This is a genomic window from Kingella denitrificans ATCC 33394, assembly GCF_000190695.1.
GTDB classification, from domain to species: domain Bacteria; phylum Pseudomonadota; class Gammaproteobacteria; order Burkholderiales; family Neisseriaceae; genus Kingella_A; species Kingella_A denitrificans.
On the sequence record NZ_GL870929.1, the window covers coordinates 1,949,491 to 1,996,428 of the forward strand.

The window sequence follows — 46,938 nt, forward strand, 5'->3', positions numbered from 1 at the left end:
TATTCAGACCATGTGAAGGCGTATTTCAACAAAGCATTAAAAGATATTTCAAACAGCCTGAAATCCTGAAACAGAAAACACAAAAAAGCCACGAATCCAAGACAGAGAATCCCCACCCCGGTTCAGGCTTTTTAGTACGTTGCGAAACCCCGCAGTCGCGTGACGAAACCGTTACGAAACCGCGTTATGAAATCTGTAATATTCCTTTTAAATCAATATAATTTAGGTTTTAAAACGAGTTTGTAACAGATTTCGCCATTCCAAATATTCAAATCAAATCATGCCAGTCTTCCTTCTTGGCTTCTTCCCAGTTAAAGGGCTTTGTCCCTGTAGCCGTTTCAGGCTGTGTCGGAACACTGTCTACCGACCCAGTTTTCGACAGATCTTCGGGTTGAACTGTCCTAGCCCCCGATTTTCCCAAAGAGTTTTCGCGATGTTTGGCCAAAAAACGTGTTAATGTTGCCGTGCCGGCTTTCACATTTTTCTTTTCCAGCAAAAAGCGTAACACATCACTGTTGCTGTACCCATGCTGTTTTAAGGTCAAAATATCGGCTTTATACCTATCCAATTTGGATTTTCCTGTCGGACGTATCGCTTGCATAAAATCATCAATATCGCTCATATTTAATCCAATTCAATCAAAAATGCAATCATAATATCTCATTTCAACTATTAAATTATCAATCATAATAAATCAAAATTATGTTAATATCAATCAAAATAAATCAAATACCATCAGAATAAATCTATTCAATAGTAAATATAATCAAAAGAAATCTATTTTAGCATCATTAAACAACCAAATTTAAAATCAATATAAATCAAAAAACATCACTTATAATCAATATCTCAATCATGAGCACGAAACTTTCCACATCCCGTGAACCTTTCCTTTCAAAAAAACAAATTTTCCAAAGTAGAACTATTTTTCAAGCTAGATGCAGGATAGGCACGTGGTGGCAAAAACACCGCTAAAAATGTTCTTACGAAAATTTACACATGAAAAAATGGTTAATTGCTTGATTTATAAAATGTATTCATACTATGCTTGTATTATGCAAACAACAGGAATGAACGATGATGAACCAAGTGAAATTAATTAGAGCAAAAGAGTTAGCGGAATTGTTGAGCGTATCCGATACGATTATTTGGAACTGGGTTAATCCGAACAATCGCCGCTACCGCCCCAATTTTCCCAAGCCGATAAAAATTAGCCCCAACGTAACCGCGTGGCGGGAAAATGAAATCATCGCTTATTTAGACCAGTTAGCTGCCAACCGCAGCACCAAATAGGAGAACAAACCATGCCCCGCGTTAAAAAGAAATCAAAAAAAATAAACGTTTATCTTAATCATTCGGAACGTTTAAGTATTTATGGATTAAATGAAAGTCAAATCAATGAATTAAAACAGGTTGCGCTGGAAAGGTACGGGAAAGCGAGTATTTCGTTATTGGTGCGTGAATCGTTCAAACAAGAAATAGCGAAACAGCAAAATGTCCCTGATACGGCTGCATACGAGCCGAACAGCCCCAAGGGGCGACCCAAAAAGCGGTTGGTTATTCGATTACCAGCCAAATTGGATGCTTATCTTGTTCATCAAGCTACCTTGCGCAATGAGAGTTTTAACGGAATAGTGAATTACATGCTCGCAGAATATATGAAGAAAAATCCTGTATTGAGTAATGATGAAGTAGAAGCCGTGTACGAATCGATTCCCCGGCTACGAGTTTTAGGGGAGTATCTTAATGAAATTGCACGCAAACTGAATGCTGGTGAGTCTGTCTCCCTATCTACCGCTTTTATTAAAGAAATCAATCAACAGGTTTTTGAACATGTGGATGTTGTCAATAACATGCTGCTCAAAAAAAGGCAAAGATTTCAAAAATTTCTTGAATCACTTGACAACCCTCCCGGCAAAGGACAATAATCGAGCCGTTGCGTTCAATAGCGCAACCAGCCGTGAGAAGCTGAATGCACAGGCAAATAGCCGCCAAAAGCAATCAATTGAATTGCCAAGCGGTTTTTTATTTGCATTCCCCTTGTATTGCCTTTTCATGGTAGGCAGGGGCAAAGCGGGCGCATGCCCACTGGTTCTGTGTGCCAGTTTCTCACTCTTTGCCCTTTGTCTGCCGCCCACCGTGTGAGAACGGAAAGCGGCGTTTTAAACACAGAAAAGGTATTCAATATGAATTCTTCTACTCAATCCGTAGTTATTACCCCTATTTTTCAAGATATTGACGATATTCCCGAATATGTCAGCGTAAATGGCGAAATATATTTTCTTCTTCATGAAGAGGGCTTTAACGATTTGCAGCGCATTTTTCGGATGTTGCAATTGGTTATTTTTGCTTTGTCTCAAAAATCCATTGTAGAAATCAATGCAGAAGATGTGCAGGCTGCATTGGAATATCCGTTTTTCAATTTGCAAGCCATTATTGGTGAAATCAACTCGTTCAAATTTCATCCATTAAACTCATAATTTCAGGCAACAGCGCATTTGCCGGCCTGAGAATGCCCCTAAACGCGATTTTTAGGCGCGGCAATGCGTTTGCCTATCCAAAGGAAAAACGCGATGAAAACGCAAAATAGACGCCCTAGCGCAGATTTATTTCGATTCTCCCAGTCAAATATTCAAAAAACAGAGCTGAACGTCAATATTCAGGATACCTTGAATGAGATTTCATTGAGCCGCCTTCTTCGGCTTGCTGAAAAAGGACTTCAAGGACAACCCACGCTTCAAGAAATGCAAGCGGTTATCCTACTTGCCAATTTATTTGAATCCTTGGGAAAATCATCATGAAAAACAAGCCTGAATTTGAAGAAGCGGTATTGCAGCCGCGCTATGAGTGCGACCATTCGGGCGTGTATTTTGTGGACGTGGTAACGGATAAAGACGGTTCAACCAGTGAAAAAACCCCTTTGCGTTTGGCCGATTGCATTGAGTTAATTGGCCGCGGCCGCGACCAAGACGGCAATCATTACCGCGTGATTGAATGGCGCGACTGCCTGACCACGCAAACAAAAACCGCCGCGCTGCCAATGGGTGAAATCGGCGCGAACTGGCAAGGCTTGTTAAAACACGGCTTAACCGTGCATTCAGGGCGGCGCAAGCGTGAATTATTGGCAGACTATTTGCAAACGTACGGATTGCATACACCGTACACCATTACGGGGAAATGCGGTTGGCAAGGCAGCGCGTATGTGTTGCCTAATGGCGAAATCATCGGCAAAACCAAAGAGCGCATTATCTACAACGGCGATACGAGCCAAGCGGCCGCCTACACCGTTTCAGGTAGCTTGAAGGAATGGCAAGACGAAATCGCGCGTTATGCGGCCGGTAACAGCCGTTTGTTGCTGGCACTAGGGACGGCATTGGCCGCACCCCTGTTGGCCATCACAGGCGAGCAAAACGGCGGTTTTCACATCTACGGCGACAGTTCGGACGGCAAAACGACCGCCGCGCTGGTGGCATTGTCGGTTTTCGGTAATCCGCAAGCCCTAAAAATGACTTGGCGCGGCACAGATTTAGGCTTTTCAAATGCTGCCTTATCACGAAATGACGGCTTGCTGGTATTGGACGAAATCGGCGAAGCGTACCCGAAAACGATTAGCAAAACCGCGTACAGCGTGATTAACGGCAAAAGCAAAATTCAAGGCGCAAAAGACGGCGGCAACCGAGCCGCACAAGAATGGCGCATTCTGCTGTTTTCGACCGGCGAATACAGCATGAATGCCTACATGAACCAGACAGGCGAAAAATGGGAAGCAGGGCAGGCGGTACGGCTGCCGAGCATTCCGGCCGCCACGCAATACGGTATTTATGAAAACTTGCACGGCTTCGCAGACGGTGCAGGCCTATCCGAACATTTACAGGCGGCCGCCCAAGCGCAACATGGCGCCGCAGGGCGCGAATGGGTTACCCATCTAGCCCAAATGCACAAGGACACCCTACAGGCAGCTTTAAACGCGTTTATGGCGGCTTTGCCTACTCTGGACGGACAAGCGCGAAGAGTGGCGAAACGGTTTGCCCTGGTTGCGGCAGCATTGGAATTGGCAAACGGCATTACAGGTTTACCGAGCGGCGTAGGTATGGCAGGCGTGAAACAATGCTTTGATGATTGGATCGCGCTGAATGGCACAGGAAAACAGGAAGACCGCCAAATCATCAAACAAGCGGTAGCCTTTATGCAGTTGTATTCAGGCAGTGCACGTTTTGCCGACTGGGAAAGCGAATACACGAGCCGAGAACACGCAGGCTATCGCAAAACTTCGCAGATAGAGCCGACAGAATACTGGATTATTCCGAATGTGTTTGAAGATGAAATTTTGCAAGGCAAAGACCCACGCAAAGGCTGCATAGTGTTGTATGAAATTGGCTGGCTGAAAAAAAGCCCAAGTGAAACGCGTTGGAGGATTAAGCGATTCAACAAAGGGCGGTTTTATGTATTGGTTGGCGAAATGCCCCCCGAAATTCCCGATGATTTAGACTAATCAAAAAAAGGCATAACTATTCATATAGTTATGCCTTTTTTTGTGAAAGTGCGGTTTAGGGATGTTTATGGTTGTTTATCAAGAAAAAAAAGTTACCCTGCAAAAAAATTTTCATTTTGACTGGGTATGTGGGTATTAACATTTTATCTTTATGAAAGAAAAGGGAAATCATTCATATCCGTACTGGGTATAAACTGGGTATGGACTGGGTATGAGTGGGTATATATTTATATTCAATAAGTTATATCGTAAATAAAATAGGCAAAAATTATCTATACCCATTAACAAAAATTTACAGGGAATGATTTATTTTAATTAAAACAAATAATTAACCTATTCATACCCAAATACCCAGTAAAAAACAGTTTTTCTGCTTATATATACACTAGAATTTATTTTTTTGATAAACTGCCATAAACCAACAGAGCGGATAATTTGAGCTGTTTTTCATCAGAAAAAGAAGGATGCATATTTAAAATGCGGTACTTTTTACGGTATCTTGGAAATATAGAATTTAAATATTCTATATAAATCAATTTGTTTCATGATAAATTAAAGTCTCGCTGTCGCACCAAATCATAAAAACCGCCTGTATATCAACGGGCGGTTTTTTGTATGAATATAGGGAAAATATGGGCAAGAAAAAACCGCTTCAGAAGAAGCGGTTTTTTGAATTGGTGCCGGCGGCAGGAATCGAACTCGCGACCCCCTGATTACAAGTCAGGTGCTCTACCAACTGAGCTACACCGGCGAAGAAGTTGCTATTATGCAGATATTCCGTCTTTTTGGCAAGCATTTTGTTGCCGCAAAATTGATAAGCCGATTATTTTTCTGTTTTTTAAAATTATTTTTTTATGCGATTTCGGGTGCTGTAAGTATTTCAGGCAGCATAGCGCAGATTTGCTGTAAATATTGCGCGTCGGTTTCGTCAAATTGGTTCAGTTGCTCCGAGTCGATGTCGAGCACACCGATGATGTGTCCGCGTCGGTTGCGCAGCGGGACGACGATTTCGGATTGGCTGCGGCTGGAACAGGCGATGTGGCCGGGGTGCTCGTGAACGTTGGGGACGATGAGGGTTTTGCCTTGTGCCCATGCTTGTCCGCACACGCCTTTATTGTGGGCGATGCGCGTGCAGGCCACGGGGCCTTGGAAGGTGGAAAGTTGCAGCTCTGTGCCGGTGTTATCGACCAAGTAAAAGCCGACCCAAAACCAGCCGAAGGTTTCGGCGAGCAGGGCGTTGATGTTGGCGAGGTTGGCCGTCCATAAATCGGCATTGGCGCGCAGCAGGCCTTCGATTTGCGGCAGGATGGCTTGGTAGCGTTCGGCTTTGGTGAAGTGTTCGGGCAGGGTGGGTGTGGGGGTCATGGGTGTTCCTTAAGGGATGATGGGGCATTATAACGCGGCGGTGTTGGAAAAGCAGCCCGCATGCTGTTCCATGTTCCATGCCGAAGTGCAGGCTGCTTTGCCGATATCTATCAAGGTTTGTGCTAGAATGCCCCATTTGATTTGGAACCCACCAAGCGATGAAGTTATTCTCCATTGTCCCTTTGCTGGTGATGCAGGGGCTGATTTATTTTTTAACACGCTGGCTGTTTTGGCAGTTTGCCGTCCAGTCGCCCAAAGCGCGCCGCTGGATTGTTGCAGGCTGCTTTGCGTTCGGCAACGGCCTGATGTTGTCGGCGCTGCTCTCGTGGTCGCATACGCTGTTCCGTTTCGGCGCTTTGTGGCTGGTGTTTCTGCTGTATGTGGTGTTCACTGGTGCGATTATCGGATTTTGCCACCACACGTTGAAACTGATTTTCAAGCAGCCTGCACGTTACACGCGCGTGCTCCGCATTGCTTCCCCGTTGATTTTAATCTCATTTTTTGCCGTATCGGTTTATAACGCCTACACGCCCGTGGTGCGGCATGCCAAAATCACCATCGGCAAACCGTTGGCCAAACCCGTCCGTATCGGCATGGCGGCGGATTTGCATTTGGGCATACTGGTGGGTGGGCGCCAACTCGACAAGCTGGCCGACATTATGAACCGCGAAAAAGTCGATATGATTTTGCTGCCCGGCGACATTATGGACGACAATACCGACGTGTACGACAGCGAGCACATGAAGCCGCATTTCGCACGTTTGCGCGCGCCGATGGGCGTGTTCGCCACGCTGGGCAACCACGATATGTTCTCGCGCGACCCAATCAGTCATGCCATTCAAGATGCCGGCATTACCGTGTTGTCCGACCAAGCCGCGTTGGTGGATAATCAAATCTGGGTGGTCGGCCGTCCCGACCAGCTCATCGGCCAACGCATGGAAACCGCCGATTTGCTGCGCGCCGCGCAAGTCGATACATCGCAGCCCGTGTTCCTGCTCGACCACCGCCCGGACGATGTGTTGGCGCACACCAAGCTGCCGATTGACGTGCAAGTTTCCGGCCATGTGCACAACGGCCAGATTTTCCCCGCCAACCTGCTCGTGCGCTTCCTGAACCGCCTGCCCTACGGTTATGAAAAAATCGGCAACGGTCATTTCTTCGTCACATCCGGCTACGGCTTCTGGGGCGTGCCGCTCCGTTTGGGTTCGCAATCGGAAGTTTGGATTATCGACGTGGAAGGAACGCCTGCCCGATAAGCCCCCCAATCCGCATTTATTCGGAAAAAGCAGCCTGCACCTCCAAATGTGAAGTGCAGGCTGCTTTTTTGTTTTTAAAATCAATGATGATGGCAACTGCAGCTACATTCGTGTGCATGCTCGCCGTCATCGTCCGCCGCCAGCAGCGCTTCGTATTCGCCGCTTTCGACCAAATCCACCAATTCGGCCAAATCCTCAATGCCTTCCACCCGGTCGCAAGGCTCGCTGTCGGGCAGATTCGGCGGCAGCACGGCAGCGGTGGCCGAATCCGCCTGCCACGCAATCCAATAACCGTTCTGGGTGCGGTAAAACTGCGCGTCCTGCCCGATGGCATATTCTGCATGCGCGTTCATGCGCTCGGCGATTTCGGGTTGGTAGGGAAGGGTGTTCATATTTTTGATATCCTATTGTAAATTAAATAATAATTTTAAGATTGCATGGTGTTGCGCCGCCATACCTACGCTTGGGTTATCGCCTGTTTTGCAGGCTGCTTTTTATAGTGAATTAAAATCGCAATGATACGGCGTTGGCTCGCCTTGTCTCATTTTTATTTTAATCCACTATATCGTTCAACCTGCACGCAAACCGTCCAAAAACCGCTGCAAATCATCGGGTAAAGCAGCCTGCAACACCAGTTTTTCGCCGGTGAGCGGATGGTCCAGCTCCAAAGAATAGGCGTGCAGGAACATGCGCTTCAAACCTAATTTCTGCAAACGGCGGTTGGCCTGGTAGTCGCCGTAACGTTCGTCGCCCGCAATCGGGCAGCCGCTCGCCTGCATGTGGACGCGGATTTGGTGCGTGCGCCCCGTTTTCAGCGTCGCCTCCACCAGGCTCAAAGCGGAAACGCCCACCGAATGCGGCCGTTCGCCCGAAAATGTGTCCAGCACGCGGAATACCGTGTGTGCCGATTGCCCGTCTTCCGCCGAACCGACACGCACCATTTTTTCGCCGGCCGCGCCCGTGTATTTGACCAGCGGCAGGCGGACATGGCGCAGTGCAGGCTGCCATGTGCCCACGCCCAGCGCCCAATAGATTTTTTTCGGATGGTCGTTGCGCAGCATTTCGTGCAGTTTCACCAGCGCGCTACGTTTTTTGGCCACCATCAGCAGGCCGCTGGTATCCTTGTCCAAGCGGTGCACCAGTTCCAGATATTTCGCCTCCGGCCGCGCGCGGCGCAGCTGTTCGATAACGCCGAAACTCACCCCGGAGCCGCCATGCACCGCCACGCCGCTGGGCTTGTTTACCACCAGCAGCGCATCGTCTTCGTAAACAATTTCAAAATGGCGCGCGGGCACGGGTTGCAGGCTGCTTTTTGCCGTTTTTTCCGCCGTGCGCACGGGCGGAATCCTAATCAAATCACCGGTTTGAATGCGCGTTTCCGGTTTGGCGCGCCCCTTGTTCACCCGCACTTCGCCCGCACGGATAATGCGGTGGATATGGCTCTTGGGCACGCCCTTCAAAATTTTTATCAGATAGTTGTCAAGGCGTTGCGCCGATTCATGTTCCTGCACGCAAATATGATTGACTAAGTCTTTGCTAATTGTTGGCATTTTTACTATAATCCAATGATTGCCGATGCAGCATGAATACTGTGTCGGACAGGGTAGATGCAAGTGATACGGCTTTGATTTTTAATGTGAAAAATAATTTAAGGCAGCCTGCACACCCTCTATTGCAAAAGCCGTATACCGCCATTTTACAAAAAAAGCACTTGGCACGTTTTCCTTTTTGCTGCACATCGAGCTAACGCAGCAAAAAATGTTTGATGAATATCCGCAGACGACCGCTCAATACTTATTGTTTAAACAGATAAACACCCGTTTCAGAAACCCTGAAATTTCCAACATCGTTCTTTTGAATCGTCCGAAACTACACACATCGCAGCGCACCGTGCGCCACCACGCGAGTAGTTTTTCAAACTTAAAACGTATCTAAGTGCCTGATTATAGGTACAAATATGAAAAGAATGCTATTTAATGCCACGCATTCCGAGGAATTGCGCGTGGCCATTGTCGATGGGCAGACCCTGCTGGATTTGGACATCGAAACCCTTGGTAAAGAACAACGCAAGGGCAATATCTATACCGGCGTGATTACCCGTATCGAACCTTCTCTGGAAGCGTGTTTTGTCGATTACGGTGTGGAGCGCCACGGCTTTTTGCCGTTCAAAGAAGTTTCCCGCGCCTATTTCCAAGACTATGAAGGCGGCCGTGCGCGCATTCAGGATGTGCTGAAAGAAGGGATGCAGGTCATCGTCCAAGTGGAAAAAGACGAGCGCGGCAATAAAGGCGCGGCATTAACCACGTTTATCAGCCTGGCCGGCCGCTATCTGGTGCTGATGCCGAACAATCCGCGCGGCGGCGGCGTATCGCGCCGAATCGAAGGCGATGACCGCGCCGAACTGAAAGAGGCGATGGCGCATTTGGATGTGCCGCACGGCATGAGCATTATTGCGCGTACTGCCGGCATTGGCCGCAGCACGGAAGAATTGCAGTGGGATTTCAATTATTTATTGCAACTTTGGCGTGCCATTGAAGAAGCGGCGGCGGCACATAAAGAGCCGTATCTGCTGTTCATGGAAAGCTCGCTGGTCATTCGCGCCATCCGCGATTATTACCGCCCCGATATTGCCGAAATTTTGGTGGATAATCCCGAAGTTTACGAGCAAGTATCTGAATTTATGAGTTATGTGATGCCGAACAATTTGTCGCGGCTCAAACTCTACACCGACCACACACCATTGTTTTCTCGCCTACAAATTGAGCAGCAAATTGAAACGGCGTTTGCGCGCTCCGTGAGCCTGCCCAGCGGCGGTGCAATTGTGATTGACCACACGGAAGCCTTGGTTTCCATCGACGTGAACTCCGCACGTTCCACACGCGGTGCGGATATTGAGGAAACTGCGTTCCGCACGAACATGGAAGCGGCGGAAGAAGTGGCGCGGCAAATGCGTTTGCGCGACTTGGGCGGCTTGGTGGTTATCGACTTTATCGATATGGAAGATGCCAAGCACCAGCGCGATGTGGAAAATGTGTTGCGCGATGCGTTGAAAAAAGACCGCGCGCGCGTGCAGATGGGCAAATTGTCGCGCTTCGGGCTGTTGGAGCTGTCGCGCCAACGATTGCAGCCTGCACTGGCCGAAAGCAGCCATATTGCCTGCCCGCGCTGTGCCGGCACGGGCGTTATCCGCAGCATCGAATCCACCGCGCTGCACGTTTTGCGCCTGATTCAGGACGCGGCGATGAAGGACAACACGGGCGAAGTGCACGCGCAAGTGCCCGTGGACGTGGCCACGTTCCTGCTGAATGAAAAACGCGCCGAACTGTTCGGCATGGAAGAGCGGCTGGACGTGTCCGTGTTCCTGATTCCGAACACGAATTTGGAAAATCCGCATTACGAAATCACCCGAATCCGCACCGATGATGTGGAAGAAAATGCCGAGCCGAGTTACAAACGTGTCGCGCCGCCCGAAAAAACCGAAAGCGTGCCGTTCAGCAACAGCAAAGGTGAAAAAGCTGCGCGCCAAGAACCTGCGGTGAAAGGCTTGCGCCATGCGTCGCCCGCGCCGGTGTCCAGCCAAAATGCGTCTTGGTGGGACAGCTTTAAAAATTGGCTGAAAAAACTGTTCGGCGACACGTCGGGCTCATCTGAAAATACAGCGCCTGCCGCGTCTTCTTTCGGCAAAAACGGCAGCAAATCGCGCGGCGGCAGCAAGCGGAACAATCCGAACCGCCGCCCGAATGCGGGCAAAAACCGCGAAGACGGCGAGCAGCAGAGCGTAAACGAACGTAAATCCCGCAATGCCGACAAACGTTCGCGCAATGCCGAAAAGGCGGAAGCGGCCGCGCCTGCGCCTGTGGCGGAAATGCCTGAAAAAGAGCCGCGTCAGGCACGTCAGAAGTCTGCCGAAAATTCGCGCAGGCAGCCTGCAAAAAATGCGGAACAGGGCGGCGATGCTTCTGTAAATAATGGCAAACGCAACAATCGGGCGAAAAAAGAGAAGCCGCTGGTGGTAAACTTGGGCAATGAAAAACGTGGCAAAAACGACCGCCGTCCGCCCAGACAGCGCGGCATTCCGTCCGCCGCCAAAATCGTGCAGTATCTGGATGTCGGCGCGGTGGGGGCGAATGTGGAGGACGGCATTGCCCATGTTTTGGCGCAGTATCCCGATTTGGCGGCTGAAAGCACGCTGGTCGCACAATGGCAGGCACGCCGTGAAGCGGCTGCGGCCGAAAAGGTTGCCGCCGACCATGTGCAGGCTGCTTTGGATGTGCCGGAAACCGAATCTGCCGTTCAAGATGAAGCGGCTCTGGTAACGCAGATTGCGGAAAACGTCCGCGAGTCGGTTGCCGTTGTCGTGGCTGGCGAGTCGGGCGCGCAAGAAGCTGCTGCCGAGAAGGCGCAGGCTGATGTGGTGTTGCAGGCGATTGAGCCGGAAGAAGAACCGGAAAGTGGTGCAAACCAAGTGCAGGCTGCTTTTGAAGCCGTGCCTGCCGCTGAAACTGCGGCTGCCGTGTCTGTCGAACAGGCCGTTGCCGTGGCAGAAGCCAAAGGTTTGATGTTGGTGGAAACCGATGCGGCGGCATTGGCAGCATTTGCCGCACAGGCGGATGCGCCGGAAGAAACGGTATTGCGCCGCGCCGATGTGCCGAAAGTGCAGGCTGCTTTACCGCCTGCGGACATGATTCAGGTGGAAACGCAGAAAGCGTAATCCGTCCGATTTAGAAAGCTGTGCCATGAACTACCCTTTGCCCGATTTCGAGCGCAAAATCCTGCCGCCCGAACAACTGCTGCAAAAGCTGCCCGATATGCCGCGCCCTTTGGTGTTTACCAACGGCTGTTTCGACATCATCCACCGCGGCCATGTGACTTATCTGGCGCAGGCGCGCGCGTTGGGCAAATGCCTGATTCTGGCATTGAACACGGACGAATCCGTGCGGCGGCAGGGCAAAGGGAGCGACCGCCCCATCAACGCATTGCCGCAGCGTGCAGCCGTGGCGGCGGCATTGGCCAGCGTGGATTGGGTCACCTGGTTCGACAGCGACACGCCCGCCGCGCTGATTGCCGAAATCCAACCGGATATTTTGGTGAAAGGCGGCGATTGGGCGGTGGAGCAGATTGTCGGTTCCGCCGAAACCTTGGCGCGCGGCGGCCAAGTCCACAGCATTCCTTTTGTACATCACACATCAACCACCAAGACATTGGAGAAAATCCGTGCGTAAAACAACTTCTTTCTATGTGAAACCATTGCTGGCCGTGATGCTGGCCGCCGGCGCATTGTCCGTGCAGGCTGCCCCGATTCCCGACCAGGCCACCTTGCAGTTCCGCGGCAGCTACGGCATCCCCGCCACCATGACCTTCAAACGCAGCGGCAGCCAATACACCGTGAGCGCCAGCATCAACGTGCCGTTTTACAAAATCCGCTTTGAAAGCGGCGGCACCATTTCCGGCAACCAGCTTAATCCGAGCTATTACCGCGACGTGCGTAACGGTAAAGTGTATGCATCCGCCCAGTTCGCCGGTTCCAAAGCCACTTACGGCAAAGCCGGGGAAACCAAAACCGAAAACGTGCGCGGCCGCGTGATGGATTTGTTCACGCTGGCTTGGCAGCTTGTCTTCACTGATGGCCAACTGCCGCCCAACCTGATGATTACCAACGGCAAACGCCTGTATCCCGTGCGCGGCATCAGCCCTGCCGGCACCAGCCAAATCACATTTAACGGCAGAAAAATCGATGTGAATCAGTTTAACGTCAGACGCGGCGACGACACGGCGCAATACGGCTTTGCCCCCGCGCTTAACGGCGTTCCGGCGATTATCCGCTATAACGACGGCGACAAAAACTACGCGCTCACGCTCAAATCCGTCAGCATTAACGGCCAAACGGTACAGCCTTAAAACCATGCTTTAAAAAGCAGCCTGCACCTTCATCACGCAAAGTGCAGGCTGCTTAAGTTTAGGAAACCACATGGAAAAATCCAACCTTATCGTGGCGCTGCTGATTGATGCCGACAACGCCCCCGCCAAGAAAATCGACTTCATCATGAGCGAATTGGCTAACTACGGCTCGGTGATGGTGCGCAAAATTTACGGCAACTGGAAAGACGACCGCCTGAAAAGCTGGGAAAACGTGCTGCTGGATTACGCGCTCGCCCCCGTGCAGCAGTTCGACTACACCAAAGGCAAAAACGCCACCGACATGGCCATGACCATCGACGTGATGGATTTGCTGTTTCTCAATAAAGTCGATGTGTTCTGCCTGGTGTCGTCCGATTGCGATTTTACGCCGCTGGCCATGCGGATTAAGGCATCGGGCAAACAGGTGATTGGGTTTGGCGAACACAAAACGCCCAAATCGCTGGTGGCCGCGTGCAGCAAATTCCTGTTTCTCGACAATGCCCAGAGCCGCACCGCGCCGACAGAGCAGCAGGTGCAGCGCAAAACCGCGCAGGAGCTGAAAGGCGACAGCACGCTCATGAACCTGCTGCGCAACAGCATTGCCGACAGCTGCGACGAAGACGGCTGGGCGGATTTGCAGCAAATCGGGCGCATCATCGGCAACCAATCTTCGTTCGACAGCCGCAATTACGGCTTTGCCAAATTGAGCGATTTGGTGCGCGCCATCGATATTTTCGAAACCAAATTGTCTGACAACCGCTCGCAGCTGTATATCCGCGACAAACGCGCCAAAAAATCATCATAATATTGAAAACCAAGATTAAAAAGCAGCCTGCACTTTAAAAAAATATGAACACACACCACTTTCCCGATTTCGCAGAAAAATTAGTGGCATGGCAGCGCGAACACGGACGGCACGACTTCCCGTGGCAGGTGCGCGACCCTTATGCCGTTTGGCTGTCGGAAATCATGTTGCAGCAAACACAGGCCGCCACCGTGCGCGATTATTTCCTGCGCTTCATCCGCGAATTACCCACCGTGCGCGATTTGGCCGCCGCACCGCAAGACACCGTGTTGGCCTTGTGGGCAGGGTTGGGCTATTACAGCCGCGCGCGCAACCTGCATGCCGCCGCGCAGCAAATCATGGACGAATTCGGCGGAGAATTCCCGCAAACGCGCGAAGAATGGCAGAGGCTCAAAGGCGTGGGGCGCAGCACGGCCGCCGCTGTAATGGCGTTTGCCTTTCACTCGCGCGAAACCATATTGGACGGCAATGTGAAACGCGTGCTGTGCCGCATTTTCGCCCAAGACGGCGACCCGAAATCCCCCGCGTTCGAACGCAGTTTGTGGGCGCTGGCCGAACAGTTGCTGCCGGACAACGCCGCCGATATGCCGGCCTACACGCAAGGGCTGATGGATTTGGGCGCCACCGTCTGTACGCGCAATAAGCCCAAGTGCGGCGATTGCCCGATGGCGCACCAATGCTTGGCGAAACAGCAAGGGCGGATTGACGAATTGCCGCGCAAAAAAACACCGGTTGCCGTGCGCCAGCAAACCGTGTTCTGGCTGCTGCTTCGGCGGCACGACGACGCGTATTGGCTGCAAAAGCGGCCGAATCGAGGCATTTGGGCGGGGCTGTATTGCGTGCCCGAAGCAGGCAGCCTGCACGAATTGCGCGGGCTGGCGGAAAGACTGGGCGCGGACGGTGATGATTGGCAGGAAGCCGAAGCCTTCACGCACCGCTTAACGCACCGCCTGCTGGAAATTGTGCCGTACCGCGCGGTGCTGCCGCCGCAAAAGCAGCCTGCAGCCGATGAATCGGGCGTGTGGGTGCCGCGCGAACGCATCCGCGAATATGCCTTGCCCACGCCTTTGGCCACGTTGTTGAAATAGAACCGCCATTAAAGTGCAGGCTGCTTTCCGATACGCCAAAAAGCAGCCTGCACCCTTCCGTTGAACACAGATAAAAAATGCCGCAAACCGTTGCCTATATTTTCGGGCAGGCGATGACCGACGTGCCTGCCGATTTGTTTATTCCGCCCGACGCCCTGCAAGTTGTGCTGCACAGCTTTGAAGGGCCGTTGGACTTGCTGCTGTACCTTATCCGCAAGCAGAATATCGACGTGCTGGATATTCCGATGGTGCGGATTACCGAGCAATATCTGGCCTATATCGCGCAGATGGATACGGAACAATTTGATTTGGCGGCGGAATATCTGCTGATGGCGGCGGTGCTGATTGAAATCAAATCACGGCTGTTGCTGCCCAAACCGCCCGAGCAGCCCGAAGAAGAAGCCGACCCGCGCGCGGAACTGGTGCGCCGCCTGTTGGCCTACGAACAAATGAAGCTGGCCGCGCACGATTTGGACGCATTGCCCCGCGCAGGCCGCGATTTCGCGTGGGTGTACCTGCCTCTGGAACTGGCCGCGCCGGTGCAGCTTCCCGCCGTGCAAGTAGCCGATTTGACCAAAGCATGGCTGAATATCCTGGCGCGCGCCAAGCACCACCAAAGCCACGCGGTGGTGCAGGAAACCATTTCGGTGCGCGAACAGATGAGCCATATCCTGCGCCGTTTGCAGGCCGGACAATGCCGATTTTCCGAACTTTTTGCCGTGGAACGCGGCACGGCGTATGTGGTGGTGAGCTTTATCGCCTTGCTGGAACTGGTGAAAGAAGGTTTGGTGAATGTGGTGCAGGAAGCGTATTTTGCCGAAATCCATGTGCAGGCTGCTTCCGAAGTAACAGAAAAGGAAAAACCGTGAATTACGCACAAGATGCCTTATGGTGGAAACTGGAAAGCGCGTGGGTGCGCGATTTGGCCAGCCTTTTGACCGCGCCCGCGTTGTGGCGGACGGGGCAGGAATTGCCCGTGGCAGAGCTGTTGGGCGACCAAGGATTCCGCCTGCTGCTGGACTGGGACGGGCAGCCTGCACCCGAAGGCTTGGCGCATGAACGGCTGGGGCATTACGCCGAAAACCTGCTGGCATATTGGCTGCAACACGCGCCGCACAGCCGCCTGCTGGCGCGCGAATGGCGGGTGGACGGCGCATCGGGCGCACAGGACGGCGCGTTGGATTTTGTCGCGCAACTGAACGGCCATGTTTATCACATTGAATTAACGTGCAAATATTATGCCGGGCAGGGCAGCCCTGAAACCATGCGCGGTTTCCAGCCGAACGATGTTTTGGCGGACAAGGCGCGGAAATTGGCGCAGCAGTCGGCATTGTCGCAGCGCGCCGATGTGCAGGCTGCTTTGGCCGCGCAGGGCATCGACACGCAGGAATTGCGGCGCGTCAGCATTGTGCGCGGTAATGCGTTCACGGACACGGGCACGCTGCCGACCGACAGCATTTACGCGCCGAACGCTTGGACGGGGCAATGGTTGTCGCAGCCCGAACAATGGTTGGCTTTTGCCGAACACAGCCGGTTTTGCCGTTTACCGCGCCAAGGGTATTTGTCGCCCGCGCGCGTGCCGGAGGCGTGCCTGCTGACACGGCAGGAGGTGATGGCGGCGGCGCAGAACGGGATTTATGCCTGCGTTTCGCCGCGCCAAGATGGTTTTTGGCATGAGGAATGGCGGGTGATGTATCGGGCGGATTGAAGCCGGTCGGCGGGCATTGCGTTTATTGCTCTATTGCCATTTCCATTGACGATAAAAAGCAGCCTGCACTTATATATTCGCCCCAAGTGGGGCAGAATCCTGACAAGTATCTTTGAGCCAGACTCATTATTCAGCTGTAAGGCTGGTTGAGCCCCATCTTTTTAAGTTGGGGCTTTTGTTATGTCTAATCAAAACTATGAAATCGTCAAAAACGCAGAAGGCAGATACGACCTGTTTGTGAACGGCCAATTTGTCAAAAGCTATTCCCGCAAAGCAGATGCCCAACGCGGTTATTTGCGTATGGGCGGGTGCGCCGCTGCGCAGGCGGGAGCGGACGCGACAGAGTGCGCAGCGGCGCAACTGCCCCCCGCTAGTAACACGGGGGGACAAACTGGCGTAGGCACTGTATCCGAACGGACAACGCAAATCGTCGTCGTGAACGGCAAGGCAAAGGAAATCCCCTTACGTCAGGGCAGCAATACCGCAGCCCATATCGACACACTCACATTTACATTCACAAAAGAAGTCTTAATCGACCACGAAACACCGCTGGACGATAAACATCCTGAAAACGTTCGCGAGTTGGCCGAAAAACTCTCATCTACCATGCACACCCTGTTCGGTTTCGGCATATCCGAACAAAAAAATGGCATCAACGGCTACAAATACAGCTTTGTCATGGGGTCTCACACGACCAAATACGGCGTTATCGCCTTTGGTGGCAGCAATCAAAAAGACAGCATCATGGTGCATTTGTACGGCGATGGATTAACGGCAGCGATAGATGGCTGGGAAACGCGCCTATACAACTGGCTGGATGTATTCGCACCCTTCGCCAAAATCACACGTTGCGACCTTGCCCATGATTTTTTTGACGGCCAATACACGCCCGATCAAGCCTATCAGTCATGGCAGCAGGGCGGATTTGACAACCGCGGCCAAAGACCACGCGCCCGATTGCACGGCTATGACTGGTTGGATGACAAACGCACCGGCAAAACCTTTTACGTCGGCACGCCCAACAGTTCCCGCCTCGTCCGTGTGTACGACAAGGGTTGCGAACAGGGCGACAACACAAGCAGATGGGTGCGATTTGAGCTACAGCTTCGCAATCGCGATTACATCATACCCCACGACATCCTTATCAACGCGGGCGGTTATCTCACGGCAGCCTATCCGATATGCCAAGTCTTGTTTGAGCAATACCGGGACTGTCCCGCAAAGGCGGAGCGGGTAAAAAAGACCCAAGAGATTAACTTAGAACACGTTGTAAAGTACGCAAGCCAATCCTCCAGCCCCTGCATCAACCTTATGGAGTGGTTAGGCTTATCGGATAGCGAAATTGTCAAGTTGCTTAAAGGGGGCAAGGCAAAACAACCGAAGCGCCTGGGCGCGGATAAAGAAGATTGCAGGCAGTCGAATATGCGCTATCTGCATGAAATGAAAGAAATGGCACAGTGCTATGACTTTGAGGTCTATCGCTATATGCAGCAAATCGACCATAGGGAGCAGCAGGCGAAATTCAACGCGCGAATGAATAAACTCGAAGAGCAGGCAAAACTTTACCGCATGGAGCAGGCATTTAACAACAGTTGGTATGCCGCCTATGCAGATGTTTTTTAACCCACCAACCAACCTATAAGGAAATGAAGCATGAAGACTCAACTGCGAAAAGTCAAATGGAACAAGGGCCAAACCGAGAACGGCCAAACCTATGACTATACACGTATCTATGTCGAAGCGAAGGTATATGACAAATCAGCAAATGAATTTGGTGTTGATGTTGTTGAATTGGAGTTCGGCTCCGAAGCCGACCATACGAAATTAGACCACCTGCGCGGCAAGCTGCCCGTAGATGTCAATGTCGAATGGGAAACCCAAATTAAAGGCAAGAATGAAGTCAAAGTCGTTACCCGGCTGGATTTCTTGAAATCCGATTTGGTTAAGGCTGAAGCGGCCAAAGCATAGAATTTGCCGTTTGGGCGTGGCGGTAAATGCCCCTTGAACACACGCCCCTTTTTTAACATTTTTGGAGATAAATCATGAAAATCATGAGCAAAATCAATGCTGCAAAAGCAGCTTTCGCAACCGGCCTGATGACTGTTGCAACATCATCTTTCGCAGGCGATGTCGCCACTGCGGTAACTACTGCAACAGGCGATTTCAAATCTGACCTGACAGCAGTCGGCGGTATCGCCGTAGGTTTGGGCTTGGTAGGCATTGCCTTTATTGCCGCCGTACGCCTGATCAAACGCGCTGTTTAATTTTAGGAGGCACTGCCATGCAGCAAGGATACCGCGTAGGAGGTCAATGCTTCGCCACTTCGGAGGAAGCGTCCGATTACAAGTTGAGCATGGTAGTGCCGACTATTACCGCGGACGGCAGCCTTAAAACCGTCGTTTATCAAAATAAGAGCTGGTATTACGGCAGCCAAAAAATTCAGCTCACCTTTCCCGAATGCGATCAAAACCAGCCTTTTGAAGAAGGCGTCCAATTTGGTGCCGTTATATTGACCCTGTTCGTCATTGCCTACGCATTCAGGCAAGTTAAAAAAATCTTTTGGCACAGCATCGTTGAAGAAGGCCGTCGTGACTAATAGCAAATACCTTTGGTTTGACGTACAGCAATTTGTACATCCTGCCGCATCAACAAGCGATATAGCATCCGACCTATTAATCTGCCTATTGCTGGCAGCCGTTATTTTTATCATCAAAAGGTAATTTATGCCGAATAACAATACAGGACAACCGCAGAGCGGAATGCAGTATTTTACCGGGGGCGGAGTAAAGCAATACGTACAGCACGAAGCAGACGGCATGAAGTCCGATTTGACCCAAATCGGTGCAAGCATTATGCAATGGGCTTTGATTCCCATCCTTTTTATCGCTGCAATTTATCTGATCAAAGAAATCTTTGCACCGAGCAAAAAGAAAAAACAGCAGAATACCCCTGCACGTGAAAACAATACCCAACTTTTTGCCGATCCCGTCGCCGAAGAACCCGAATTGGAAGACGAAAACCAGTTTTACTACGATGCCGATATAGGCGCATACGTCAATCAGGAAGGCATTATCGTCGATGAAACGGGCGAGCCCGTGAATATGGGCGACGAAGAATTTTACGAATACCTGCGGCAAAGCTTCCCCGAAGATGCCGAAAGACTCATCGCCGAATACAAAGAAAATTTCGGAGTAGAAGATGAAGGCGAAGACGATCCCAATAAACCGCGCGAAGGCGAAGATATGATGGATTGGGCAAAACGCACCATGAGCGAAGAAGAATACCGCGAATTTGTCGCCGAAAACGTCACTGATCCCGAAGAAGCCGCCGAATATATCGAACGTTATGAAAGGGATTTGGAATATTTGGCAGAAGATATGCACGAATCTATTGATGAAGAAATCCTGCATGATTTGGAGCAGAGAGACCCCGAAGCAGCGCGTGAATATTATCAATATTCGGTGGAAGAATCCGAAAGAAGGAATGGATTTAGAGAATGAGCGATATTGGTTTGTTTGTGATGGGCGTGCTGTGCATTGTTCCGTTCTGGTCGATGTTCTGGTAGGCGGAAAAAAAAGCAGCCTGCAGGCTGCTTTTGTTTAGCGGACTTCGATATCGTCATACATTTGAATTACCAGTTTAACCGCATTGACAAAGGCATGGTCGAACAAATGCGGATTATCAAGTATGGGCTGTAACTGTTTCCTCCGTGCCATGATACCGCAATAAATCGGCTTGTCTGTCTTCATTTGTTCGGGTGTCATTTGGGAAGCATTAATGGTTGTTGAACAACCAATATAAGCAAGGGTGTATCTGAATTCTGTTTCCCAACATCCATATTGGGGCGTAAAACTGAAGAAGTCGTTGCTTTCCATTTTTGAGCTTTCGGGGTGGGTTATTGAAAGTTGGAATATACCATGAAAAAACTAATTTTTTTAATTGCTTTTGCGGTTTTTGCGCCTGTATTTGCCGATGTACCTTATATTCCGCCCCAGTCTAATCAGGCGATTATTTCACAAGCTCCCAATGGTTCATCTGTTGCTTATGGAACAGATCATAAATTTTATTCGTATGATAAAAATGGCAATAGAGTTTTAGATGTTGGGAAAGCTACTGAATATTCAAGAAATTTGCCAAGCAACCAGTTTCAATCTTCCCAAAAATCAGCCGGCACTGTAACCGCCAACAAATCCCACCCCACCACCTTTACCGACAGCTACGGCAACAAAGCCAGCGGCACCGTCCGCACCCAAACCCGAATCCCCAATAACACCGTTGCTAAAGGCTTCGGCGCGATTATGGTCGGCACAACGGCCACAACCCATTTGGATAACCTTAAAAGGCAAGGCGTGGCTGATCAGATTTCGCGTGGATTTAGTGACGGTAATTGGACAGAGGTTGCCGCAGGTGTAGGAAAAATATTTGACTGGACAGGTTTCGGCTCTTCCGTTGCCGATGCCATCTACGGCGACAGCACCGCGGCGGAAGCGGTAACAGCACCAGTAAGGGAACAGGCATTGAATCAAGCCCGTGCCGATTTTGATAGATTCCAGAGGCAAAAACAGCAAATCAATCCCAATGAAACCTATACCCATATTGTAGTTAGTGAGTGGGATGGTACAAGCGCAGCGGGGTCATCAGGTGCAACAGTAACCGAATATTTGGCAAAGGGTGCTGCCCCTTGGCGTGCAGGGCAGTCAAAAACAAAAGACTGGCCGTCTCCTATCACAATTAACGGTACTACGATTACCAATAAGCTGCCTGCCGATGATAACCATTGGATGTCCATTACCAATAACACGGTATCCGGCAAAGATGCCGTTGCAATACAAGCAAAAATAGAAGCCGATTTAAAAAACTACCTGCCCAATGAAGCCGCATGGGAAAAGGCGATGGAGCAGTTCTTAAATCAAAGCAATGCCAATAATGCCGCGATTACCGACTTGATTAACGCCTTGTGGGAAACAGGCGCAATCAATCCGCAGAATACGCAAACCACGGTTGCAGGCAGCGCATCTGACAATACTTTTGTTACCGAGCCCTATACCCCTGCGGGTAGTGATCAGGCACAGCAAACACAGTTTCGGGTCAATCCGGACGGATCTGTAACCGTGAGCACCATACCGCGACCCGATTTGCCCGCCAATTCTAGCGTTGCCCCGACAAGGTCGGAAATCGGTAAACCGCCAAGCAGCAATGCTCAAAATCAGAATCAGGGACAAAATCAAGATCAACAGAATCAAAATCAGTCGGGCAGTAACAAGGATAACAATATTTGTAAATCAAATCCGAAGGCATTGATGTGTATGGAGTTGGGCAATACCGATTATCAGGATTTAAAGTTGCCCGAACAAAAAGTGAACCTCTCTTTTAATCCGCTTAATATTTTTTCGTCCTCCGGTCAATGCCCGCCGGATACCGTGTTTTCGATTGGCCATACAACGCAGACGTTGAGTTATCGGCAGATATGCGATGCAGCGGTCAAAATGCGCCCTTGGGTCATACTGTTTTCGATGATCGTCGCATTTACCATATTTCGGTTGACGATTTCGCGCAATTAGGGGGGTAGGGATGAAAGCAACATTGGGCATGCTGCTCACTTCGGTTTTTACAACGTTGGTCGGCAAAATATTTGCAGCACTCGGTTTGTCGGTCATTACCTATATGGGGGCAACGGCCATACAGCAGCAGCTTATATCGGGGCTGCAAAATCAAATGAACGGTATCGGTGGGGCAAGTGCGCAGATATTTTATATGGCCGGTGGCGGTATTGCCCTTAACTGGTTTTTGGGCGCGGCCAGCTTCGCTTTGACGTTTAAAGCGGTTTCCAAGTTGGGGACGGTTTTTGCAAGCAAATAGTATTCAGATAATTTTTGATTCAAGGGGTAAAAAATGATTTCTTTGATTACCGGATTGCCGGGCAGCGGCAAAACCAGCCTGATGGTTTATATGTTGATGACACGCAAGGATTTGCAGAATCGGCCGTTGTATGTGGACGGAATACCCGATTTGAAAATCCCCCATCAGGAAATACCGGAAGGCTGCGATATGACGACGTGGTACGAATGGGCACCAACCGGCGCAATACTTGTGATCGACGAAGCACAACGCATATTCAGGCCTCGCCCCGCCGGTGCGAAAGTGCCCCAATATGTGCAAGAGTTAGAGACACACCGCCATAAAGGTATTGATATATTTATCCTTACCCAACACCCGCGCCTGATTGATGTCAATCTGCGCGCCCTTATCGGCGAGCATCGCAATATCAGTAAGACAATGCTCGGCTTTAAGCGCGTATCCTACTGGCAACGTTGCGCCAATCCCGAAGCACGATCTGATGTGGCCGAAGCTAAAAACAGCATCTTTTTTACCAAAAAGGCCGCTTTCGGGATGTACAAGTCGGCCGAAGAACACACCAAGCTGTCGGGCAATATAAGCCTTTGGGTATATACCCTGCCGCTTATTATTATGATTACCGGCTATTTGATGTTTTACGTTAATCAGCGGTATGAACAAAAGTTACATCCCGAAGCGACGGCTGAAAACACCGCTCCGCCGTCGGATCATGCGCCAACCGTACAAGATACGCCGCAAGGTCAATACACCATGGCGCAGCCGTCATCGGCATCAGCAGTATCAGAACCTGCACAGCCATCAAGGACGCCGATAACGGAAGATGATTTTAAGCCCGATATTGATGGCCGTCCGTGGACGGCACCCGTCTATGACTCGTTTAACCGCAATTATCAGGCTATGCCCTATCCGGTGGCCTGCGTTAAATCGTCCAACAGTTGCACATGCTATACCGATCAGGCGACGCCGATACGCGGCATGGATAAAAAAACTTGTATCGACTTTGCCGAAAACGGCATTTACAACCCTTATTTGCAGACTGAGCTACCGGACAACGAAACCGTGCAGGCACAGCCCGAATCCGCCAAACCGATACCGCAGGTGTCTCAGATGGGCGGTAAGCCTTTGCCCAGCTTGAGCAATGGCGATTCAAAAGATGTGGCGAATATTCAATAGAAGGAGATGACAATGTATTCTTTGAATTTTGAAAATGACAAATACAAAGGGCTTTATGTCGAGATGATTTTAGCTGGCGCGGATGTTATGGTGTACTTGTGCGAAAAATCGGAAGAAAAAGCAGAAACGATATGCAAAGTAGAGTTATTTACGGTCTCTTCGGCATTGGAGTTTGCGAATCGGTTGGCAATTCCGATTGTAGTGGGGGAATAACCCCATATCCTGCTGCCTGTTTTTTGTTGTATGCTTGCATGCAACGGAAAACAGGTAGCTCCCGCCGGGGGGCAAGCCTTTTGGCCACATCCCACTTATGCTAAAATATACCCGCCCTACGACACCCGCATTACCTGCATTGGCCGTAAGCCATGTCCAAAGATTGGTGCGTACGGTTTTTTTTTGCCTAAACATAACAGTATCATGGCCACTAGCCCTAATCGTAAGGTTTGTACCATGACGACCATCTATTTAGGTTTAGACATCAGCAAAGACAAAATCGACACTGTAACCAACCAAACACCGCACATTACCGTATCCAACGATGCAACAGGCTATCGGGCATTGCTGGACTACCTGCACGGCCATCAAATCAATCCCAGTCAAATCCACGCCTGTTGCGAATCTACCAACATCTATTATTTGGGCATTGCCCAATATCTTTACAGCCACCACATCAAAATCAGCGTAGTCAATCCTATTGCCATCAAAGCCTATGCCAAAATGCAGCTCAGGCGCGTGAAAACCGACAAACAGGATGTAAAGCTGATAGCCGATTACTGCCGCTTAGAACAACCGCAGGCATGGCAGCCCGAAAGCGATGGCAAAAGGCAGCTTAAAAACATCCACCGCCGCATAGAGCAGTTGATGGCCATCTGCGTGCAGGAACAAAACCGCCTGCAAGTGGCCGATGAGTGTGTCAAGTAGTCAATAGAGCAGCTGATAGACACCTTGCAGGCACAGATAGACCAATGCCGCCGCCAAATGCAGCAAGTGATAGACAACACCCAAGATTTGTGGCAAAAACAGCAGCGGTTGGAAACCATCCCCGGAGTCGGCAGGAGCACCCCAAATCCTGTTATCCGTCCTGATTGACCTGGATAAATTCCAAACGGCCAAACACCTCGTAAGCTATTTGGGATTAAGCCCGGTAATACGCGATAGTGGCAAATTCAGCGGTTTGCAGCGCGTTTCAAAGATGGATAATAGGGGGTAGTACGCACCAGCCTTTACATGCCCGCTAGAGCAGCCTGTACGCGCTCCAAATTATGGCGCGGTTGGTTTGATTACCAAGTTGGGCGCGGAAAACACCCGAAGCAGGTATATGTGATGATGATGTGCAAAATCCTCCGGTATGCCTATGTCTGCCTGAAAACGAATAAGCCTTTTGATGCGGAACTGCACCAAAAGGCTTTGAAGAACGGTTAAGATTTGTAAAGTTATTGACACTGATTACAGTATCTTTGGAAATTGAAGTGCAGGCTGCTTTTCCATTGTTCAAACAAGGGTATGTATTCAGCGCATGGCGTCTTTCACGCTGCGGAACACGGCGGCCAGATTGTGTTCCAACACGTCGCGCACGACTTTTTCGGTTTCTTCGTTCAGCATCAACTGCAAATCGTAGGTCAGCGTGGCCAGTTTTTTCTGCACCGCCTGCCGCACCAAGCCTGCCATCGCGTTGCTCAAATGGATTTGCAGTTTTTCCTGAATGCGGTTGATGAGTTCCTGCTCCGACAAAATTCGTATGCGGCGCGTGCTGGGCAGATTGGGCAGGTCGTAAACGTGTACCGTGCAGGGCGGCAGATAGGGCGGCTGCGCTGCGGCTTCGGTTTCATGCGTTTTCACCGTTTGCAGCGGCTGGTTCTGCTGCATCACGACGGTTTGCCGGGCATGCAGATAGCGGCGGTTGTTTTCGATTTTGAGCGCGGATTGTGCTGCCAACCAGTCTTCCTGCAACAGCACGGCCACATCTTCCTCCTGCGCCGCCTGCCGCACGCGCTGGTTGTGCTCCGCTTCGCGGTGGCGCAGGTATTCGCGGTAAGCCAAATCCAATTCCTCGTCGCCGAAACGTTCGGGAACGGGCGCGCTCTGCCATGTGAGTGCGGTTTCGGACGGTGCGTCCGCAGCGGCGAATGCCTGATGCTGGCGTTGTTGCAGCTGCTGCAAATCCTGCTCCCAGCTCTGAGCTGGCGCGTCATTGTCCTGCAACGTGAAAACCATGGTGGCGTGTGATGATTTATCGTTTTGATTCATGATGTTGTCCGTTGAATGGTGGTTTTTGCTACAATGTGCGTTTTCATTGATACAGAAAGACGACATCGTGGATAATCTTCAGCAAGAGTTCGAATATTTGGAAGAATCGGTTTGCGCCCTGCGGATGCAGAACCGCGTGTTGGCGGCTGCATTAAAAGGCTTTTTGCGCGCCTTGCCGCCGGATATGGCGCAGGACGTGGTGGAATCGGTGCAGGCTGCTTTTGAAGACGAAATCGCGGCATTGGCCTATTCCGACAGCAACGATGCCGACCTGTTTCAAGACGCCGCCGAAGAATTTTTCCGTGAACGCCGCTAACCGTGCCGATAAATGCGTGATTTTACCTGATTTTGAATGGTTTGTAACATGAATGCAGCGAGAGAACCCATGGAAAAAACGGTCTATCTGTTCACGGACGGCGCGTGCAAAGGCAATCCGGGTGCAGGCGGCTGGGGCGTGCTTTTGCGTTATGGCACGCACGAAAAAGAACTGTTCGGCGGCGAAGTGCAGACCACCAATAACCGCATGGAGCTGACGGCGGTGCTGTCCGGCTTGAAAACGCTGAACCGTCCGTGCGACGTGGTTATCTGCACCGATTCGCAATATGTCAAGAACGGCATGGAAAGCTGGATTCACAACTGGAAGAAAAACGGCTGGAAAACCGCCGGCCGCCAGCCCGTAAAGAATGCGGACTTGTGGCAGCAGCTGGACGAGCAGGTGGCGCGACACCGCGTGCGTTGGCAATGGGTCAAAGGCCATGCCGGCCACGCGGAAAACGAACGCGCCGACGCATTGGCCAATAGGGGCGTCGAACAGGCGTTGCGCGGCTGAAATAACAGCGATGTGGCGGTTGGCAATATTAAAAAAGCAGCCTGCACTTTTGAAGATTGAAGTGCAGGCTGCTTTTTTAATTTGGATTGATCTTTTATGCGATAACAGCAATTACACCATTATTGCACCAAGCAATATGTAATTGATGGTGGGGCAGTTGATGTGCAGGTTCTCGAAGATTTGCCGCACGGTCAGGGTTTCGCCGCGTGTAAGGACGGCAAGGATTCGTTGGCGTTGCGTCTGCATGGTTATTCCCCTTCCTTGTGCTTCATGCCTTCGATGTGGGCTTGGATTTCGCTCGCCTTCCAGCGGGCTGTGCGGCCGCCCAATTTGTAGCTTTTGGGGAAGTCGGGGCGGTATTGCTTGTGTTTGGGATTGGTCCAGTTCCAAACGGTGGTGCGGCTCACGCCGTAAATAGCGGTTACGTCTTTGACGGTGATGAATTGCTGCTGCATAAAAAAACGCCTTTGCTGCTTGTTGAACATGGGGGGTATTCTGCAAGACAAAGGCGGGGGTTAGGCAATAGAAAAACGGTTAAACCGTTTATGCTAAACAGGGGTTTAACCGTTCTTAATGTATTGATATTCAATTATTTTGTTGTTGAACTATTTTTTTGTTTTGGTTTGGTTTTTAAAGTCGGGGGAACGTGCCAAAGCATCAATGCGCGTAATGGCATTTTCCGGGGGTTTAACCCCTGTTATCTCCTTTAACCGCCGTGCGATAAACTCCTGTATTACCAATGCCTTTGGGGGTTTACCCCCTTCGGGGATAGGGTCGTAGAATTCCTTAATCACTTCCGTTGCTACTTGGTATTCGGGCGTTGGGTGCTTGGGGGTATAGTCCAGTAATTGGATGATGGGCTTCTCTGTACTTTCAGGCTGCCTTTGCGTTTCAATCCGTCTTTCTGTGTCGCTCGCTCCCCGCATCTGCCTTTCCCTCTTGATTAAATCTTGTTTGAGGGTCAGGCAGTCTTCTTTTTGCGCCCATGCAATCAACACCATTTTTTGAACGGTGGTTCTCTTCGGGTCTATATCGCGTATTGAGAACTCGTCTTTGGCTTGGTTTGCCCTGTATGAATAAGAATTCTGCCAGCCGTCTTCGCCGATTAAAAACAATTCATGCACTTGCAACGTTTTTAACACAATGCCGCCTAAAAACGCCTGCATGGCGATTATCGCCCTGCGGCATTGTTCATGATGTTCTTTCCCTACGTTGTCGTAACTACTGAAAGCAGGGTCAATGCCGCCCCATAGCAATGCCGCCTGCTCCAACGTTAATAAAGGGGCAAGACTCCAATCGGATAGGTCGGGTAAATCCCGCAATGTTAATTTGGTATTGCTCATTTTCAGCACCCCTATTCCACATTCTCATTTATCCACGCTTGCAGCATGGGGCTGTTGATTCGGAATGTGCCGCCCGAATCCTTGGCCATCAAATCCTTGCGCAGCAGCTTTCTGACGGCGTTTTGCACGCTGCTTGCCTTCACGGTTTCCACGCCCAAGGTGCAGGCTGCTTTCGCCCTGAATTCCGCGCCGTATGGGCTGGTGTCGCCCCGTGCGACGGATTGCAGCAGCAGCCGCTCCATTGCGCTTAATGCGTTCCATTGGCGGGGGAAGTTGCCGTTTTCCTGCATTTGCGCCAAGCGGGCATTGGCCGCCGCTTCCAAGGATAGGGCGGGGTTGATGATTAAATCCTGAATCACGGCGCGGATGTACATGGGGCTTTTGTCGAACTGCACGAAAACCGAATACAGTTTATCCGCGTCCAAATCCTGCCCCGTCCTTTCGCGGTAAACGCCGGCCAGAAAGTCGGTAAATTCCCGCCCAAGCGTGGGGAAGTCAAGCGCATGCGAAAAGTGGAAAAACGGGGCTTTGATGTCGTTGAACATAGCGCGAAGCCCGTTGGTGCTGCTTCCCGTGAACAGCGTTTTGACGCGGTTTTGATGGATATCCAGCCCGGTTCTCAAACTGCGTATCATGCCTTCCGCACGGGGGATACGCGCCAATTCCTGCGCTTCGTCCAGTAGCAGCAGCGTGGGGCGGTCGTCTGCCGCAATATGGGCGATGATTTCGCTCACGGCGGGGATTTCCTGCTGCTGCGTTTCCTTCTCTATGCCTACGCCGAAAACTTCTATTTTGGTGAAGCTGCCGAAAAAGGTTTTTACGCCGCTGCCGGTGCGGATGTTCAGGGCGAAGCGGTGCAGGGCCTCGTGGAAAAACCGTGCGGGGTCGGCGGTGTCCCTGTTGTCCATGAAGGAAAAATAGAACACGTTGAAGCCGTCTTTTTCGGCAGCGGGGGCAATATCGTTGGTAAGGAACTGCGTTTTGCCCATCCTGCGCGGGGCAAATAGCGTGAATGCGCTGGATATGCCGCTTTTCAGGCTGCCCAGCAGGGCGGCGGCAAGTTCCGTCCGTGGGAAATATAAGGGGTCTTTCATGATTAGCTGTCGTTGTATTAGATTTGTCTAATTATACTTTTATCGTCTAATAGTGTCCAATGTTGTTCAAGCAATAAAAAACACCAGCATTGGGTCGCTGGTGTTTGGTTTGCGGGTGGTGGTGTTTTCAGGCAGCTTCAAACGGATTAAGCAGCTTCACGCCTGCCCTATCCATATCTTTGATGTTGCGTGTTACAAGGATTAATCGGTGCTGTTTGGCAGTGGCCGCAATCCATGAATCGTTTTCGGGGGCATGGTCGGGTATGTGCAGCGCGGCGCATATTTCGGCGGTGGCTTCGTCTATCGGTAGTATCCGCCCTTCAAACGCGGGCTTGACTACGGTATCCAGCCATTCGCGCAATACCGCCCCTTGGCTCAATCCTGTTCTATTTCTAAATTTGCAGGTTCTCTTTGCGCCATGCTGCGCGGCGGTATCTCGAAACCTGCGTTTTCCAGCTTCTCGGCTAGCGAAGCTGTGGCCATCAATGCTTCCAGCGCAGATTGTGGCTGCCCGGCGCGGATTGGTTTGAGAGTTTTCATGTTTATTCCTTACCACGTTAAACGCCTGCAAAGGGCAAATGGGCAATATCCGTTCGGTAAACCGTCTATTTGCGTCTGCAAGGGCGGTTTTGCTGTGGGATGTTTGGGTAACACGTCCAAAGGCGGATAGGCGCTTAAAACGCAAATTATGCCGCCTGCGTGGCGGCTCGGCTTATCCATTCGTTCAAGCTGATGTGCTGCGGTTTGGCGGCGGCAGCGGCAAAAGCAGCCTGCAAATACCCCCAAATGTTCCAAAAATACCCCCAAATCCTGCCTAAACACCAGCATAAGCATTTGAATAAAAAAGAGATAACCAGTAGAAATCCCACTGGTTATGTACTGGTTATTCATTTTTTTATTTATAATCAATCATATATATAATAAATAACCAGATAACCAGTATAACCAGTATTTTTTTATCGCGCGTGTGCGTTTTTTATTCCCCATAGTGGCCGCGCAAAAGGCCGCTGTACCATGCCATCATTTCTACACGCTCTTGCCAGTAGTCTGTGCGGTTGTAGGGTTTGCGCGACTTGTCGCTCGATTGGTGGGCAAGTTGCAGCTCTATGGCGTCCGGATTGAAGCCTTTTTCGTTCAGGGTGCTGCTGGCCAGGCTGCGGAAGCCGTGCAGTGTGGTTAGCTCCTTGAAGCCTATCCGCTCTATGATTTTGTTCCGGGTGTTTTCGCTGATGTAGCTGCCTATCTTGGTGCGGCTGGGGAATAGCTGCGTTCCCTGCCCCGTGATGGCGTGCAGTTCGTGAAGCAGTTCCAAGCTCCATGCGGATAGGGGGATTTTATGCTCGCGCTTCATCTTCATCCGTTCCTTGGGAATCGTCCAAACGGCCGCCTGAAAATCTATCTCGCCCCATTGTGCCCCGCGCAGTTCGTTACTGCGGGGGAAGGTTAGGATAAGCAGTAATAGGGCTATACGGTTGGCGGGGTCTATACGGGCTTCTTTCAGGCGGCGGTAGAAGGTTTCAAGCTCGGATAGTGGCAAGGCGCGGTGGTGTACCGTTTCGCGCTGTACTACAAAGTCTTTCAGCTGCTTGGCGGGGTTGCGTTCGGTCAATTCCCTTTGGGCGGCATATTCATATACCGCGCCTATCCATTGCCTGATTTTTTCGGCGGTATTGCTCACGTTTCTAGTCATTACCCGTTCCAATAGGGCTTGAATATCCAATACGCGGATTTCGTCCAAATGCAGGCTGCCTATGTGGGGTAATACGTCCGTTTCCATATACCGCCATACACGGGCGGCATGGTGGGGCTTCCAGCGCAGCGTGCTTACCCTGTGCCATTCTTTCGCTACGGCGGCAAAGGTATTTAGGGCAGCTTCCTGCGCCTGCTGCTTTTCCGCCTGCTTTTGTGCGGCGGGATTGATGCCCTGTGATATTTGGGTTTTGGCCGTTTCCGCCATAGCCCGCGCTTCGCTCAAAGAAACGTGGGGGTATTTTCCAATGGTCAATACCTGCTCTTTGCCGTCAAAGCGGAATTTCAGCCGGAACGATTTTGTGCCTTTGGGGGTAACGTGGAGATACAGCCCGCCGCCGTCTGCCAGCTTATAGGGCTTCTCTTGCGGCTTGGCGTTTCTGATTTGTCGGTCGTTGAGTGTCATTTGGGGGTATTTTTTCGGGGTAGTTTTACGATACCCCCAAAAATACCCCCATTCTTTGGTTAATTCAACAATGATTTATTGGATGCTATTGAACATCTATGAAATAAGGGGGCTGCATGAAAGCCTTTATTGGCGGGGGATAGGCTGGTAAAATTGAACATCTTTGAACGTAAAAAAACGGCGTTGGAAAACACCGTTTTTTGCAGTTTGGTGCGGATGGAGAGACTCGAACTCTCACACCTTGCGGCGCTGGAACCTAAATCCAGTGCGTCTACCAATTTCGCCACATCCGCATAGAACGGCGCATTATACGCGAGAGGACGGCAAATTGCAAAGCAGCCTGCAGAAGGTTGCAGGCATGAAAAAAACACCCGCACAAATGTGCAGGTGTCGGATTGGGTACCAAGGTTAATGGTAGTGGTTTGTGTTAGTCCTCTTGCGCACCCAGTTGCAAATAGTTTTCCAGGCCCATGGCTTCGATTTGTTCCAACTGTGTTTCCAGCCAGTCGATACGTTCTTCGTTTTCGTCTTTCTGTTTTTCCAGCAGTTGGCGCGAAACATAATCCTGCTGCGCTTCGCAAACGGCGATGGCTTCCACCAAGGCGGCGTGTTTTTCTTGTTCTTTGGCCAAATCGCAGCGGATGATTTCTTCCGGCGTTTCGCCAATCAGCAGCTTGCCCAGCTCTTGCAGGTTAGGCAGGCCTTCCAACAGCAGCACGCGCTCGATAATCGCATCGGCCTGTTTCATTTCCACGATTGATTGTTTGTAGAAATTACAGCCCAACTCTTCAAAGCCCCAGTTTTTCAAAATGCGGGCGTGCAGGAAATATTGGTTGATGGTCACCAACAGCAGGCCCAAATTTTGATTCAAATGGCGGATAACTTGACGGTCTCCTTGCATACGGCCTCCCGATTAGATTTGGCTTTGCAGATAGTTTTGCTCGCCCATCATTTTGATCAGACGCAATTGTTGCTCCAACCAGTGTGCGTGGTCTTCTTCAGTGTCTTTCAGCTGATCAACCAATAATTGGCGTGTTACATAGTCTTGGTTTTCTTCGCACAATTTGATACCTTTTTTCAGGTTTTCGCGCACTTCCAATTCGGTATCCAAGTCAAATTGCAGCATCTCGATGACGTCTTTGCCTACTTTAACGGGCGCAGACACCATTTTAGGCGTGCCGCCCAACATCAGGATACGGCGGATAAAGGCTTCCGCATGTTGTGTTTCATCTTCCATTTCATGGGCGATACGGTCAAACAGTTTGGTGTAACCCCATTCTGAATACATGCGGGAGTGGATGAAGTATTGGTCGCGTGCAGCCAGCTCGTTCGCCAACAAGAAGTTCATGTAATCGATAACAGATTGATTTCCTTGCATGATATTTCCTTTCAAAGGTTGTGTTGTTCAATGAAGGGCGCATTTTAGCAGCATGATTTCAAATTGGCAAAAAAATTATTTAAAATACAAACAATTATCAAGTATGCTAAACCGCGTAGTGGGAATGAAACAAAATTGCGATAATAAAAAATATCGAATAATCAAAAATATATATTTGATAATGCTTACTAAAGACAATTAGGAACTCCATAGAGTAAATTTATCTTTACTTAATTTTACGCAAAATTCTGTTCCAAAGCGGCAAAAGCAGCCTGCAGAGATAATATTTTGCAGCAGCCCGAAAGTAGGCTACAATCCACCACATTTGCAACACCAAAAACGAAGGTGAAATTTATGCTGACTGGAAGTTTGGTTGCACTGATTACGCCCATGCATGAAGATGGCCGCGTGAATTATGAGCAGCTTGAGACGTTGGTTCAATGGCATATCGACAACGGTACGGACGCGATTGTTTCCATGGGGACGACCGGTGAATCGGCCACATTGTCGGTGGACGAGCATTTGTCGGTGGTGGAAGCAACTATCCAATACGCAGCAAAACGTATCAAAATCATTGCCGGCACCGGCGCGAATAATACGCGAGAAGCCATTGAGCTTTCATTGGCGGCAGAACGGCTGGGCGCGGATTACACATTGTCCGTCGTGCCTTACTACAATAAGCCTTCACAAGAGGGTATGTACCGGCATTTCAAAGCCATTGCCGAAGCGGCTGCTATTCCGATGATTCTTTATAATGTGCCAGGACGCACCGTGGTCAATATGAGCAACGAGACGATTCTGCGTTTGGCGCAAATTCCCAATATTGTCGGCGTGAAAGAAGCCAGTGGCGATGTGGCGCGGGCATTGTCGCTGTTTAAAGATGTGCCGGAAGATTTTGCCGTGTATTCGGGCGACGACCCGACCGGCCTGCCGTTCCTGTTGTGCGGCGGACATGGCGTGATTAGCGTGGCGGCCAATGTGGCACCGGCAATGTTTGCCCAAATGTGCCGCGCCGCCATCGACGGCGATATTGCCAAAGCACGCGCGCTGAACGACCGTCTGATTCCTATTTATAACGTGATGTTCTGCGAACCCAGCCCGGCAGCGGCAAAATGGGCGGCGGAACAGTTGGGCGTTTGCGCATCGCACGTCCGCCTACCGATGCTGCCTTTGACGGCGGCAGGTCAGGAAAAAGTGCAGGCTGCTTTGCGTGCAGCGGCATTGGTTTAATTTAAAGTTTAAAGAAGGTATAAAAACGCATGAAAATGATGAAGCCATTGGCGGTAATGTTGTTAATCGCAGGAGTAAGCGGTTGTGCCAGCAAATCGGAAACGCCGAAATTGGATTACCAGTCGCAGAACAATAAAATCGTGAGCTTGGAAGTTCCTCCCGATTTGAACGACCCGCGCAACGGTGAACTGTATTCGCTGCCCGAAGGCACGGTTGCCCGTCCGGATGCCACTACCCAGCGTACCGGCGCGAATAGCGGCAAAAGCGTGCTAATGCAAGTGAAAAACGCACATATCGAACGCAGCGGTACACAGCGCTGGTTGGTGGTGCAAGGCAAAACGGCCAATGAAATGTGGCCCGTGCTGCGTTCTTTCTGGCAGGAAATGGGCTTTACCATCGCCTCCGAAGAACCGCAGGCCGGCCTGATGGAAACCGAATGGGCGGAAAACCGCGCCAAGCTGCCGAACCAAGGTTTGCGCCGTTTGTTCGACATGGTCGGCATGGGCGGTATTTACACCACCAGCGAGCGCGATAAATTCTTAATCCGCATGGAACGCAACCGCCAAGGCGGGCTGGATATTTTCTTCACGCACAAAGGTTTGGAAGAGGTGTACAGCAACAAGCGCGAAGAAACGACCATGTGGCAGCCGCGCGCGAATGACCCGAATCTGGAAGCGGCATTCTTGGCGCGCTTCATGCAGTATGTCGGCGTTGACGAGGCCGAAGCGCAGCGCCAGGTGGCAGTACAGGCGGATAGGGACCAAGGCACCGAATTTGCCAAACGTGAGGCCAACACGGTTTTGATTACCGGCTCGGCAGAGCGCAACGTAAACCGCGTCGGTTCGGCATTGAACCGCATCGGTTTGGTGGTGCAGCAGTTTGTGAGCGAGCGCGGCATGTTTATCGTGCGCCCTGCGCCGACAGAAAACGAGGCATCGGCGAATGCGCCGCAAAAACGCGGTTGGTTCAGCCGCTGGTTCGGTTCGAACAAGCAGCCTGCAGAACAGCAGAAACCTGCACAGGCGGCGCAGTTGTTTGTGGCGCTGGAAAATGCGGGCAACGGCCAGCGGATTCATTTGCTGGACCAGTTCGGCAAACCTTATACGGGCGAACAGGCCAACAAATGGTTGGACGCCCTGTACCGCGAATTGCGCTGATAACGGCATGAACACAAAGTGCAGGCTGCTTTCGAATCCGAAAAAGCAGCCTGCACTTTTTACGCCGCACGGCAATAATGCTAAAATCAACGCTCTTTTATTTTCAGAAAAACATAATGCGATTTTCCATCAAATACTTGCCTGTGTATGCCATTATGGCGGACTTGCTGTTCACCGTGGGGCTCAACATCAAGGAAGCCCTGCTGCCCGACAGTAAGCCGCTGCCCGGCGACGGCCTGCCGATTGCGCCGGAGTTTGCATTCGGCTGGATACAGGTTGCCGTGAACGGCGGCATGACCTGCGTGCTCTTGTGGGCGATGATTATGCTGATGCGGATGGACCGATACAGCGCGGCAGGCGAACGGCTGCTCATGACCATGCCGCGCACGCTGACGGCGCTGGTGGTGTTGGCATTCTCACTGCCGTCTGCATGGTTGTGGATTTGGTCGGCATGGGTGTTTTTCAACACGGGGCAGGTGCTGGTTTCGTTCCATTCGTGGCATTACCTGCTGGTGGCGGCGTGCCTGCCGTATTTGCTGTGGCTGCTGCTGCGGATTTGGTGGCGGCAGCACCGTTTGCACCACCGCAAAGAGGAAGCGCAGTTTTCCGTGCAAACCGAGCCGTTGGAATAATGGCCGCATCAAAAAGAAAAAGCAGCCTGCACTGTGGATATTGTTCCGAGTGCAGGCTGCTTTTTTGCCGACCGTGTTACAAGGCTTCCGGATTGGCCAACCAGGCGGTTTGGTGCTGGCTATCCGCGTAAAATTCTTGTTTCCAAATCGGCACTTCTGCTTTCACCGTGTCGATAATGAAGCGGCAGGCGGCAAAAGCGGCATCGCGGTGGCCGGCGGTTACGCCCACCCAAACCGCCATATCGCCGATGTCCAAACGCCCCACGCGGTGCACGCAAACGGCATCTTCAATGGCAAACTGCCGTTTTGCTTGCTCAATCACCGCGTTGCCTTGCGACAGCACCAGTTCGGGATAGGTGCTGTAAATCAAATAGTCCACGTTTTTGCCGTCGTTGTGGTCGCGCACCCAGCCTTCAAAGCTGCAGAACGCGCCGCAGTTGGCTTTTTGCGTCAGTTGTTCGCGCAGGGCGTTCGGGTCGATGGCCTGCTCAGTAATGGCAAAATGTTCCGTCATTTCAACCTCCTGATACGGGTGGGATAAATGCTACGGTGTCGCCATCATTTAAAGCGGTTTGCCAGTCGCAAAAGGCATGGTTGACGGCGGCGCGCAGGCGTTCCTGCGGCAAATCGAAGGCATAAGCAGCCTGCAATTCGGCATACAGTTCGGCAGGCGTTTGCGCGGCGGTGGAGCGCGTTTCCTGTTCTTTGCCCGCCTGTTCGCGCAGGGCGGCGAAATAGAGAATGGTGATGTGTCGGGTCTTCATGGTGCTAAGGGTGCGGCCTGCCCAAGAGGTGCAGGCTGCTTTTAGGGTGGGTTGGGGTTATCTGCCAAGCGCAAATATCAAAACAGCCGTTGACGGTGCTGGTTCAGCTCGAAGCCGTGCCCGCTTTTGTTTTCGCAGCGGATACCGTTGGTGCTGCTGGAACACTGCCAGCCGTTGCCGCGCAGGGTTTCGCCATAAGGCAGGGCTTTGACCGGCCTGTGGAAAGTGTAATACGGGTCGCCGGAGCATTCGGCTTCACGTGCGGATTTGCCTGTGCTGTGCAGTGTAAACACCGTCAGGCTGTCGGTCGGGCAGCCTTTCGGGTGGGGCAGCTCGGGAATGGTGGCGTTGTCGCGGTACACGCTGCATGTCACGCCGTTGAAGCCTTTGAAGTCGGCAGTAGGATCGGTAGGCTCGTCGCCTCGGCAGCGGATGTTTTTGCTGGGCGATGTGAATTCCAGGTGGCCCAATACTGTATCGCGGTAGGCGCGGTTATCGGCATGGGCGGCGAGGGTGGTGCAGGCGAGCAGCAGGGCAGCAATCGCGCGGGGTGTCATGTTCATCAACGTTTCTTCTTGTGGATAATGAAAGAAATGTGTCCTGGGGTGGCGTTATCTGCTCTGCTAAGCGCAAATATCAAAACAGCCATTGACGGCGCTGATTCAGCTCGAAGCCGTGCCCGCTTTTGTTTTCGCAGCGGATGCCGTTGGTGCTGCTGGAACACTGCCAGCCATTGCCGCGCAGGGTTTCGCCATAAGGCAGGGCTTTGACGGGCGTGTCAAAATTGTAATACGGGTCGCCGGAGCATTGGGCTTCGCGTGCGGATTTGCCTGTGCTGTGCATTGTAAACACCGTCAGGCTGTCGAGCGGGCAGTCTTTCGGGTGGGGCAGCTTGGGAATGGTGTTGTTGTTACGGTACACGCTGCAGGTTATACCGTTGTAGCCTTCGTAATCGGAATGAGGGTCGGCGGGTATATCGCCTTGGCAGCGGATGTTTTTGCTGGGCGAGGTGAATTCCAGATTGCCCAATGATGTATTGCGGTAGGCGCGGTTATCGGCGTGAGCGGCGAGGGTGGTGCAGGCAAGCAGTAGGGCGGCCAGTGTGCGGGGTGTCCTGTTCATCAACGTTCCTTTTGGCGGATAATGAAAAAAGCGTATTTTAGCGCAAATGTGCCGATGGTTTATCGGTTAAATTCACTTTTTCCGCCCGATTTGTGCAGCAGGCGGATATCGCCAATCACAATGTCGTGGCTCAACGCCTTGGTCATGTCGTACACGGTCAGCGCGGCGGCGGAAACGGCGGTCAGCGCCTCCATTTCCACGCCGGTTTTATGGGTAACGCCCACTTCGGCACGGATGTGCAGGCTGCTTTTATCCTCTTGATATTCCAAAAACAATTTGCAGCGTTCCAGCATCATCGGATGGCAGAGCGGGATGATGCCGGCGGTATTTTTGGCGGCCATAATGCCGGCAATGCGGGCGATTTCGGTAATCGTGCCTTTGGCGGTCTGCCCGTGCGACGCTTGGATTTGCGCATACACTTCGGGCGGAAAATAGACCGTGCCCTCGGCAACGGCAATGCGTTTGGTGACGGATTTGTCGGACACGTCCACCATGTGCGTGTGCCCGTCTGAGGTTAAATGTGTGATTTGGCTCATCTTTATTCTCCATTTTAAAGTGCAGGCTGCTTTTCGGCATGGTCGGAGGCAGCCTGCACGGCGCGTTCAAATTCTTCGGGCGTATTGAAATTGCAGAGCGCTGCCCATTCGGGCGGCAGCGGCACGGTTTGGTGCACCTGCTGCCGCACAAACTGCTGCACGCGCCGATTGCCGCTTTCCACCGCCGCGTGCAGGCTGCCTGCAATGCTGACCGACCAATGGGCGAGCAGTGGCAGAAGTTGCCCGCCGTCTTGCAGCAGGGTAATGCCTTGTGCGAATTCCGGATGTTCGGCGGCAGTGTCCAGCAGTGCAATCAGCTGTTCCGGTAGCAGCAGTGTGTCGCACGACACAACATAAAGCCCTGCGCAACCTTGCCGTTTGGCTTCCAGCAGCGCAGGCAGGATGGCAGAGAGCGCGCCCTGTTTGCCGGGCAGGCAGTCGGGCAAGTATGCCGCGCCATCGGTATCCGGATAGCGGAAATGGTCGGCGGCCAGCCACACGGGGCGGCAGGGCAGGGCGTTGTGTACCTGCCGCGCAATCAGCGTCTGCCCGCGGAACATGAGCAGCGGCTTCGGGCTGCCCATCCGCGAGCTTTGCCCGCCGCACAAGATGAGCAGGGGAGTGTTCATGTTTGGTCTGCCTGAACGGGGGTTTTGATAATTGTCTGTGCGATTTGGGTTTGCGCTTGGGTGACGCGCGGCACCAGGTTTAACAGCAGCAATGCGCAAATGATGCCGGAAGCATCGGCAATCCAGCCAGTCTGCTGGATGTTCATGAGCAGTTGCAGGCTGCTTAAAATTGACTGTAGGTCGTCAGGGTTGGTTTGCTTCAATATTTGTTCGGCATCGAGTTGCATTTTGGCAGATAGGCCGCCGATTATTCGGTAGAGCAACCATGTGCCCCACCAAAAAGGCAGCAATAGGGCAGGCAGGGTTTTCTGAACGGCATTTAAGCTGTTGCATGCCATCTTTTTCATGGCTTGGTAGGGGGCGAACATGTCGGCCAAAGGAATGAAGAAACTGCCGATAGCCCAGCCCGGTGTTTTTTTAATGCCCAATCCGAGCGCAAGTGCGTTGGCATTGGCGCGATATATCCAGATGCCGACAGCGATGGTGCTGCAAATAAATAAAACAATAAAAAAGATACTGGTGATGTTTTGTGTTGAAAATATGCCATCGATATTGTGCTGTATTGCTTGGATATTGCCGTAATCTTGCGCTTGAAAAGCAGCGGAAAGACGGTTCAGCTGTTGCAGCAGTAAAAAATTCTGCACGATGTTGGCCAGCAGGCTGGCAATGTAGCAGCAGGTCAGAATCTTGACCCAGTTCGACAGATGGTTCAAATCCTTGTATTGATATGATTCTATTTGCGTTTTCATTATCGATGGCTGGGCATTGTGCAAGGAAACATAACGTGCAGGCTGCCTGAAATCCAAAAGCAGCCTGCACCTCGGTTCTGTTTACTGCTTGTCCCACATATTGAACACACGCGTGAAGCCACAGCTTTCGATGCGCGGGTCTAATTGTTTCCGGATGATTTTCTCCCAAGCGGTGCGGCATGCGCCGGTGGAGCCGGGCAGGCAGAAAATCAGGGTTTTGTTGGCAATGCCGGCCACGGCGCGCGATTGGATGGTGGACATGCCGATTTCTTCGTAGGAAACGGCGCGGAACATTTCGCCGAAGCCGTCGATTTTGCGTTCAAACAGCAATTCCACCGCATCGGTGGTGATGTCGCGCGGGAACATGCCCGTGCCGCCGGTAATCAGGACGACTTGGATTTCGGGATTGGCGATGGCAACGGAAACGCGCGCACGGATGTCGTACAGCTCGTCACGCACCAAATCGCGCGAATGGACGATGTGTTCGCCATCCTGCACCGCCTGCGCCAGATAATTGCCGCTGCCGTCTTCCTTCGCGCTGCGGGTGTCGGTAACGGTCAGAATGTGGATATTGAGCGGGCGGAATGCGGGCGGTGGTTTTTTGAACGGATTGTCTTCGGTCATGGCTAGCCTCCTGTCATGGATAAATTGGTGATGAGTCCGACTTTCTTGTTGTGCAGGTAATGATGCTCGGGCTTCAGGCGCATGGTTTCGTGCAAAAATTCCGTCAAGCCTTCGCGGTCGCCGCGGCGCAGAAAATCACGCAAATCATACGACACTCCGCCGAACAGGCACAAGTGCATTTTGCCCTGCGATGTGATGCGCAGTCGGTTGCAGGTGTTGCAGAAATCTTTGCTGTACGGCGCGATGAAGCCGATGCCGCCGGCAAAATCGCGGTGATAGTATTCGCGCGCTGGGCCGGCGTGTTCGCCACGCGGTTGGAGCTGCCAGCCTTGCGCTATCAAGTCTTGCTCGATGGTGGCGGCGGAAATGTGCTGCGCGTTGAAAAAATTCAGGTTGTCGCCCGTCTGCATCAGTTCGATAAAGCGCAGGGTAACGGGGCGCGTTTTCACAAAACGAATGGCATCGGGCAGGGTCTCGGCAATGTGCTCGCGCAATAATAAGGTGTTGATTTTAACGTTGTTGAAGCCTTCCGCCAGAATGTTTTCCAAATCGTTCAGGATATGGCGGCATTCTTGTTTGCCAGTGATTTTGAAGAAGGTTTCGGGGTTGAAGCTGTCGATGCTGACGTTGAGCTTGTCCAACCCGGCGGCGCGGTATTGGGGAAACAGTTTGCCGAGTTTGAAGGCGTTGGTGGTAAGGGCAATGTGCTGGATTTCGGGCTGTGCGCGGCAGGCGGCGATGATGTCGGGCAGGTCGCGGCGCAGGGTGGGTTCGCCACCCGTGATGCGGATTTTGCGTGTGCCGTTTTGGGCGAACACGGCCGCCAGCGTTTCGATTTCGGGCAGGGTGAGTTCGTCCGGCTTGGCTTTGCCTTGATAGCCGTTGGGCAGGCAGTAGTTGCAGCGGTAGTTGCACAGGTCGGTGACGGACAGGCGCAGGTAGCTCAAACGGCGGTTGAATGGGTCGGTTAAATTCATAATGGTTTATTTTTGTATTGTTTTTCCATGTGCAGGCTGCTTTTTGAACGGTCTGAAAAGCAGCCTGCACATGGCAGTGGCCTTGATCGTGTATCGGGTGTGGTGTTCGATGTCGGCTGCGGGTTACAGGAAGGTTTCCAAGAACGGCTGCACGGTAACGCGTTCGCCGGCGGGCAGCGGGCCGCTTTCCAAAGGCAGAATCAGATAGGCATTAGCCTGGCTGATGCCCAAAACGCGGTGCGAATCCTGCGGGCCGCACGGTGCAGCCTGCCATGAGCCGTCTTCCGCCTGCGTGATGAGCGCGCGCTGGATGTCCATGCGGCCGGGCGCTTTTTTCACGGGGGCGGACAACACGGCTTCAAAGCGCAAAGGTTGCGGGATTTGCGTTTCGCCGGCGCCGCACAGCTGCCACAGGGCGGATTTCAAGAAAATATCCAGGCCGACATAGCCCGAAATCGGGTTGCCCGGCAGGCCGAAATACCATGTTTGCCCCATTTGCCCGAACACGAACGGTTTGCCCGGCTTGATGGCGACTTTGTAATGGTGGATGGCGCCCAATCGCAGCACGGCTTCGCGCAGGTAGTCGAAATCGCCCACCGATACGCCGCCGGACGAGATGACGACGTCTGCCGAGCGCATGGCGCTTTCCAGCACGCGCATCACGCTTTCCAAATCGTCGTCCACTTTTTTCAGGTCAATTACTTCAATCGGCAATGATTGCAGCCGCGCCATCAGCATGTAGCGGTTGCTGTCGTAGATTTTGTCGCTGCCGTCCAGCGGCGTGCCGGGGTCGCGCAGTTCGTCGCCCGTGGACAAAACGGCCACGCGGATTTTGCGGAACACGGATACGCTGTCCAAGCCCAAGCTGGCCAGCAGCAGCACGTCGGCTTCGCGCAAAATACGTCCGCGCTGCAATACAATCGCGCCCTGTGTGATTTCTTCGCCGGCATAGCGGATATTGCTGCGTTCTTCGGCGTTTTGTTTTAAGACAATGTATTGTTCGTCGTTTTCTTCCAGCAGTTCCACGTTTTCCTGCAAAACGACGGTGCGCATTCCGCGCGGCACCACGGCACCCGTCATAATGCGGACGCATTCGTTTTCCGAGTGCAGGCTGCCTTCAAAGGCGTGCCCTGCGGCGGAAATGCCACCCACTTTCCAGCGCGAACCGGCAGCGGCGGCTTGCGGCAGGGCATAGCCGTCCATGGCGGACACGTTGGCGTTGGGCACGTTGAGCGGCGAAATCACGTCTTGTGCCAGCACGCGGCCGACCGATTGGACGATGGTGATTTTTTCTGTGTTTTCCGGTTGGTTCAACAGGTTGGATTGCGGCATTTTTTGGCGGATTTTTTGCTGAATCAGGGTTTGCAGTTCTTGCACAGTCGTCAATGCCATTGTCGGAACTCCGTCGGTGGAAGGGTTAATAGGAACGTGTGGCATTATGGTGGATTGGTTTTAAAAGCAAAATTCCTAAAAAGTACAAAAAGCAATTAAAACGAATTATTTTAAGGTAAGCCGAAAGGATTAGGGTGCAGGCTGCTTTGGTGTTCTGCGCGCATCGGGAAAGCAGCCTGCACAGGAGGAAGCGGCATGGATAAAGCGCCTTTAAGTATTCATATTTTCACGGTTTTCTTATTTTTCCGCCTGAAAAAGCAGCCTGCACTTTTGCCAAGCCCGATGAGGGAAACCATATTCTGTCGGATTGGGAATAGTCCGAAATAACTATACCGTCTAACCCACATTGAGTGAGGCATACACGCTTTGGAAGAATGGTTTTTCACACCGCTCTTCCATAAACTGCAAAGCCTACAAAAAGTTAGTTCCCTTTTGGGGTAAGCAGTAAAGCAAAATAAAACATAGGACTAGCGATATGAGCCACTTCTTAGACAGATTAACCTTTTTCAAGCAAAAACGCGAACCGTTTTCCAACGGGCACGGCGTTTTAACGACCGAAGACCGCCGTTGGGAGCAGGCCTACCGCGGCCGCTGGGCGCACGATAAAGTCGTCCGCTCCACGCACGGCGTGAACTGTACCGGTTCGTGCAGTTGGAAGATTTACGTGAAAAGCGGCATTATCACATGGGAGACGCAGCAGACGGACTATCCGCGCACACGCCCCGATTTGCCGAACCACGAACCACGCGGCTGTCCGCGCGGTGCGTCTTTCAGTTGGTATGTGTATTCCGCACAGCGCATTAAATATCCGATGATGCGCGGCGCATTGGCCGAACTGTGGCGCGAAGCACGCAAAACCAAAAACCCGATTGAAGCGTGGGAATGGATTGTGAGCGACAAAGACCGCTCCAAATCCTACAAATCCCAACGCGGCTTGGGCGGTTTCGTACGTTCCACTTGGGAAGAGGCTTACGAGCTGGTTGCCGCCGCCAACGCATACACCATCAAACAATACGGCCCTGACCGCGTTATCGGCTTCTCGCCTATTCCGGCCATGTCGATGGTGAGTTATGCCGCCGGTGCGCGCTATCTGGGCCTGATTGGCGGCGTGCCCCTGTCGTTCTACGACTGGTATTGTGACTTGCCGCCGGCATCGCCGCAAACATGGGGCGAGCAAACCGACGTTGCCGAATCTGCCGACTGGTATAACTCCAACTACCTATTGGTTTGGGGTTCGAATATTCCGATGACGCGTACGCCGGACGCACACTTCTACACCGAAGTGCGTTACAAAGGTACGAAAACCGTCGCCATCTCTTCCGACTTCGGCGAAATGGCGAAATTCAGCGATATCTGGATGGCGCCGCGCCAAGGTACGGATGCGGCATTGGCCATGGCCATGGGACATGTGATTCTGAAAGAATTCCACATCGACAATCCGTCCGATTATTTTGAAGACTACACCCGCCGCCTGACCGATATGCCGATGCTGGTGTGCCTGAACAAAGACGAGCAAGGCTACCGTCCGGGTTACTGCCTGCGTGCGTCCCAGCTGGATCAGCAGTTGGGCGAAGAGAAAAATGCCGAATGGAAAACCATTGTTTGGGATGAGAATGCCGACAGCCTGGCCGTGCCGAACGGTTCTGTGGGTTTCCGTTGGGACGGCAGCGCCAAATGGAACTTGGAAACCAAAGCGCAAGGCCAGGAAATCTTGGCCGCACGTTCGTTGAAAGAGCGTGCGGACGATGTGGTGCGCGTTGGCTTCGGCTACTATGGCGGCGAACACGACGAAATGATTTACCGCAAAGTGCCAGTGAAGAAAATCACGTTGGCCAACGGCGAAACGCAACTAGTGGCGACCGTATTCGATTTGCTGATTGCACAATACGGCGTGGACAACGGTTTGGACGATGAAAACGTTGCCAAAGATTATTTTGAAGACAAACCTTACACCCCTGCATGGCAGGAAAAACACACCGGTGTGAAACCGGAATTGGTGATTCGTGTGGCGCGTGAATTTGCACAAAACGCACACGATACCAAAGGCCGTTCCATGGTGATTGTGGGTGCCGGCCTGAACCACTGGTACCACTTGGACATGAACTACCGCGGCCTTATCAACATGCTGATGATGTGCGGCACCATCGGTAAATCCGGCGGTGGTTGGTGCCATTATGTGGGACAGGAAAAACTGCGTCCGCAATCCGGTTGGACACCGCTTACATTTGCGCTTGACTGGCATCGTCCGGCACGCCAAATGGCCGGCACATCATTCTTCTATGCGCATACCGGCCAATACCGTCATGAAAAATTGGGCACCAGCGAACTGCTGGCACCCGATGCCACCAAAGCATTGTGGGACGGCATGACTGCTATCGACTTGAATGCGAAGGCCGAGCGCATGGGCTGGACGCCTTCCGCACCGCAAATGCGTGAAAATCCGTTGGATATTACGGATGCTGCCGACAAAGAAGGCATCAGCGCAGCGGATTATATCGTTCGCGGTTTGAAAGACGGCTCTCTGGATATGTCGTGCAACGACCCTGAAAATCCGAAAAACTGGCCGCGCAATATGTTTGTATGGCGCTCCAATATTTTGGGTTCTTCTGGCAAAGGCCACGAATATTTCCTGAAATACCTGTTGGGCACGCAAAACGGCTTGATGTCGGAAGAAGAAGACTGCCTGAAACCGAAAGAAGTCAAAATGGGCGAAGCGCCCGAGGGCAAACTGGATTTGTTTACCCTGCTGGACTTCCGCATGAACACGACTTGCCTGTATGCCGACGTGATTTTCCCAACCGCCACCTGGTACGAAAAACACGACTTGAACACGTCCGACATGCACCCGTTCATCCACCCGTTCACCGAAGCAGTGCAACCTTTGTGGCAAAGCAAATCCGACTGGGAAATCTACAAAGGTTTGGCGAAGAAATTCAGCGAACTGGCGGGCGATTATCTGGGTACGCGCAAAGACGTCGTATTAACGCCGCTGATGCACGACAGCCCGGGCGAATTGGGTCAGCCTTTTGATCCGAAAGACTGGAAACTGGGCGAATGCGAACCGATTCCCGGAAAAACCATGCCGAACATTACCGTGGTGGAACGCGATTACAGCAAAGTATATGAAAAATATACGGCAATCGGCCCGCTATTGGAAAAAATCAACAACAACGGCAAAGGCATGGCGTGGGATACGAAGCACGAAGTGGAATTCTTGCGCAAACTGAACGGCGTGCGTTCCGAAGGTGCGGGCAAAGGCCAACCGAAACTGGAAACCGCCATCGATGCGGCAGAAATGATTTTGACGCTGGCCCCCGAAACCAACGGTCATGTGTCCAAAAAAGCATGGGAAGCCTTGGGGAAAGCGACAGGCCGCGACCATACGCACCTGATTAACTCGAGCGAGCACACCGCCATCCGCTTCCGCGACATTGTGGCGCAACCGCGCAAAATCGTTACTTCGCCGATTTGGTCCGGCGTGGAAAGCGAAGAAGTGTGCTACACCGCAGGTTACACTAACGTGCATGAGCTGATTCCTTGGCGCACGCTGACCGGCCGCCAGCATTTCTATCAAGACCACAAATGGATGCGTGATTTCGGCGTGGACTTCTGTGCCTACCGTCCCGCAGTCGATTTGAAAACCACGAAAAAACTGCTGGGCATGAAACCGAACGGCAACACGGAAATCACATTGAATTTCTTAACGCCGCACCAAAAATGGGGCATCCACTCCACTTATTCCGAAAACCTGCGCATGCTCACGCTGTCCCGCGGCGGTCCGCACGTGTGGATTTCCGAAATCGACGCGAAAAAAGCAGGCCTGGTGGATAACGACTGGGTGGAAGTGTTCAATGCCAACGGTGCGATTGCCTGCCGTGTGATTGTGAGCCAACGTATTCCCGAAACGATGATTCTGATGTATCACGCGCAGGAAAAATTGGTGCACACGCCGGCGGCGGAAACCACGCAAAAACGCGGCGGTATCCACAACTCGGTTACCCGAGCCGTGTTGAATCCGACCCATATGATTGGCGGTTATGCACAACTGGCGTACGGCTTTAACTACTACGGCACCGTGGGCAGTAACCGTGATGAATGGGTGATTGTTCGTAAGATGAACGAAATTGACTGGATGGACGAACCGGCATAAACCGTTCCAAAAGCAGCCTGCACCTGCAAATTCATTGTGCAGGCTGCTTTGAAAAGCCATCCCCCTGTGGAGAACCGCCATGAACATTCCCAGCATTTTAGACATCGCCCCTTATTTGCAAGACAACCCAGACTGCACCTGCAAATTCATTGTGCAGGCTGCTTTGAAAAACCATCCCCCTGTGGAGAACCGCCATGAATATTCCCAGTATTTTAGACATCGCCCCTTATTTGCAAGACAACCCAGACCAAGCCGTCCGCACCGTGCTGCACCAAAGTGCCGACTTGAA

The 46,938-nt window shown here is 51.8% G+C and carries 58 protein-coding genes and 2 tRNA genes (1 of these 60 only partly in view); 32 read left to right on the forward strand and 28 right to left on the reverse strand.

The features are described 5' to 3' along the window. Nucleotides 1–69, forward strand: partial view of a tyrosine-type recombinase/integrase gene (locus tag HMPREF9098_RS09745; protein WP_003784372.1) — the 3' end only. Its footprint begins 1,158 nt before the window's first position; the window shows 69 of its 1,227 coding nt (coding positions 1,159–1,227); its start codon lies off the left edge, out of view; its stop codon occupies nt 67–69. A 199-nt stretch (nt 70–268) separates the two neighbouring features. Here the strand turns inward: HMPREF9098_RS09745 and HMPREF9098_RS11230 are convergent, their stop codons facing one another. Then, nucleotides 269–622 (reverse strand): hypothetical protein, encoded by a 354-nt coding sequence (locus HMPREF9098_RS11230; RefSeq protein WP_003784373.1) that lies wholly within the window; start codon nt 620–622, stop codon nt 269–271. Nucleotides 623–1,077: 455 nt separating this feature from the next. Between HMPREF9098_RS11230 and HMPREF9098_RS09755 the strand changes: the two genes are divergently transcribed. The 5 genes from HMPREF9098_RS09755 to HMPREF9098_RS09775 all read left to right on the forward strand — a co-directional run bounded on the left by HMPREF9098_RS09755 (nt 1,078) and on the right by HMPREF9098_RS09775 (nt 4,492). Continuing rightward, nucleotides 1,078–1,293 (forward strand): helix-turn-helix transcriptional regulator, encoded by a 216-nt coding sequence (locus HMPREF9098_RS09755; protein WP_003784374.1) that lies wholly within the window; start codon nt 1,078–1,080, stop codon nt 1,291–1,293. Between the two features lie 11 nt (nt 1,294–1,304). After that, the gene (locus tag HMPREF9098_RS09760; protein WP_003784375.1) at nt 1,305–1,928 is read left to right on the forward strand and encodes a hypothetical protein; all 624 of its coding nucleotides are present in this window, start codon (nt 1,305–1,307) and stop codon (nt 1,926–1,928) included. A 153-nt stretch (nt 1,929–2,081) separates the two neighbouring features. Continuing rightward, a complete protein-coding gene (locus tag HMPREF9098_RS09765; RefSeq protein WP_147285371.1) occupies nt 2,082–2,480 on the forward strand; it encodes a hypothetical protein in 399 nt (132 codons plus the stop codon). Between the two features lie 93 nt (nt 2,481–2,573). After that, nucleotides 2,574–2,801: a hypothetical protein gene (locus HMPREF9098_RS09770; RefSeq protein ID WP_040564444.1), complete on the forward strand. Its 228-nt coding sequence runs from the start codon at nt 2,574–2,576 to the stop codon at nt 2,799–2,801. After that, the gene (locus tag HMPREF9098_RS09775) at nt 2,798–4,492 is read left to right on the forward strand and encodes a DUF927 domain-containing protein (protein ID WP_003784380.1); all 1,695 of its coding nucleotides are present in this window, start codon (nt 2,798–2,800) and stop codon (nt 4,490–4,492) included. The genes HMPREF9098_RS09770 and HMPREF9098_RS09775 overlap by 4 nt, the downstream gene beginning before the upstream one ends. A gap of 675 nt (nt 4,493–5,167) precedes the next feature. Here the strand turns inward: HMPREF9098_RS09775 and HMPREF9098_RS09780 are convergent. Both HMPREF9098_RS09780 and msrC read right to left on the reverse strand, forming a co-directional pair. Then, a tRNA-Thr gene (locus tag HMPREF9098_RS09780) sits at nt 5,168–5,243 on the reverse strand. A gap of 101 nt (nt 5,244–5,344) precedes the next feature. Beyond that, nucleotides 5,345–5,857 (reverse strand): free L-methionine (R)-S-oxide reductase MsrC, encoded by a 513-nt coding sequence (msrC, locus tag HMPREF9098_RS09785; protein WP_003784382.1) that lies wholly within the window; start codon nt 5,855–5,857, stop codon nt 5,345–5,347. 158 nt (nt 5,858–6,015) lie between these two features. Here msrC and HMPREF9098_RS09790 point away from each other — a divergent pair, with 158 nt between their 5' ends. Beyond that, nucleotides 6,016–7,113: a metallophosphoesterase gene (locus HMPREF9098_RS09790; protein ID WP_003784383.1), complete on the forward strand. Its 1,098-nt coding sequence runs from the start codon at nt 6,016–6,018 to the stop codon at nt 7,111–7,113. Nucleotides 7,114–7,193: 80 nt separating this feature from the next. Here the strand turns inward: HMPREF9098_RS09790 and HMPREF9098_RS09795 are convergent, their stop codons facing one another. Both HMPREF9098_RS09795 and HMPREF9098_RS09800 read right to left on the reverse strand, forming a co-directional pair. Continuing rightward, nucleotides 7,194–7,505 carry a hypothetical protein gene (locus HMPREF9098_RS09795; RefSeq protein ID WP_003784384.1) on the reverse strand — a complete coding sequence of 104 codons (312 nt, stop codon included), beginning with the start codon at nt 7,503–7,505 and terminating at the stop codon, nt 7,194–7,196. A 177-nt stretch (nt 7,506–7,682) separates the two neighbouring features. Further along, nucleotides 7,683–8,663, reverse strand: coding sequence for an RluA family pseudouridine synthase (locus HMPREF9098_RS09800; RefSeq protein ID WP_003784386.1), 981 nt, complete (start codon nt 8,661–8,663; stop codon nt 7,683–7,685). 407 nt (nt 8,664–9,070) lie between these two features. Here HMPREF9098_RS09800 and HMPREF9098_RS09805 point away from each other — a divergent pair, with 407 nt between their 5' ends. From HMPREF9098_RS09805 to HMPREF9098_RS11235, 12 genes are all read left to right on the forward strand, one after another. After that, a complete protein-coding gene (locus tag HMPREF9098_RS09805; RefSeq protein WP_003784390.1) occupies nt 9,071–11,824 on the forward strand; it encodes an Rne/Rng family ribonuclease in 2,754 nt (917 codons plus the stop codon). 25 nt (nt 11,825–11,849) lie between these two features. Next, nucleotides 11,850–12,335, forward strand: coding sequence for a D-glycero-beta-D-manno-heptose 1-phosphate adenylyltransferase (rfaE2, locus tag HMPREF9098_RS09810; RefSeq protein ID WP_003784391.1), 486 nt, complete (start codon nt 11,850–11,852; stop codon nt 12,333–12,335). Continuing rightward, on the forward strand, nt 12,286–13,011 hold the full coding sequence (locus HMPREF9098_RS09815) for a hypothetical protein (RefSeq protein ID WP_003784392.1): 726 nt from the start codon (nt 12,286–12,288) through the stop codon (nt 13,009–13,011). The genes rfaE2 and HMPREF9098_RS09815 overlap by 50 nt, the downstream gene beginning before the upstream one ends. A 70-nt stretch (nt 13,012–13,081) precedes the next feature. Then, on the forward strand, nt 13,082–13,816 hold the full coding sequence (locus HMPREF9098_RS09820) for an NYN domain-containing protein (RefSeq protein WP_003784393.1): 735 nt from the start codon (nt 13,082–13,084) through the stop codon (nt 13,814–13,816). A 44-nt stretch (nt 13,817–13,860) separates the two neighbouring features. Then, nucleotides 13,861–14,904, forward strand: coding sequence for an A/G-specific adenine glycosylase (gene mutY / locus HMPREF9098_RS09825; protein ID WP_003784394.1), 1,044 nt, complete (start codon nt 13,861–13,863; stop codon nt 14,902–14,904). 77 nt (nt 14,905–14,981) lie between these two features. Beyond that, nucleotides 14,982–15,773: a segregation and condensation protein A gene (locus HMPREF9098_RS09830; protein ID WP_003784395.1), complete on the forward strand. Its 792-nt coding sequence runs from the start codon at nt 14,982–14,984 to the stop codon at nt 15,771–15,773. After that, nucleotides 15,770–16,612, forward strand: coding sequence for a DUF1853 family protein (locus HMPREF9098_RS09835; protein ID WP_003784396.1), 843 nt, complete (start codon nt 15,770–15,772; stop codon nt 16,610–16,612). Before HMPREF9098_RS09830 ends, HMPREF9098_RS09835 begins: the two co-directional genes overlap by 4 nt. Before the next feature lie 180 nt (nt 16,613–16,792). Beyond that, nucleotides 16,793–18,235 carry a replication initiation factor domain-containing protein gene (locus HMPREF9098_RS09840; protein ID WP_003784400.1) on the forward strand — a complete coding sequence of 481 codons (1,443 nt, stop codon included), beginning with the start codon at nt 16,793–16,795 and terminating at the stop codon, nt 18,233–18,235. A 30-nt stretch (nt 18,236–18,265) separates the two neighbouring features. After that, nucleotides 18,266–18,580 carry a hypothetical protein gene (locus HMPREF9098_RS09845; protein WP_003784402.1) on the forward strand — a complete coding sequence of 105 codons (315 nt, stop codon included), beginning with the start codon at nt 18,266–18,268 and terminating at the stop codon, nt 18,578–18,580. 74 nt (nt 18,581–18,654) lie between these two features. Further along, complete coding sequence (locus HMPREF9098_RS09850) at nt 18,655–18,876, forward strand: hypothetical protein (protein ID WP_003784404.1); 222 nt, start codon at nt 18,655–18,657, stop codon at nt 18,874–18,876. A 17-nt stretch (nt 18,877–18,893) separates the two neighbouring features. After that, a complete protein-coding gene (locus HMPREF9098_RS09855; RefSeq protein ID WP_003784406.1) occupies nt 18,894–19,208 on the forward strand; it encodes a hypothetical protein in 315 nt (104 codons plus the stop codon). Between the two features lie 163 nt (nt 19,209–19,371). Beyond that, a complete protein-coding gene (locus HMPREF9098_RS11235) occupies nt 19,372–20,112 on the forward strand; it encodes a hypothetical protein (RefSeq protein ID WP_003784408.1) in 741 nt (246 codons plus the stop codon). Nucleotides 20,113–20,211: 99 nt separating this feature from the next. Here the strand turns inward: HMPREF9098_RS11235 and HMPREF9098_RS11845 are convergent, their stop codons facing one another. Then, nucleotides 20,212–20,376, reverse strand: a complete 165-nt coding sequence (locus HMPREF9098_RS11845; protein WP_155803289.1) for a hypothetical protein — start codon at nt 20,374–20,376, stop codon at nt 20,212–20,214. A 153-nt stretch (nt 20,377–20,529) separates the two neighbouring features. On the opposite strand from HMPREF9098_RS11845, the gene HMPREF9098_RS09870 reads away from it, so the two are divergent. The 7 genes from HMPREF9098_RS09870 (at nt 20,530) to HMPREF9098_RS12330 (ending at nt 24,851) form a co-directional block, all read left to right on the forward strand. Continuing rightward, nucleotides 20,530–22,173: an IgG-binding virulence factor TspB family protein gene (locus HMPREF9098_RS09870; protein WP_003784415.1), complete on the forward strand. Its 1,644-nt coding sequence runs from the start codon at nt 20,530–20,532 to the stop codon at nt 22,171–22,173. A gap of 10 nt (nt 22,174–22,183) precedes the next feature. Beyond that, nucleotides 22,184–22,471, forward strand: coding sequence for a DUF2523 family protein (locus tag HMPREF9098_RS09875; RefSeq protein WP_003784416.1), 288 nt, complete (start codon nt 22,184–22,186; stop codon nt 22,469–22,471). 33 nt (nt 22,472–22,504) lie between these two features. Beyond that, nucleotides 22,505–23,641 (forward strand): zonular occludens toxin domain-containing protein, encoded by a 1,137-nt coding sequence (locus HMPREF9098_RS09880; protein WP_003784418.1) that lies wholly within the window; start codon nt 22,505–22,507, stop codon nt 23,639–23,641. Nucleotides 23,642–23,653: 12 nt separating this feature from the next. After that, nucleotides 23,654–23,854 (forward strand): hypothetical protein, encoded by a 201-nt coding sequence (locus HMPREF9098_RS09885; RefSeq protein ID WP_040564447.1) that lies wholly within the window; start codon nt 23,654–23,656, stop codon nt 23,852–23,854. A 237-nt stretch (nt 23,855–24,091) separates the two neighbouring features. Next, nucleotides 24,092–24,562 carry an IS110 family transposase gene (locus tag HMPREF9098_RS12320; RefSeq protein WP_232618021.1) on the forward strand — a complete coding sequence of 157 codons (471 nt, stop codon included), beginning with the start codon at nt 24,092–24,094 and terminating at the stop codon, nt 24,560–24,562. A 24-nt stretch (nt 24,563–24,586) separates the two neighbouring features. Beyond that, a complete protein-coding gene (locus HMPREF9098_RS12325) occupies nt 24,587–24,730 on the forward strand; it encodes a hypothetical protein (RefSeq protein WP_003784424.1) in 144 nt (47 codons plus the stop codon). A 1-nt stretch (nt 24,731) separates the two neighbouring features. Beyond that, nucleotides 24,732–24,851 carry a transposase gene (locus tag HMPREF9098_RS12330; protein ID WP_232618042.1) on the forward strand — a complete coding sequence of 40 codons (120 nt, stop codon included), beginning with the start codon at nt 24,732–24,734 and terminating at the stop codon, nt 24,849–24,851. 299 nt (nt 24,852–25,150) lie between these two features. On the opposite strand, the gene HMPREF9098_RS09895 is transcribed toward HMPREF9098_RS12330, so the two are convergent. Then, the gene (locus tag HMPREF9098_RS09895; RefSeq protein WP_003784429.1) at nt 25,151–25,888 is read right to left on the reverse strand and encodes a hypothetical protein; all 738 of its coding nucleotides are present in this window, start codon (nt 25,886–25,888) and stop codon (nt 25,151–25,153) included. 64 nt (nt 25,889–25,952) lie between these two features. Between HMPREF9098_RS09895 and HMPREF9098_RS09900 the strand changes: the two genes are divergently transcribed. Continuing rightward, nucleotides 25,953–26,204 (forward strand): NGO1151 family protein, encoded by a 252-nt coding sequence (locus tag HMPREF9098_RS09900; protein ID WP_409939138.1) that lies wholly within the window; start codon nt 25,953–25,955, stop codon nt 26,202–26,204. Between the two features lie 69 nt (nt 26,205–26,273). Then, nucleotides 26,274–26,717 (forward strand): ribonuclease HI, encoded by a 444-nt coding sequence (gene rnhA, locus HMPREF9098_RS09905; RefSeq protein ID WP_040564448.1) that lies wholly within the window; start codon nt 26,274–26,276, stop codon nt 26,715–26,717. 111 nt (nt 26,718–26,828) lie between these two features. Here rnhA and HMPREF9098_RS12335 read toward each other — a convergent pair whose 3' ends face one another. The 11 genes from HMPREF9098_RS12335 to bfr (HMPREF9098_RS09945) all read right to left on the reverse strand — a co-directional run bounded on the left by HMPREF9098_RS12335 (nt 26,829) and on the right by bfr (HMPREF9098_RS09945) (nt 32,687). After that, on the reverse strand, nt 26,829–26,963 hold the full coding sequence (locus HMPREF9098_RS12335; protein ID WP_003784438.1) for a hypothetical protein: 135 nt from the start codon (nt 26,961–26,963) through the stop codon (nt 26,829–26,831). 2 nt (nt 26,964–26,965) lie between these two features. Beyond that, nucleotides 26,966–27,172, reverse strand: a complete 207-nt coding sequence (locus HMPREF9098_RS09910; RefSeq protein WP_040564946.1) for a helix-turn-helix transcriptional regulator — start codon at nt 27,170–27,172, stop codon at nt 26,966–26,968. A 150-nt stretch (nt 27,173–27,322) separates the two neighbouring features. Next, a complete protein-coding gene (locus HMPREF9098_RS09915; RefSeq protein WP_003784444.1) occupies nt 27,323–28,060 on the reverse strand; it encodes a hypothetical protein in 738 nt (245 codons plus the stop codon). A gap of 11 nt (nt 28,061–28,071) precedes the next feature. Next, on the reverse strand, nt 28,072–29,154 hold the full coding sequence (locus HMPREF9098_RS09920) for an ATP-binding protein (protein WP_003784446.1): 1,083 nt from the start codon (nt 29,152–29,154) through the stop codon (nt 28,072–28,074). A gap of 127 nt (nt 29,155–29,281) precedes the next feature. Continuing rightward, complete coding sequence (locus HMPREF9098_RS09925) at nt 29,282–29,533, reverse strand: PIN domain-containing protein (protein WP_003784447.1); 252 nt, start codon at nt 29,531–29,533, stop codon at nt 29,282–29,284. After that, nucleotides 29,530–29,694: a hypothetical protein gene (locus HMPREF9098_RS12340; RefSeq protein ID WP_003784448.1), complete on the reverse strand. Its 165-nt coding sequence runs from the start codon at nt 29,692–29,694 to the stop codon at nt 29,530–29,532. Before HMPREF9098_RS12340 ends, HMPREF9098_RS09925 begins: the two co-directional genes overlap by 4 nt. A gap of 146 nt (nt 29,695–29,840) precedes the next feature. Continuing rightward, nucleotides 29,841–29,930, reverse strand: coding sequence for a toxin-antitoxin system HicB family antitoxin (locus tag HMPREF9098_RS12460; protein WP_115324747.1), 90 nt, complete (start codon nt 29,928–29,930; stop codon nt 29,841–29,843). 200 nt (nt 29,931–30,130) lie between these two features. Beyond that, on the reverse strand, nt 30,131–31,309 hold the full coding sequence (locus HMPREF9098_RS09930; protein ID WP_003784453.1) for a tyrosine-type recombinase/integrase: 1,179 nt from the start codon (nt 31,307–31,309) through the stop codon (nt 30,131–30,133). Between the two features lie 208 nt (nt 31,310–31,517). After that, nucleotides 31,518–31,602: transfer RNA gene (locus HMPREF9098_RS09935), tRNA-Leu, on the reverse strand. A gap of 134 nt (nt 31,603–31,736) precedes the next feature. Next, nucleotides 31,737–32,210 (reverse strand): bacterioferritin, encoded by a 474-nt coding sequence (gene bfr, locus HMPREF9098_RS09940; RefSeq protein WP_003784455.1) that lies wholly within the window; start codon nt 32,208–32,210, stop codon nt 31,737–31,739. A gap of 12 nt (nt 32,211–32,222) precedes the next feature. Continuing rightward, complete coding sequence (gene bfr, locus HMPREF9098_RS09945; protein ID WP_003784456.1) at nt 32,223–32,687, reverse strand: bacterioferritin; 465 nt, start codon at nt 32,685–32,687, stop codon at nt 32,223–32,225. A gap of 354 nt (nt 32,688–33,041) precedes the next feature. On the opposite strand from bfr (HMPREF9098_RS09945), the gene dapA reads away from it, so the two are divergent. The 3 genes from dapA to HMPREF9098_RS09960 all read left to right on the forward strand — a co-directional run bounded on the left by dapA (nt 33,042) and on the right by HMPREF9098_RS09960 (nt 35,706). Further along, a complete protein-coding gene (gene dapA / locus HMPREF9098_RS09950) occupies nt 33,042–33,917 on the forward strand; it encodes a 4-hydroxy-tetrahydrodipicolinate synthase (protein ID WP_040564449.1) in 876 nt (291 codons plus the stop codon). Between the two features lie 29 nt (nt 33,918–33,946). Continuing rightward, on the forward strand, nt 33,947–35,074 hold the full coding sequence (locus HMPREF9098_RS09955) for an NlpB/DapX family lipoprotein (RefSeq protein WP_003784459.1): 1,128 nt from the start codon (nt 33,947–33,949) through the stop codon (nt 35,072–35,074). A gap of 116 nt (nt 35,075–35,190) precedes the next feature. Beyond that, nucleotides 35,191–35,706, forward strand: a complete 516-nt coding sequence (locus HMPREF9098_RS09960; RefSeq protein ID WP_040564948.1) for a hypothetical protein — start codon at nt 35,191–35,193, stop codon at nt 35,704–35,706. A gap of 76 nt (nt 35,707–35,782) precedes the next feature. On the opposite strand, the gene HMPREF9098_RS09965 is transcribed toward HMPREF9098_RS09960, so the two are convergent. The 10 genes from HMPREF9098_RS09965 to HMPREF9098_RS10010 form a co-directional block, all read right to left on the reverse strand. Continuing rightward, nucleotides 35,783–36,220, reverse strand: coding sequence for a molybdenum cofactor biosynthesis protein MoaE (locus HMPREF9098_RS09965; RefSeq protein WP_003784461.1), 438 nt, complete (start codon nt 36,218–36,220; stop codon nt 35,783–35,785). Nucleotide 36,221: 1 nt separating this feature from the next. Then, nucleotides 36,222–36,470, reverse strand: a complete 249-nt coding sequence (gene moaD / locus HMPREF9098_RS09970; RefSeq protein ID WP_003784462.1) for a molybdopterin converting factor subunit 1 — start codon at nt 36,468–36,470, stop codon at nt 36,222–36,224. 77 nt (nt 36,471–36,547) lie between these two features. Further along, a complete protein-coding gene (locus HMPREF9098_RS09975; protein WP_003784465.1) occupies nt 36,548–37,033 on the reverse strand; it encodes a DUF6636 domain-containing protein in 486 nt (161 codons plus the stop codon). Between the two features lie 73 nt (nt 37,034–37,106). After that, on the reverse strand, nt 37,107–37,592 hold the full coding sequence (locus tag HMPREF9098_RS09980) for a DUF6636 domain-containing protein (protein ID WP_003784468.1): 486 nt from the start codon (nt 37,590–37,592) through the stop codon (nt 37,107–37,109). A gap of 59 nt (nt 37,593–37,651) precedes the next feature. Continuing rightward, on the reverse strand, nt 37,652–38,128 hold the full coding sequence (gene moaC / locus HMPREF9098_RS09985) for a cyclic pyranopterin monophosphate synthase MoaC (RefSeq protein WP_003784470.1): 477 nt from the start codon (nt 38,126–38,128) through the stop codon (nt 37,652–37,654). Nucleotides 38,129–38,142: 14 nt separating this feature from the next. After that, nucleotides 38,143–38,757: a molybdenum cofactor guanylyltransferase gene (mobA, locus tag HMPREF9098_RS09990; RefSeq protein WP_003784471.1), complete on the reverse strand. Its 615-nt coding sequence runs from the start codon at nt 38,755–38,757 to the stop codon at nt 38,143–38,145. Further along, nucleotides 38,754–39,506, reverse strand: coding sequence for a DUF4328 domain-containing protein (locus HMPREF9098_RS09995; protein WP_003784472.1), 753 nt, complete (start codon nt 39,504–39,506; stop codon nt 38,754–38,756). Before HMPREF9098_RS09995 ends, mobA begins: the two co-directional genes overlap by 4 nt. Before the next feature lie 81 nt (nt 39,507–39,587). Beyond that, nucleotides 39,588–40,130, reverse strand: a complete 543-nt coding sequence (gene moaB / locus HMPREF9098_RS10000) for a molybdenum cofactor biosynthesis protein B (RefSeq protein ID WP_003784473.1) — start codon at nt 40,128–40,130, stop codon at nt 39,588–39,590. Between the two features lie 2 nt (nt 40,131–40,132). Continuing rightward, complete coding sequence (gene moaA, locus HMPREF9098_RS10005; protein WP_003784474.1) at nt 40,133–41,107, reverse strand: GTP 3',8-cyclase MoaA; 975 nt, start codon at nt 41,105–41,107, stop codon at nt 40,133–40,135. A gap of 123 nt (nt 41,108–41,230) precedes the next feature. After that, nucleotides 41,231–42,499 (reverse strand): molybdopterin molybdotransferase MoeA, encoded by a 1,269-nt coding sequence (locus HMPREF9098_RS10010; protein ID WP_003784476.1) that lies wholly within the window; start codon nt 42,497–42,499, stop codon nt 41,231–41,233. Between the two features lie 475 nt (nt 42,500–42,974). On the opposite strand from HMPREF9098_RS10010, the gene HMPREF9098_RS10015 reads away from it, so the two are divergent. Next, nucleotides 42,975–46,649 (forward strand): nitrate reductase subunit alpha, encoded by a 3,675-nt coding sequence (locus tag HMPREF9098_RS10015; RefSeq protein ID WP_003784479.1) that lies wholly within the window; start codon nt 42,975–42,977, stop codon nt 46,647–46,649. The last annotated feature ends 289 nt before the right edge of the window (nt 46,650–46,938 follow it).

Excerpts from the sequence above, each read along its gene's own strand:
- HMPREF9098_RS11230 (WP_003784373.1), bottom strand. The coding sequence starts at position 622 with ATGAGCGATATTGATGATTTTATGCAAGCGATACGTCCGACAGGAAAA.
- HMPREF9098_RS09755 (WP_003784374.1), top strand. The coding sequence starts at position 1,078 with ATGATGAACCAAGTGAAATTAATTAGAGCAAAAGAGTTAGCGGAATTG.
- HMPREF9098_RS09760 (WP_003784375.1), top strand. The coding sequence starts at position 1,305 with ATGCCCCGCGTTAAAAAGAAATCAAAAAAAATAAACGTTTATCTTAAT.
- HMPREF9098_RS09765 (WP_147285371.1), top strand. The coding sequence starts at position 2,082 with ATGCCCACTGGTTCTGTGTGCCAGTTTCTCACTCTTTGCCCTTTGTCT.
- HMPREF9098_RS09770 (WP_040564444.1), top strand. The coding sequence starts at position 2,574 with ATGAAAACGCAAAATAGACGCCCTAGCGCAGATTTATTTCGATTCTCC.
- HMPREF9098_RS09775 (WP_003784380.1), top strand. The coding sequence starts at position 2,798 with ATGAAAAACAAGCCTGAATTTGAAGAAGCGGTATTGCAGCCGCGCTAT.
- msrC (WP_003784382.1), bottom strand. The coding sequence starts at position 5,857 with ATGACCCCCACACCCACCCTGCCCGAACACTTCACCAAAGCCGAACGC.
- HMPREF9098_RS09790 (WP_003784383.1), top strand. The coding sequence starts at position 6,016 with ATGAAGTTATTCTCCATTGTCCCTTTGCTGGTGATGCAGGGGCTGATT.
- HMPREF9098_RS09795 (WP_003784384.1), bottom strand. The coding sequence starts at position 7,505 with ATGAACACCCTTCCCTACCAACCCGAAATCGCCGAGCGCATGAACGCG.
- HMPREF9098_RS09800 (WP_003784386.1), bottom strand. The coding sequence starts at position 8,663 with ATGCCAACAATTAGCAAAGACTTAGTCAATCATATTTGCGTGCAGGAA.
- HMPREF9098_RS09805 (WP_003784390.1), top strand. The coding sequence starts at position 9,071 with ATGAAAAGAATGCTATTTAATGCCACGCATTCCGAGGAATTGCGCGTG.
- rfaE2 (WP_003784391.1), top strand. The coding sequence starts at position 11,850 with ATGAACTACCCTTTGCCCGATTTCGAGCGCAAAATCCTGCCGCCCGAA.
- HMPREF9098_RS09820 (WP_003784393.1), top strand. The coding sequence starts at position 13,082 with ATGGAAAAATCCAACCTTATCGTGGCGCTGCTGATTGATGCCGACAAC.
- mutY (WP_003784394.1), top strand. The coding sequence starts at position 13,861 with ATGAACACACACCACTTTCCCGATTTCGCAGAAAAATTAGTGGCATGG.
- HMPREF9098_RS09830 (WP_003784395.1), top strand. The coding sequence starts at position 14,982 with ATGCCGCAAACCGTTGCCTATATTTTCGGGCAGGCGATGACCGACGTG.
- HMPREF9098_RS09840 (WP_003784400.1), top strand. The coding sequence starts at position 16,793 with ATGTCTAATCAAAACTATGAAATCGTCAAAAACGCAGAAGGCAGATAC.
- HMPREF9098_RS09845 (WP_003784402.1), top strand. The coding sequence starts at position 18,266 with ATGAAGACTCAACTGCGAAAAGTCAAATGGAACAAGGGCCAAACCGAG.
- HMPREF9098_RS09850 (WP_003784404.1), top strand. The coding sequence starts at position 18,655 with ATGAAAATCATGAGCAAAATCAATGCTGCAAAAGCAGCTTTCGCAACC.
- HMPREF9098_RS09855 (WP_003784406.1), top strand. The coding sequence starts at position 18,894 with ATGCAGCAAGGATACCGCGTAGGAGGTCAATGCTTCGCCACTTCGGAG.
- HMPREF9098_RS11235 (WP_003784408.1), top strand. The coding sequence starts at position 19,372 with ATGCAGTATTTTACCGGGGGCGGAGTAAAGCAATACGTACAGCACGAA.
- HMPREF9098_RS11845 (WP_155803289.1), bottom strand. The coding sequence starts at position 20,376 with ATGACACCCGAACAAATGAAGACAGACAAGCCGATTTATTGCGGTATC.
- HMPREF9098_RS09870 (WP_003784415.1), top strand. The coding sequence starts at position 20,530 with ATGAAAAAACTAATTTTTTTAATTGCTTTTGCGGTTTTTGCGCCTGTA.
- HMPREF9098_RS09875 (WP_003784416.1), top strand. The coding sequence starts at position 22,184 with ATGAAAGCAACATTGGGCATGCTGCTCACTTCGGTTTTTACAACGTTG.
- HMPREF9098_RS09880 (WP_003784418.1), top strand. The coding sequence starts at position 22,505 with ATGATTTCTTTGATTACCGGATTGCCGGGCAGCGGCAAAACCAGCCTG.
- HMPREF9098_RS09885 (WP_040564447.1), top strand. The coding sequence starts at position 23,654 with ATGTATTCTTTGAATTTTGAAAATGACAAATACAAAGGGCTTTATGTC.
- HMPREF9098_RS12320 (WP_232618021.1), top strand. The coding sequence starts at position 24,092 with ATGACGACCATCTATTTAGGTTTAGACATCAGCAAAGACAAAATCGAC.
- HMPREF9098_RS09895 (WP_003784429.1), bottom strand. The coding sequence starts at position 25,888 with ATGAATCAAAACGATAAATCATCACACGCCACCATGGTTTTCACGTTG.
- rnhA (WP_040564448.1), top strand. The coding sequence starts at position 26,274 with ATGGAAAAAACGGTCTATCTGTTCACGGACGGCGCGTGCAAAGGCAAT.
- HMPREF9098_RS12335 (WP_003784438.1), bottom strand. The coding sequence starts at position 26,963 with ATGCAGACGCAACGCCAACGAATCCTTGCCGTCCTTACACGCGGCGAA.
- HMPREF9098_RS09910 (WP_040564946.1), bottom strand. The coding sequence starts at position 27,172 with ATGCAGCAGCAATTCATCACCGTCAAAGACGTAACCGCTATTTACGGC.
- HMPREF9098_RS09915 (WP_003784444.1), bottom strand. The coding sequence starts at position 28,060 with ATGAGCAATACCAAATTAACATTGCGGGATTTACCCGACCTATCCGAT.
- HMPREF9098_RS09920 (WP_003784446.1), bottom strand. The coding sequence starts at position 29,154 with ATGAAAGACCCCTTATATTTCCCACGGACGGAACTTGCCGCCGCCCTG.
- HMPREF9098_RS12340 (WP_003784448.1), bottom strand. The coding sequence starts at position 29,694 with ATGAAAACTCTCAAACCAATCCGCGCCGGGCAGCCACAATCTGCGCTG.
- HMPREF9098_RS09930 (WP_003784453.1), bottom strand. The coding sequence starts at position 31,309 with ATGACACTCAACGACCGACAAATCAGAAACGCCAAGCCGCAAGAGAAG.
- bfr (WP_003784455.1), bottom strand. The coding sequence starts at position 32,210 with ATGCAAGGAGACCGTCAAGTTATCCGCCATTTGAATCAAAATTTGGGC.
- bfr (WP_003784456.1), bottom strand. The coding sequence starts at position 32,687 with ATGCAAGGAAATCAATCTGTTATCGATTACATGAACTTCTTGTTGGCG.
- dapA (WP_040564449.1), top strand. The coding sequence starts at position 33,042 with ATGCTGACTGGAAGTTTGGTTGCACTGATTACGCCCATGCATGAAGAT.
- HMPREF9098_RS09955 (WP_003784459.1), top strand. The coding sequence starts at position 33,947 with ATGAAAATGATGAAGCCATTGGCGGTAATGTTGTTAATCGCAGGAGTA.
- HMPREF9098_RS09960 (WP_040564948.1), top strand. The coding sequence starts at position 35,191 with ATGCGATTTTCCATCAAATACTTGCCTGTGTATGCCATTATGGCGGAC.
- HMPREF9098_RS09965 (WP_003784461.1), bottom strand. The coding sequence starts at position 36,220 with ATGACGGAACATTTTGCCATTACTGAGCAGGCCATCGACCCGAACGCC.
- moaD (WP_003784462.1), bottom strand. The coding sequence starts at position 36,470 with ATGAAGACCCGACACATCACCATTCTCTATTTCGCCGCCCTGCGCGAA.
- HMPREF9098_RS09975 (WP_003784465.1), bottom strand. The coding sequence starts at position 37,033 with ATGAACATGACACCCCGCGCGATTGCTGCCCTGCTGCTCGCCTGCACC.
- HMPREF9098_RS09980 (WP_003784468.1), bottom strand. The coding sequence starts at position 37,592 with ATGAACAGGACACCCCGCACACTGGCCGCCCTACTGCTTGCCTGCACC.
- moaC (WP_003784470.1), bottom strand. The coding sequence starts at position 38,128 with ATGAGCCAAATCACACATTTAACCTCAGACGGGCACACGCACATGGTG.
- mobA (WP_003784471.1), bottom strand. The coding sequence starts at position 38,757 with ATGAACACTCCCCTGCTCATCTTGTGCGGCGGGCAAAGCTCGCGGATG.
- HMPREF9098_RS09995 (WP_003784472.1), bottom strand. The coding sequence starts at position 39,506 with ATGAAAACGCAAATAGAATCATATCAATACAAGGATTTGAACCATCTG.
- moaB (WP_003784473.1), bottom strand. The coding sequence starts at position 40,130 with ATGACCGAAGACAATCCGTTCAAAAAACCACCGCCCGCATTCCGCCCG.
- moaA (WP_003784474.1), bottom strand. The coding sequence starts at position 41,107 with ATGAATTTAACCGACCCATTCAACCGCCGTTTGAGCTACCTGCGCCTG.
- HMPREF9098_RS10010 (WP_003784476.1), bottom strand. The coding sequence starts at position 42,499 with ATGGCATTGACGACTGTGCAAGAACTGCAAACCCTGATTCAGCAAAAA.
- HMPREF9098_RS10015 (WP_003784479.1), top strand. The coding sequence starts at position 42,975 with ATGAGCCACTTCTTAGACAGATTAACCTTTTTCAAGCAAAAACGCGAA.